This window comes from Kribbella sp. NPDC023972 (genome assembly GCF_040639075.1).
Taxonomy (GTDB): domain Bacteria; phylum Actinomycetota; class Actinomycetes; order Propionibacteriales; family Kribbellaceae; genus Kribbella.
This window is the reverse complement of the sequence record NZ_JBEZZH010000003.1, coordinates 109,160-165,027: the sequence shown is the minus strand read 5'-3', so window position 1 is coordinate 165,027 and position 55,868 is coordinate 109,160. Positions and strand designations below refer to the sequence as shown.

The 55,868-nt window shown below is 67.6% G+C and carries 58 protein-coding genes and 2 tRNA genes (2 of these 60 running past the window's edge); 28 read left to right on the top strand and 32 right to left on the bottom strand.

Going from position 1 to position 55,868, the window contains the following annotated elements:
• On the bottom strand, positions 1-96 hold the start of the coding sequence (locus AB0F43_RS13835; protein WP_360475013.1) for a hypothetical protein. It extends 444 nt beyond the left edge of the window; 96 of the gene's 540 nt are visible here — the first part of the coding sequence; it begins with the start codon at positions 94-96; its stop codon lies off the left edge, out of view.
• A gap of 106 nt (positions 97-202) precedes the next feature.
• Here AB0F43_RS13835 and AB0F43_RS13830 point away from each other — a divergent pair, with 106 nt between their 5' ends.
• The 3 genes from AB0F43_RS13830 to AB0F43_RS13820 are packed head-to-tail and all read left to right on the top strand — an operon-like array spanning position 203 to position 4,019.
• The gene (locus tag AB0F43_RS13830) at positions 203-1,045 is read left to right on the top strand and encodes an ROK family protein (RefSeq protein WP_360475010.1); all 843 of its coding nucleotides are present in this window, start codon (positions 203-205) and stop codon (positions 1,043-1,045) included.
• Between the two features lie 31 nt (positions 1,046-1,076).
• Positions 1,077-1,751, top strand: coding sequence for a pentapeptide repeat-containing protein (locus AB0F43_RS13825; RefSeq protein ID WP_360475007.1), 675 nt, complete (start codon positions 1,077-1,079; stop codon positions 1,749-1,751).
• Between the two features lie 51 nt (positions 1,752-1,802).
• On the top strand, positions 1,803-4,019 hold the full coding sequence (locus tag AB0F43_RS13820) for an NADP-dependent isocitrate dehydrogenase (protein WP_360475004.1): 2,217 nt from the start codon (positions 1,803-1,805) through the stop codon (positions 4,017-4,019).
• 93 nt (positions 4,020-4,112) lie between these two features.
• Here the strand turns inward: AB0F43_RS13820 and AB0F43_RS13815 are convergent, their stop codons facing one another.
• The 5 genes from AB0F43_RS13815 to AB0F43_RS13795 all read right to left on the bottom strand — a co-directional run bounded on the left by AB0F43_RS13815 (position 4,113) and on the right by AB0F43_RS13795 (position 10,661).
• Positions 4,113-5,096 (bottom strand): LuxR C-terminal-related transcriptional regulator, encoded by a 984-nt coding sequence (locus tag AB0F43_RS13815; RefSeq protein ID WP_360475001.1) that lies wholly within the window; start codon positions 5,094-5,096, stop codon positions 4,113-4,115.
• A gap of 70 nt (positions 5,097-5,166) precedes the next feature.
• Positions 5,167-5,976 (bottom strand): hypothetical protein, encoded by an 810-nt coding sequence (locus AB0F43_RS13810; protein ID WP_360474998.1) that lies wholly within the window; start codon positions 5,974-5,976, stop codon positions 5,167-5,169.
• A 377-nt stretch (positions 5,977-6,353) separates the two neighbouring features.
• A complete protein-coding gene (locus tag AB0F43_RS13805; protein ID WP_360474995.1) occupies positions 6,354-7,790 on the bottom strand; it encodes a GuaB1 family IMP dehydrogenase-related protein in 1,437 nt (478 codons plus the stop codon).
• A gap of 186 nt (positions 7,791-7,976) precedes the next feature.
• On the bottom strand, positions 7,977-10,196 hold the full coding sequence (gene katG / locus AB0F43_RS13800) for a catalase/peroxidase HPI (RefSeq protein ID WP_360474992.1): 2,220 nt from the start codon (positions 10,194-10,196) through the stop codon (positions 7,977-7,979).
• A 33-nt stretch (positions 10,197-10,229) separates the two neighbouring features.
• Positions 10,230-10,661: a Fur family transcriptional regulator gene (locus AB0F43_RS13795; protein WP_360474989.1), complete on the bottom strand. Its 432-nt coding sequence runs from the start codon at positions 10,659-10,661 to the stop codon at positions 10,230-10,232.
• 210 nt (positions 10,662-10,871) lie between these two features.
• Here AB0F43_RS13795 and AB0F43_RS13790 point away from each other — a divergent pair, with 210 nt between their 5' ends.
• Complete coding sequence (locus AB0F43_RS13790; protein ID WP_360474986.1) at positions 10,872-11,030, top strand: hypothetical protein; 159 nt, start codon at positions 10,872-10,874, stop codon at positions 11,028-11,030.
• Positions 11,031-11,054: 24 nt separating this feature from the next.
• Here the strand turns inward: AB0F43_RS13790 and yjfF are convergent, their stop codons facing one another.
• The 4 genes from yjfF to AB0F43_RS13770 all read right to left on the bottom strand — a co-directional run bounded on the left by yjfF (position 11,055) and on the right by AB0F43_RS13770 (position 15,661).
• Entirely contained in the window at positions 11,055-12,053 is a 999-nt protein-coding gene (yjfF, locus tag AB0F43_RS13785) for a galactofuranose ABC transporter, permease protein YjfF (protein ID WP_360474983.1), read from the bottom strand.
• Positions 12,050-13,102 (bottom strand): ABC transporter permease, encoded by a 1,053-nt coding sequence (locus AB0F43_RS13780; RefSeq protein WP_360474980.1) that lies wholly within the window; start codon positions 13,100-13,102, stop codon positions 12,050-12,052. Before AB0F43_RS13780 ends, yjfF begins: the two co-directional genes overlap by 4 nt.
• Positions 13,099-14,610, bottom strand: a complete 1,512-nt coding sequence (locus tag AB0F43_RS13775) for a sugar ABC transporter ATP-binding protein (protein WP_360474977.1) — start codon at positions 14,608-14,610, stop codon at positions 13,099-13,101. The genes AB0F43_RS13780 and AB0F43_RS13775 overlap by 4 nt, the downstream gene beginning before the upstream one ends.
• A gap of 64 nt (positions 14,611-14,674) precedes the next feature.
• A complete protein-coding gene (locus AB0F43_RS13770) occupies positions 14,675-15,661 on the bottom strand; it encodes an ABC transporter substrate-binding protein (protein WP_360474974.1) in 987 nt (328 codons plus the stop codon).
• 411 nt (positions 15,662-16,072) lie between these two features.
• Here AB0F43_RS13770 and AB0F43_RS13765 point away from each other — a divergent pair, with 411 nt between their 5' ends.
• On the top strand, positions 16,073-16,327 hold the full coding sequence (locus AB0F43_RS13765; protein ID WP_360474971.1) for a transposase: 255 nt from the start codon (positions 16,073-16,075) through the stop codon (positions 16,325-16,327).
• 603 nt (positions 16,328-16,930) lie between these two features.
• On the opposite strand, the gene AB0F43_RS13760 is transcribed toward AB0F43_RS13765, so the two are convergent.
• Both AB0F43_RS13760 and AB0F43_RS13755 read right to left on the bottom strand, forming a co-directional pair.
• Entirely contained in the window at positions 16,931-17,791 is an 861-nt protein-coding gene (locus AB0F43_RS13760; protein ID WP_360474968.1) for an aminoglycoside phosphotransferase family protein, read from the bottom strand.
• Positions 17,792-17,811: 20 nt separating this feature from the next.
• Positions 17,812-19,131, bottom strand: a complete 1,320-nt coding sequence (locus AB0F43_RS13755) for an XRE family transcriptional regulator (protein ID WP_360474965.1) — start codon at positions 19,129-19,131, stop codon at positions 17,812-17,814.
• A 216-nt stretch (positions 19,132-19,347) separates the two neighbouring features.
• Between AB0F43_RS13755 and AB0F43_RS13750 the strand changes: the two genes are divergently transcribed.
• The 6 genes from AB0F43_RS13750 (at position 19,348) to AB0F43_RS13725 (ending at position 22,763) form a co-directional block, all read left to right on the top strand.
• Positions 19,348-19,548 (top strand): hypothetical protein, encoded by a 201-nt coding sequence (locus AB0F43_RS13750; protein ID WP_360474962.1) that lies wholly within the window; start codon positions 19,348-19,350, stop codon positions 19,546-19,548.
• Positions 19,549-19,937: 389 nt separating this feature from the next.
• Entirely contained in the window at positions 19,938-20,180 is a 243-nt protein-coding gene (locus AB0F43_RS13745; protein WP_360474959.1) for a hypothetical protein, read from the top strand.
• A gap of 18 nt (positions 20,181-20,198) precedes the next feature.
• Positions 20,199-21,050 (top strand): DddA-like double-stranded DNA deaminase toxin, encoded by an 852-nt coding sequence (locus AB0F43_RS13740; RefSeq protein ID WP_360474956.1) that lies wholly within the window; start codon positions 20,199-20,201, stop codon positions 21,048-21,050.
• Positions 21,051-21,061: 11 nt separating this feature from the next.
• On the top strand, positions 21,062-21,508 hold the full coding sequence (locus tag AB0F43_RS13735) for an Imm1 family immunity protein (RefSeq protein ID WP_360474953.1): 447 nt from the start codon (positions 21,062-21,064) through the stop codon (positions 21,506-21,508).
• A gap of 127 nt (positions 21,509-21,635) precedes the next feature.
• Positions 21,636-22,076: a recombinase family protein gene (locus tag AB0F43_RS13730; RefSeq protein ID WP_360476784.1), complete on the top strand. Its 441-nt coding sequence runs from the start codon at positions 21,636-21,638 to the stop codon at positions 22,074-22,076.
• A gap of 21 nt (positions 22,077-22,097) precedes the next feature.
• Positions 22,098-22,763, top strand: coding sequence for a hypothetical protein (locus AB0F43_RS13725; RefSeq protein ID WP_360474950.1), 666 nt, complete (start codon positions 22,098-22,100; stop codon positions 22,761-22,763).
• Here the strand turns inward: AB0F43_RS13725 and AB0F43_RS13720 are convergent.
• The 8 genes from AB0F43_RS13720 to AB0F43_RS13685 form a co-directional block, all read right to left on the bottom strand.
• Positions 22,755-22,827, bottom strand: a tRNA-Ala gene (locus AB0F43_RS13720). The two genes, AB0F43_RS13725 and AB0F43_RS13720, sit on opposite strands and share 9 nt — an antisense overlap.
• A 72-nt stretch (positions 22,828-22,899) precedes the next feature.
• The gene (locus tag AB0F43_RS13715; RefSeq protein ID WP_360474947.1) at positions 22,900-23,685 is read right to left on the bottom strand and encodes a hypothetical protein; all 786 of its coding nucleotides are present in this window, start codon (positions 23,683-23,685) and stop codon (positions 22,900-22,902) included.
• Between the two features lie 98 nt (positions 23,686-23,783).
• Positions 23,784-24,401 (bottom strand): GNAT family protein, encoded by a 618-nt coding sequence (locus tag AB0F43_RS13710; RefSeq protein ID WP_360474944.1) that lies wholly within the window; start codon positions 24,399-24,401, stop codon positions 23,784-23,786.
• The gene (locus AB0F43_RS13705) at positions 24,401-24,889 is read right to left on the bottom strand and encodes a MogA/MoaB family molybdenum cofactor biosynthesis protein (RefSeq protein ID WP_360474941.1); all 489 of its coding nucleotides are present in this window, start codon (positions 24,887-24,889) and stop codon (positions 24,401-24,403) included. Before AB0F43_RS13705 ends, AB0F43_RS13710 begins: the two co-directional genes overlap by 1 nt.
• Positions 24,886-25,407, bottom strand: coding sequence for a cyclic pyranopterin monophosphate synthase MoaC (gene moaC, locus AB0F43_RS13700; protein WP_360474938.1), 522 nt, complete (start codon positions 25,405-25,407; stop codon positions 24,886-24,888). The genes AB0F43_RS13705 and moaC overlap by 4 nt, the downstream gene beginning before the upstream one ends.
• Entirely contained in the window at positions 25,404-26,630 is a 1,227-nt protein-coding gene (gene glp, locus AB0F43_RS13695) for a gephyrin-like molybdotransferase Glp (protein WP_360474935.1), read from the bottom strand. Before glp ends, moaC begins: the two co-directional genes overlap by 4 nt.
• Before the next feature lie 33 nt (positions 26,631-26,663).
• Positions 26,664-27,134 (bottom strand): GNAT family N-acetyltransferase, encoded by a 471-nt coding sequence (locus tag AB0F43_RS13690; protein WP_360474932.1) that lies wholly within the window; start codon positions 27,132-27,134, stop codon positions 26,664-26,666.
• Between the two features lie 6 nt (positions 27,135-27,140).
• Complete coding sequence (locus tag AB0F43_RS13685) at positions 27,141-28,529, bottom strand: UTP--glucose-1-phosphate uridylyltransferase (RefSeq protein WP_360474929.1); 1,389 nt, start codon at positions 28,527-28,529, stop codon at positions 27,141-27,143.
• 146 nt (positions 28,530-28,675) lie between these two features.
• Between AB0F43_RS13685 and AB0F43_RS13680 the strand changes: the two genes are divergently transcribed.
• From AB0F43_RS13680 to AB0F43_RS13670, 3 genes are read left to right on the top strand one after another with little or no spacing between them, the layout of a single operon-like run.
• Positions 28,676-29,242, top strand: coding sequence for a 5-formyltetrahydrofolate cyclo-ligase (locus AB0F43_RS13680; protein WP_360474926.1), 567 nt, complete (start codon positions 28,676-28,678; stop codon positions 29,240-29,242).
• Positions 29,235-30,143, top strand: coding sequence for an aminoglycoside phosphotransferase family protein (locus AB0F43_RS13675; protein WP_360474924.1), 909 nt, complete (start codon positions 29,235-29,237; stop codon positions 30,141-30,143). The genes AB0F43_RS13680 and AB0F43_RS13675 overlap by 8 nt, the downstream gene beginning before the upstream one ends.
• The gene (locus AB0F43_RS13670) at positions 30,143-31,207 is read left to right on the top strand and encodes a serine hydrolase domain-containing protein (protein ID WP_360474921.1); all 1,065 of its coding nucleotides are present in this window, start codon (positions 30,143-30,145) and stop codon (positions 31,205-31,207) included. The genes AB0F43_RS13675 and AB0F43_RS13670 overlap by 1 nt, the downstream gene beginning before the upstream one ends.
• Before the next feature lie 17 nt (positions 31,208-31,224).
• Here the strand turns inward: AB0F43_RS13670 and AB0F43_RS13665 are convergent, their stop codons facing one another.
• Entirely contained in the window at positions 31,225-33,762 is a 2,538-nt protein-coding gene (locus AB0F43_RS13665) for a penicillin acylase family protein (protein ID WP_360474919.1), read from the bottom strand.
• Positions 33,763-33,949: 187 nt separating this feature from the next.
• On the opposite strand from AB0F43_RS13665, the gene AB0F43_RS13660 reads away from it, so the two are divergent.
• The 5 genes from AB0F43_RS13660 (at position 33,950) to AB0F43_RS13640 (ending at position 38,015) form a co-directional block, all read left to right on the top strand.
• The gene (locus AB0F43_RS13660) at positions 33,950-34,288 is read left to right on the top strand and encodes an FmdB family zinc ribbon protein (protein WP_360474916.1); all 339 of its coding nucleotides are present in this window, start codon (positions 33,950-33,952) and stop codon (positions 34,286-34,288) included.
• 76 nt (positions 34,289-34,364) lie between these two features.
• Positions 34,365-34,982 carry a hypothetical protein gene (locus AB0F43_RS13655; protein WP_360474913.1) on the top strand — a complete coding sequence of 206 codons (618 nt, stop codon included), beginning with the start codon at positions 34,365-34,367 and terminating at the stop codon, positions 34,980-34,982.
• Positions 34,983-35,104: 122 nt separating this feature from the next.
• The gene (gene mscL / locus AB0F43_RS13650) at positions 35,105-35,491 is read left to right on the top strand and encodes a large conductance mechanosensitive channel protein MscL (protein WP_360474910.1); all 387 of its coding nucleotides are present in this window, start codon (positions 35,105-35,107) and stop codon (positions 35,489-35,491) included.
• Between the two features lie 320 nt (positions 35,492-35,811).
• Positions 35,812-36,876: a LacI family DNA-binding transcriptional regulator gene (locus AB0F43_RS13645; RefSeq protein ID WP_360474907.1), complete on the top strand. Its 1,065-nt coding sequence runs from the start codon at positions 35,812-35,814 to the stop codon at positions 36,874-36,876.
• Positions 36,877-36,926: 50 nt separating this feature from the next.
• Positions 36,927-38,015 carry a LacI family DNA-binding transcriptional regulator gene (locus AB0F43_RS13640; RefSeq protein WP_360474904.1) on the top strand — a complete coding sequence of 363 codons (1,089 nt, stop codon included), beginning with the start codon at positions 36,927-36,929 and terminating at the stop codon, positions 38,013-38,015.
• Positions 38,016-38,124: 109 nt separating this feature from the next.
• Here the strand turns inward: AB0F43_RS13640 and AB0F43_RS13635 are convergent, their stop codons facing one another.
• The 8 genes from AB0F43_RS13635 to AB0F43_RS13600 form a co-directional block, all read right to left on the bottom strand.
• A complete protein-coding gene (locus tag AB0F43_RS13635; protein ID WP_360474901.1) occupies positions 38,125-38,670 on the bottom strand; it encodes a LacI family DNA-binding transcriptional regulator in 546 nt (181 codons plus the stop codon).
• Between the two features lie 10 nt (positions 38,671-38,680).
• Positions 38,681-40,234: a DUF3502 domain-containing protein gene (locus AB0F43_RS13630; protein WP_360474899.1), complete on the bottom strand. Its 1,554-nt coding sequence runs from the start codon at positions 40,232-40,234 to the stop codon at positions 38,681-38,683.
• A 33-nt stretch (positions 40,235-40,267) separates the two neighbouring features.
• The gene (locus tag AB0F43_RS13625) at positions 40,268-41,179 is read right to left on the bottom strand and encodes a carbohydrate ABC transporter permease (RefSeq protein ID WP_360476781.1); all 912 of its coding nucleotides are present in this window, start codon (positions 41,177-41,179) and stop codon (positions 40,268-40,270) included.
• Positions 41,180-41,184: 5 nt separating this feature from the next.
• Complete coding sequence (locus tag AB0F43_RS13620; protein WP_360474896.1) at positions 41,185-42,126, bottom strand: ABC transporter permease subunit; 942 nt, start codon at positions 42,124-42,126, stop codon at positions 41,185-41,187.
• Positions 42,127-42,241: 115 nt separating this feature from the next.
• A complete protein-coding gene (locus AB0F43_RS13615) occupies positions 42,242-43,234 on the bottom strand; it encodes a hydroxyacid dehydrogenase (protein WP_360474893.1) in 993 nt (330 codons plus the stop codon).
• A 228-nt stretch (positions 43,235-43,462) separates the two neighbouring features.
• On the bottom strand, positions 43,463-43,945 hold the full coding sequence (locus tag AB0F43_RS13610) for a GNAT family N-acetyltransferase (RefSeq protein ID WP_360474890.1): 483 nt from the start codon (positions 43,943-43,945) through the stop codon (positions 43,463-43,465).
• Entirely contained in the window at positions 43,942-44,076 is a 135-nt protein-coding gene (locus tag AB0F43_RS13605) for a hypothetical protein (RefSeq protein WP_360474887.1), read from the bottom strand. The genes AB0F43_RS13610 and AB0F43_RS13605 overlap by 4 nt, the downstream gene beginning before the upstream one ends.
• Positions 44,073-44,753, bottom strand: coding sequence for a hypothetical protein (locus tag AB0F43_RS13600; protein ID WP_360474884.1), 681 nt, complete (start codon positions 44,751-44,753; stop codon positions 44,073-44,075). The genes AB0F43_RS13605 and AB0F43_RS13600 overlap by 4 nt, the downstream gene beginning before the upstream one ends.
• Positions 44,754-44,926: 173 nt before the next feature.
• On the opposite strand from AB0F43_RS13600, the gene AB0F43_RS13595 reads away from it, so the two are divergent.
• The 6 genes from AB0F43_RS13595 to AB0F43_RS13570 all read left to right on the top strand — a co-directional run bounded on the left by AB0F43_RS13595 (position 44,927) and on the right by AB0F43_RS13570 (position 49,819).
• Positions 44,927-45,520 (top strand): hypothetical protein, encoded by a 594-nt coding sequence (locus tag AB0F43_RS13595; protein WP_360474881.1) that lies wholly within the window; start codon positions 44,927-44,929, stop codon positions 45,518-45,520.
• 126 nt (positions 45,521-45,646) lie between these two features.
• Positions 45,647-46,921, top strand: coding sequence for an alpha/beta hydrolase (locus tag AB0F43_RS13590; protein WP_360474878.1), 1,275 nt, complete (start codon positions 45,647-45,649; stop codon positions 46,919-46,921).
• A gap of 91 nt (positions 46,922-47,012) precedes the next feature.
• The gene (locus tag AB0F43_RS13585; protein ID WP_360474875.1) at positions 47,013-47,492 is read left to right on the top strand and encodes a SigE family RNA polymerase sigma factor; all 480 of its coding nucleotides are present in this window, start codon (positions 47,013-47,015) and stop codon (positions 47,490-47,492) included.
• A gap of 12 nt (positions 47,493-47,504) precedes the next feature.
• Positions 47,505-48,107: an META domain-containing protein gene (locus AB0F43_RS13580; protein WP_360474872.1), complete on the top strand. Its 603-nt coding sequence runs from the start codon at positions 47,505-47,507 to the stop codon at positions 48,105-48,107.
• 92 nt (positions 48,108-48,199) lie between these two features.
• A complete protein-coding gene (locus AB0F43_RS13575) occupies positions 48,200-49,486 on the top strand; it encodes a hypothetical protein (RefSeq protein ID WP_360474869.1) in 1,287 nt (428 codons plus the stop codon).
• A 260-nt stretch (positions 49,487-49,746) separates the two neighbouring features.
• Positions 49,747-49,819, top strand: a tRNA-Arg gene (locus AB0F43_RS13570).
• A gap of 72 nt (positions 49,820-49,891) precedes the next feature.
• Here AB0F43_RS13570 and AB0F43_RS13565 read toward each other — a convergent pair.
• Together AB0F43_RS13565 and iolE are read right to left on the bottom strand one after the other, a co-directional pair.
• Positions 49,892-50,641, bottom strand: coding sequence for a hypothetical protein (locus AB0F43_RS13565; protein ID WP_360474866.1), 750 nt, complete (start codon positions 50,639-50,641; stop codon positions 49,892-49,894).
• Between the two features lie 11 nt (positions 50,642-50,652).
• Positions 50,653-51,561: a myo-inosose-2 dehydratase gene (gene iolE, locus AB0F43_RS13560; protein ID WP_360474863.1), complete on the bottom strand. Its 909-nt coding sequence runs from the start codon at positions 51,559-51,561 to the stop codon at positions 50,653-50,655.
• A gap of 240 nt (positions 51,562-51,801) precedes the next feature.
• On the opposite strand from iolE, the gene AB0F43_RS13555 reads away from it, so the two are divergent.
• Genes AB0F43_RS13555 through AB0F43_RS13545 form a run of 3 tightly spaced genes read left to right on the top strand, consistent with a single transcriptional unit; the run spans position 51,802 to position 55,240 of the window.
• A complete protein-coding gene (locus tag AB0F43_RS13555) occupies positions 51,802-53,694 on the top strand; it encodes a GMC family oxidoreductase (protein ID WP_360474860.1) in 1,893 nt (630 codons plus the stop codon).
• Entirely contained in the window at positions 53,691-54,764 is a 1,074-nt protein-coding gene (locus AB0F43_RS13550; protein ID WP_360474857.1) for a ferritin-like protein, read from the top strand. The genes AB0F43_RS13555 and AB0F43_RS13550 overlap by 4 nt, the downstream gene beginning before the upstream one ends.
• Positions 54,761-55,240 (top strand): hypothetical protein, encoded by a 480-nt coding sequence (locus tag AB0F43_RS13545; RefSeq protein WP_360474854.1) that lies wholly within the window; start codon positions 54,761-54,763, stop codon positions 55,238-55,240. Before AB0F43_RS13550 ends, AB0F43_RS13545 begins: the two co-directional genes overlap by 4 nt.
• A 21-nt stretch (positions 55,241-55,261) precedes the next feature.
• Here AB0F43_RS13545 and AB0F43_RS13540 read toward each other — a convergent pair whose 3' ends face one another.
• On the bottom strand, positions 55,262-55,868 hold the 3' portion of the coding sequence (locus AB0F43_RS13540; RefSeq protein WP_360474852.1) for a sugar phosphate isomerase/epimerase. Its footprint extends 239 nt past the window's final position; the window shows 607 of its 846 coding nt (coding positions 240-846); the start codon falls outside the window, past its right edge — the gene reads right to left on this strand; the stop codon is at positions 55,262-55,264.

The following is a 55,868-nucleotide window of genomic DNA, read 5'->3' as shown; positions in this document are numbered from 1 at the left end:
CGGGCCGCCGCCCGCGAGAACATGGCCGACCACCGCGACCACGACGCTCAGCGCCGCGACCACAGACGTCGTACTGCTCTCCGCAGGCAACCTCATCCCCCTGAGTACCGGTCATTCCCAGACACTCTACGGACAGCCACCCCCACTGGTTCCCGCCCGGTGGACCGGACGTCGTAGCACTGACGCCTGCCATGATGACCGGATGGAAGTACCGGTGCTGGAAGTCGGAGGCAGCCATGTGACGGCCGCGGTGGTGTCGCCGGACACCTGGGCCGTCGACGTGGTGGAGCGGGCCGACCTGGAGTCGCAACTGGCGGCCGAGGTGGTCATGGAGCAGTTGGCGGCCGCGGCCCGGAAGTTGCCGCTGGCAAGCGGTCTGGCGGTGGCGCTGCCGGGACCGTTCGACTTCGAGACCGGGGTCGCCTGGTACCGCGGCCAGGGCAAGTTCGACAACCTGTACGGCTACCGGGTCGGCGACAGCCTGCGCGACCTGCTGGATCTCGACCAGATCCTGTTCATGAACGACGCCGAGGCGTTCGCGGTCGGCGAGTGGACGGCCGGCGAGGTCCGCGGACTCGACCGCTGCGCCGGCGTCACCATCGGCACCGGCATCGGTACGGCGTTCCTCGCCGAGGGCCGGGTGGTCCGCGAGGGCGAGACGGTGCCGCCAGGTGGCGAGCTCTACAAGACGTCGTACGACGGCCGCCCGCTGGAGGACTGGATCTCCGCGCGGGCGATCCTGCGCGCGTACTTCGCCCGGACCGGCCAGGACGAGCCGGAGATCGGCGTGAAGGAGATCGCCGACCGGGCCCGGGACGGTGCCGCCGACGCGCGCGGGGTCCTGCTGGCGGCTTTCGGCGTACTCGCGTCTGCGCTGACACCGTGGCTGGAGCGGTTCGGGGTGACGAAGGTGGTGCTGGGTGGCTCGATCTCCGGCGCCTTCGACATCGTCCGCGAGGTCTTCGACTTCGAGGTCGCGGCGACCGAGGACACCGAGCAGTCGGCCTTGATCGGAGCGGCCGCGCACTACCTCCGGTCGCGCTGAACTGTCCGCAGCGCTGGTTACGGTCGGCCTCATGAAGATCGCTGCACCGCGGTTGCGCGGCCACCTCGACCCCGCGTCCCCGACACCGGACGACATCGACGACGAGACCCGGCTGCTCGATCTCGCGCTGGAGGACGTCGATCTGAGCGATGTGGTCGCCGAGCACGTCGAGGTCAGCGGTTGCCGGCTGACCCGCTGCAAGCTGGCCGGTTCGGACCTGGACAAGCTGATCCTGGTAGACACCGAGCTGACCCAGTGCGACGTGGCCAACGCCCGGTGGTCGGACGCCGCGGTGACCAGACTGGCGATCACCTCGTCCCGGCTGACCGGGTTCGCCGGGCCGGGGATGAGCATCCAGCACGCCACGATCCGTGACAGCGTGCTGGACTTCGGCTCGTTCCGGTTCGCGAAGTTCGTGAAGGTCGAGTTCGCCGACTGCCGGCTGCAGAACGCGGACTTCGTCGCCGCCGACCTGACCGGCACGGTCTTCCGCGGCTGCGACTTCACCGGGGCGGAGTTCTCCCAGGTCAAGGCGACCGGCGCGGTCTTCGTCGACTGCACCTGGGACACCGCCCGCGGCCTCACCTCCCTGGCCGGTGCCACCGTGGCCGCCTCCTCCCCGATCGACACCCTCACCTTCACCAGCGCCGTCACCACCGCGACCGGGATCACCCTGACGCACCCGGATGCACTCGACGAAGCGTGAGCCTGACCACGTGGCGGGAGAGGCGGGCGTGGTGCCCATTAGGGTGGGGCTGTGACTGACTCGACGATCATCTACACCCACACCGACGAGGCTCCCGCGCTGGCGACGTACTCGTTCCTCCCCGTGATCCAGGCGTACGCCGGTCAGGCCGGTGTCCGGGTGGAGACCCGGGACATCTCACTGGCCGGGCGCATCCTCGCCGTCTTCGGAGAGTACCTCCAGGAGGACCAGCGGGTCCCGGACGCGCTGGCCGAGCTCGGCCAGCTGGCCACGACGCCGGCCGCGAACATCATCAAGCTGCCGAACATCTCGGCCTCGATCCCGCAACTGAAGGCCGCCGTCGCCGAGCTGCGCGAGCAGGGCTACGCGCTGCCGGACTACCCGGACGAGCCGGCGACCGACGAGGAGCGCGACATCCGCGCCCGGTACGACAAGGTCAAGGGTTCCGCGGTGAACCCGGTGCTGCGCGAGGGCAACTCCGACCGGCGCGCACCCGCCTCGGTGAAGAACTACGCGAAGGCGCACCCGCACCGGATGGGCGCCTGGACCGCGGACTCGAAGACCAACGTCGCGACGATGGGCCAGGACGACTTCCGCTCCACCGAGAAGTCGACCGTGATCGAGGCCGACGGCTCGCTGCGGATCGAGCTGATCGGCGACGACGGCACCACCACCGTGCTGCGCGAGTCGGTCCCGGTGCTGGCCGGTGAGGTCGTCGACGCGTCCGTGATGCATGTCGCGGCACTGCGCGAGTTCCTGACCGCCCAGGTCGCCCGGGCGAAGGCCGAGGACGTGCTGTTCTCGGTGCACCTGAAGGCCACCATGATGAAGGTCTCCGACCCGATCGTCTTCGGCCACGTCGTCCGCGCGTTCTTCCCGAAGACGTTCGCGCAGTACGGCGACGTCCTGGCGAAGGCCGGCCTGTCCCCCAACGACGGGCTCGGCGGCATCCTCAACGGCATCGCCGCGCTGCCGGAGGGCGCCGAGATCAAGGCCGCGTTCGACGCCGAACTGGCCGAGGGCCCGGCGCTGGCGATGGTCGACTCGGACAAGGGCATCACCAACCTGCACGTCCCCTCCGACGTGATCGTGGACGCCTCGATGCCGGCCATGATCCGCACGTCCGGGCACATGTGGGGCCCGGACGGCCAGGAGCACGACACGCTCGCGGTGCTGCCGGATAGCAGCTACGCCGGCATCTACCAGGTCGTCCTGGACGACTGCCGCGCGAACGGCGCGTTCGACCCGGCCACCATGGGCTCGGTGCCGAACGTCGGCCTGATGGCGCAGAAGGCCGAGGAGTACGGCTCGCACGACAAGACCTTCGAGATCCAGACCACCGGCACCGTCCGGCTCGTCGACGAGGCCGGGAACGCCGTACTGGAGCAGACCGTGTCGGCCGGCGACATCTTCCGCGCCTGCCAGACCAAGGACGCCCCGATCCGCGACTGGGTCAAGCTGGCCGTCACCCGGGCCCGGGCCACCGGCGACCCGGCGGTGTTCTGGCTGGACGAGACCCGCGCCCACGACGCGAACCTGATCACCAAGGTCCAGCAGTACCTGTTCGACCATGACACCGACGGCCTGGACCTGCGCATCCTGGCGCCGGTGGACGCGATCAAGTTGTCGCTGGAGCGGATCCGCCGCGGTGAGAACACCATCTCGGTGACCGGCAACGTGCTGCGTGACTACCTGACCGACCTGTTCCCGATCCTCGAGCTGGGCACCAGCGCGAAGATGCTCTCGGTCGTCCCGCTGATGGCCGGCGGCGGGCTGTTCGAGACCGGGGCCGGCGGGTCGGCGCCGAAGCACGTACAGCAACTGGTCAAGGAGAACTACCTGCGCTGGGACAGCCTGGGTGAGTTCTTCGCGCTGGCCGCGAGCTTCGAGCACCTGGCCCAGGCGACCGGCAACGCCCGCGCCCAGATCCTCGCCGACACCCTGGACCGGGCCACCGCGACGTTCCTCGAGGAGGACAAGTCGCCGACCCGTCGCGTCGGCGGGATCGACAACCGCGGCAGCCACTTCTACCTGTCGCTGTACTGGGCGCAGGAACTGGCCAAGCAGACCGACGACGCCGAGCTGGCCAAGGCGTTCGCCCCGCTCGCCGAGGCTCTCGCGACGAACGAGCAGACCATCGTGGACGAGCTGCTCGCCGTCCAGGGCAACACGGTCGCCCTCGGCGGCTACTACCAGCCCGACCCGACCAAGGCCGCCGCGGTCATGCGCCCCTCCAAGACCTGGAACGACGCCCTCGCCGCGATCTGACCCCGCACGACTGAGCGCCCGGTGACCACCACGGTCACCGGGCGCACTCATGCTTACGGCCAGGACCGTCGGCTCGCTGCGGTGAGGCCGGGGTCAGCGGGCCAGGTACTTGCGGACGTCGTCGGCGACCTGGGAGCGGTTGGCCATGCCGTACTTGCGCAGGATGGCGCTGAGGTGGGTCTTGACCGTGTTCAGGCTGATGCCGAGCTCGGCCGCGAGCTGGTCGTTGTCGAGGCCGTCGACGAGCAGGACGGCGACGCTCTGCTGCGCCTTGGTCAGGCTCGCGTACCGTCGCTCCGGACCCTCGTCGGTGTCCATCAGCATCTCGATCAGCTCGGACTGGATGTGCTCGGTGAGGTCGATGATCCGGGTCAGATGGCTCCGTACCGCCGCGCTGACCTCCGGTTCGTCCATTCCCTCGGTGGCGATCTCGCGGATCGACCCGACCCGATGGGCCAGGTACTCCATCACGTGGTCGGAGGTCAGCAGATTCGGCCCGACATCGCCGGCCGGCAACCGGCGCAGCGCCTCCCGGTCCTCGCCTTCGCGGGTCAGCACCCGCTCGACCAGGCCGCCGAGCCACTCGAACGCCCGGACGGCGTTGTCGTCGAAGCTGTTCGGTGCGTAGCTCTGCATCGACAGCATGCCGAACAGCTGGTCCGGACCGTCCTTGACCGGACGGAAGATCGGCACCGTCACCGCGTCCTCCGACCGCCGCCCGACATCACCGATCGGTACGCCGGCGTGCAGAGCGGCCCCGTTGTCGTAGGCGAACCGGTACGTCTGCCGGCGTCTGACCAGCCAGGCCGTCTGACCGTTCGGACCGAAGATGTGCGTGTCCGGGTCGACGTACCGGCCGTCGTCGTACCCGTAGGGATAGCGGACCCGGCTGGTGCCCTGCAGGAAGCCGACGTAGAACGTGTCGACCCGCGCGATCTTCCCGGCCACCACCCGGGCGTAGTCGTACAGGCCGTAGTGGTCGGCGCGGAACAACGCCTCGATCTTGTGGTACGCCTCGCGCAGGATGATCGCGGTCTCGGCGTCAACCCGCAGCGGAGCGGACGCCTTCTCCTCCACGAGCCTCTGCTCCCGACGCTGATGTGTCGATCACTTGACTATGCCGCCGTACGCCGACTGTTGCCAAGAGCTAGCGTGTCAGCCGATCCCAGCTGGGCTGGTCGATCCAGATCGACCCGGGGTCCAGATAGGGCCGGAGCAAGGCGCTCACCTCGGCGTCGTCGGACCCCTTCAGCTGGTCGGACGCGATCTTGCGCGCCACGCCGGCGAGGAAGTCGGCCACCTGAACCCGCTGGTCCGTAAAGGAGTCGACCTGTTCGAGGCCGGCGAAGCCCGGAGCGGACCGACGCAGCGTGAAGACACGCTCCGGGGACAGCGTGGTCTGCCGGTCGTGCGCGATCGCCACCGGCTGCCCACTCGCACCCCAGTGCTCGACGGCTCGCACGATCGCCGGGAGCAGCGCATCGAGCGGTGACACGACCGGCTGCTCGTCGCGGAACCTGGTCCGCAGGAAGTCGTTGGCCGCGACCAGGAACGCCTCGGCTTCCTCGGTACGCCGGGCGGCGTCGTACAGGAACCGTGTCATCGACGGCCGGGCACCCAGGAAGGTGACGAGCCCGGAGGCCAGGAAGTACGTCTTGTCGACCAGGAACACCCTCGCGTTGCCGAGCAACGGGCCGTCGGGGCCCAGCAGCCACAGCAACACCGAGCGGTGCTTCGACCTGAGCAGATGATTGGCCTTGTACATCGTCGCGGGTGACCGGATCCGCAGCCGCAACTCCGCGATGCAGTCGGCCGCGGTCCCGGAGTCGATGCGCACACTCGCGTGCGCGAACACGTCGGTCACTCCGCCGGCCAGCTTCTCGCCTTCGTACCCGGACTCGTCGCACACGATCTCGACAGCCGCCGTCGCGGGTTCTGTCCTCGCTGCGTCCGTCACGCCTCGACTCTCTCACCCGGCACCAGCGCGACGCACACGATTACTGCCCGCACACGGCAGTCGCGGGTGGTGGTTCCGAGTTCCCGAGTCGCCCTCCCAAGCCTCGGTAGAACTCCACACCACCACCCGCGCCCGCGGTTGTGGGACGCCTGGCTGTGAGCCCCCGTGTCGCTTGATCCCACGCCCCCTGCGAGATCGCGACCCCCCGACGGTTCCCGGCGTCCTCCCCTCCACCCCGTTGACTACACAGTGCCACTGCCGTCACGCCGTGCCTATCGCCCGGGGCATGAGATCGTTGTGCCCTCAACCTCACCCCAGGAATGAGACTCTCTGTAGTCTTTACGCAACCGTCGCCGCGCGGAAATCGCCGTACGTGGTCACCAACTGGTGTCGAGCGGCTTGCCTTCGGTGTAGCCGGCCGCGGTCTGGATGCCGACCACGGCCCGCTCGTGGAACTCCTGCAGGTTGGCGGCGCCGACGTACGTGCAGGAACTGCGGATGCCGGACACGATCGCGTCGAGCAGGTCCTCGACACTCGGGCGCTCCGGGTCGAGGTACATCCGGGCGGTCGAGATCCCCTCGCCGAAGAAGCTCTTGCGGGCCCGTTGGAACGGCGTGTCGTCCGCCGTCCGGGACCGGACCGCGCGCGCCGACGCCATCCCGAAGCTCTCCTTGTAGATCCGGCCGTCGTTGTCGCGATGGGGATCGCCGGGCGACTCGTAGGTGCCGGCGAACCAGGACCCGATCATCACACTGGACGCCCCGGCCGCCAGCGCCAGCGCGACGTCCCGCGGATGCCGTACGCCGCCGTCCGCCCAGACGTGCTTGCCGAGCTGACGGGCCCGCTCGGCACATTCCAGTACGGCGGAGAACTGCGGCCGGCCCACCGCCGTCTGCATCCGTGTCGTACACATGGCGCCCGGCCCGACCCCGACCTTGACGATGTCCGCCCCGGCCGCGACCAGGTCGCTGACCCCCTCGGCGGTGACCACGTTCCCGGCCACGATCGGGACGGCCGGCTCGAGCCGGCGGACGAGCTCGAGCACCTCGATCATCCGCTCCTGATGGCCGTGCGCGGTATCGATCACGAGTACGTCGACGCCGACATCGAGCAGCGCCTTCGCCTTCTGCTCGGCGTCGCGGTTGATTCCGATCGCGGCGGCGATCCGGAGCTTCCCGTTCGCGTCGACGGCCGGTTCGTACAGCGTTGCCCGCAGCGCTCGCTGTCGGGTGAGGATGCCCACGATGGCGCTGTCGGCATCGACCACGGGTGCGAGCCGGTGGCGACCGTCGTGCAACAGGTCGAAGGCCCGCTCGGCGTCCATCCCGGCCGGCAACGTCAGCAGCTCGCGGGACATGATCGTGTCCAGCTGGGTGAAGCGGTCCACGCCGGCGCAGTCGGCCTCGGTCACCACGCCCACCGGGCGCCCGTCGTCGACCACGATCACCGCGTTGTGGCCGCGTTTCGGCAGCAGGTTCAGCGCTTCGCCCACGGTCCCGGTCGGCGGCAGCACCAGGGCGGTGTCGTGCACGGTGTGCCGTTGCTTGATCCAGGCAACCACCTCGGCGACCACGTCGACCGGGATGTCCTGCGGGATCACCGCCAGTCCGCCACACCGGGCGATCGTCTCGGCCATCCGCCGCCCGGACACCGCGGTCATGTTCGCCGCGACGATCGGGATCGACGTACCGCTCCCGTCACTGGTGGACAGGTCCACATCCAGCCGCGACACGACCCCGGACCGGTTCGGAACCAGGAAGACGTCACTGAAGGTCAGATCCCCAGCAGGCTCCCGATCATGGTGAAAGCGCATGGCATGGCCCCTTCCGGTGTCCGGATTCACCATGGTGCCACGCAGTACCGCAGAACCCGCGAGAGGCGGCCGATGAGCGCGAGCGCCCGCCGCGGTCATCCGGCGAACTCGTCCGGCGGCTGTGACAACAGCAGACCGGCTCCCTCGGGGTGAGGGAGCCGGTCTGCTTGGTTGCTGGTACGGCGATCAGCGCAGGTCGAAGCGGTCGAGCTCCATGACCTTGGTCCAGGCGGCGGCGAAGTCCTTGACGAACTTCTCCTTGGCGTCGTCGCTGGCGTAGACCTCGGCGACGGCCCGCAGTTCGGAGTTCGAGCCGAAGACCAGGTCGGCCCGGGTGCCGGTCCACTTGACCTCGCCCGAGGCGTCACGGGCCTCGAAGAGCTCCTGGCTGTCGTCGACCGCGGTCCACTCCGTGCCCAGGTCGAGCAGGTTCGCGAAGAAGTCGTTGGTCAGCGAGCCCGGGGTGTCGGTGAAGACCCCGTGCTGGGAGCCGTCGTAGTTCGCGCCCAGGACCCGCAGGCCGCCGACGAGGACGGTCATCTCGGGCGCGCTCAGGGTCAGCAGGTTCGCCTTGTCGAGCAGCAGGTACTCGGCCGGGAGCCGGTTGCCCTTGCCGTAGTAGTTGCGGAAGCCGTCCGCGATCGGCTCGAGCGCGGCGAAGGAGTCGACATCGGTCTGCTCCAGGGTGGCGTCCACCCGGCCCGGGGTGAAGCCGACCTCGACGTCGTACCCGGCGTTCTTGGCCGCCGCCTCGACACCCGCCGTACCCGCGAGCACGATCAGGTCGGCCAGCGAGACCTGCTTGCCACCGGCCGCGTTGAACGACTTCTGGATCCCCTCGAGCGTGTTCAGCACCGTGGCCAGCTGGTCGGGGTTGTTGACTTCCCAGCCGTTCTGCGGCTCGAAGCGGATCCGGGCACCGTTCGCACCGCCGCGCTTGTCGCTGCCACGGAACGACGACGCCGCCGCCCACGCAGTGGAGACCAGCTGCGAGACGGACAGCCCCGACGCGGTGACCTGAGCCTTCAGTGCGTTGATGTCGTCGGCGTCGATGAGCTCACCCTCGACCGCCGGCAGCGGGTCCTGCCAGATCAGCGTCTCGCTCGGGACCTCCGGGCCGAGGTAGCGCACGACCGGGCCCATGTCGCGGTGGGTCAGCTTGAACCAGGCGCGGGCGAACGCGTCCGCGAACTGGTCCGGGTTCTCCAGGAAGCGCCGCGAGATCTGCTCGTAGATCGGGTCGAAGCGCAGCGACAGGTCGGTCGTCAGCATCGTCGGCTTCTGCTTCTTCGCCGCGTCGTACGCGTCCGGGATGATCTCCTCGGCGTCCTTGGCCACCCATTGGTGCGCGCCGGCTGGACTCGTGGTCAGCTCCCACTCGTAACCGAAGAGGATCTCGAAGAAGTCGTTGCTCCACTGGGTCGGTGTCGTGGTCCAGGTGACCTCGAGACCGCTGGTGATCGCGTCCTTGCCCTTACCGGTGCCGTAGGTGCTCTTCCAGCCCAGGCCCTGCGCCTCGATCGGCGCGCCCTCGGGCTCCACGCCGACGTGGTCGGCCGGGCCGGCGCCGTGCGTCTTGCCGAACGTGTGGCCACCCGCGATCAGCGCGACGGTCTCCTCGTCGTTCATCGCCATCCGGCCGAACGTCTCCCGGATGTCGCGGGCCGCGGCGACCGGGTCCGGGTTGCCGTTCGGGCCTTCCGGGTTCACGTAGATGAGACCCATCTGGACGGCACCGAGCGGGCTCTCCAGGTCGCGGTCACCGGTGTAGCGCTCGTCGCCCAGCCAGGTGGTCTCCGGACCCCAGTAGACGTCCTCGTCCGGCTCCCACACGTCCGCGCGACCGCCGGCGAAACCGAACGTCTTGAAGCCCATCGACTCCAGCGCCACGTTGCCGGTCAGGATCATCAGGTCGGCCCAGGAGATCTTCTGGCCGTACTTCTTCTTGATCGGCCACAGCAGCCGGCGGGCCTTGTCCAGGTTCCCGTTGTCCGGCCAGCTGTTCAGCGGCGCGAACCGCTGCTGACCGGCGCCGGCGCCGCCACGGCCGTCGCTGATCCGGTACGTGCCCGCGCTATGCCAGGCCATCCGGATCATGAACGGGCCGTAGTGACCGAAGTCGGCCGGCCACCAGTCCTGCGAGGCGGTCAGCAGCTCGGCGATATCCCGCTTCACCGCGGCCAGGTCGAGGGTGCTGAACTCGGCCGCGTAGTCGAACTCCTCGCCGAGCGGGTTCGCCACGGCCGGGTTCTTCGCCAGGATCTTCAGGTTGAGCCGCTCCGGCCACCAGCCCCGGTTGCCACCACCCTGGGTGGGATGCGGCGCACGGGCGGTGTGCGCGACCGGGCACTTGCCCTGGCTCTCCGTGGTCGCTTCCGCCGGCAGCGGCGGGTGGTTCTCAGACATTAGGTTCCTTCCAGACTGGACGTTTCAAGGAAGTCATGAACTGCGTGCGGTGGAGCAGTCGGAGCACAGGCCCCAGTAGATGACCTCGGCCTCGTCGATGACGAAACCGTGGTCGTCGGACGCGGTCAGGCACGGCGCATGACCGACAGCACAGTCGACATCGGCGATGACGCCACACGACCGGCAGACGACGTGATGATGGTTGTCCCCGACCCGCGACTCGTACCGAGCGACCAGTCCGTGCGGCTGGATCCGACGGACCAGCCCTTTGTCGGTGAGCACCCGCAGCACGTCATACACGGCCTGATGCGACACTTCGGGAATTTCGTTGCGCACGGCACCAATAATCATGTCCGTGTCCGCATGCGCGTGCGTGTGCACGGCGCCGAGCACCGCCAGCCGCGGCCGGGTCACCCGCAACGAAGCCCCCCGCAACAACCCCTGGAGCTCCTCAACCGTCGGCACGCGAGCAGTCTACCGCCTTTTCTGGAATGAGTCAAGATTAGCTTCCGGTGCACCTAGCCTCATCGATCGCAGGCACGAGGTCGCACGCCTGTTCGCGAGCCGGTCTTACGTAAGCGCTCGCGGGAATCAAGATCCCGTCCGGACCGCCATCGGAGAAGGGCGTCGACGTACTGTGTGCACTCGCGCTGGTACGGCAACTACCACCAGCAGATGACGGCAGAACAGACGATCGCGGCCGGGGCCGCGATCGTCTTCATGGTCGTGCCGACCGTCCGCCCGCCACCGCCGGACACACAAGCACCACCACCGTCTCAAACTGCCCCGGTAGGCCAGACCCTGGTGCAGAACAGGCTCAAGCTTCCTGTGTGAGAGGCCATTTGCACTGGGCACCGGTCATGTGCGGACCGCGAAATCGAAGCGGCTTGTCACCCGCTGGAGGAGGATGAACGCGAGCAGCAGTAGACCGATGAAGATCTTGGTCCACCACGAGCTGAGCGTCCCCTGGAAACTGATGATCGTCTGGATGAGCCCGAGAACGAGCACCCCGAGAACGCTACCGACCAGGTAACCGGAACCACCGGTGAGCAGCGTGCCCCCGATGACCACCGCGGCGATCGCGTCCAACTCCATTCCCACCGCGTGCAAGCCGTACCCCGACAGCATGTAGAAGGACAGCAGTACGCCACCCAGCGCCGAGCAGAAGCCACTGATCGTGTAGACCGCGATCTTCGTCCTGGCCGCGGGCAGGCCCATTAGCAGTGCCGACTGTTCACTGCCGCCCACTGCGTAGACGTTCCTGCCCAGGCGGGTGTAGTGCAGCACGTAGGCCGCCACCAGCACTGCCGCGATGGCGATGACCACACTGGGCGAGATCCACAGCTCACCGAACAGGCTCACCTTCGTCTGCGCGAGGGAGGTGAAGACCGGGTCGGTGATGGGGATCGAGTCCGTGCTGATGGTGTAGCACAGGCCTCGCGCAAGGAACATGCCGGCGAGCGTGACGATGAAGGGCTGGATCTCGAAGTAGTGGATGATCGCGCCCATCACCAGCCCCAGCACCGACCCGATGACGAGTACGAGCGCGATCGCCACCAACGGCGGCCAGCCGTGATTGGTGACCAGGCTCGCCGAGACCATCGTGGACAGCGCGACGACCGCGCCCACCGAGAGGTCGATGCCACCGGTGAGGATCACGAAGGTCAGTCCGACGGCGACGACGAGCAGGAAGGCGTTGTCGACAAAGATGTTGAGGACGACCTGGCCCGAGGCGAAGCCGTCATACCGGATGCCGCCGACGACGAACACGGCGACGAACAGGGCTGCGGTCACGATGGTGGGGAGGTACTTCTGCGGAACCGGCATCCGGCTGGTTGCCGAGGTGGTCATCGTCATGCCGGAACCTTCGCCTTCTCCTCGACCGCCTGACCTGGTGCGCCCGCTTGCTTGCGTTGGCGCCGATGAAAGGCCTTCGCGCGGAAGGCCGGGGACTGCAGGAGGCAGACAATCGTCACCACGAGCGCCTTGAACAGCAAGGTCGTCTCCGGAGGCACACCGATCGAGTAGATCGTGGTGGCCAGCGTCTGGATGATGAGAGCGCCCAGCACGGTGCCGCCGAGGGAGAACCTGCCCCCAACCAGGGACGTGCCGCCGATGACGACCGCCAGGATCGCGTCGAGCTCGATCCACAGACCGGCGTTGTTGCCGTCGGCGCTGGAGACGTTGGAGCTGATCATCAGCCCCGCGATGCCGGCGCACAGGCCGCAGAACGCGTACGCCAGGATGATCAGGCCACGAGATCGGACACCCGCCAGACGGCTGGCCTCGGCGTTGCCGCCGATCGACTCGATCAGCAGACCGAGCGCCAGCCGACGGGTGAGGAAAGCGGTCAGCCCGAGTACGGCGACCACCAGGAAGATGCCGAACGGCAGCGTGAGCCAGTACCCCCCGCCGATCAGCTCGTACGGGCTGCTGTTGACGTTGATGACCTGCCCCCCGGTGATCAACTGCGCGACGCCGCGGCCGGCGACCATCAGGATCAAGGTGGCGATGATCGGCTGGATGCCGATCCCGGCGACGAGCAGACCGTTCCAGGCGCCGAGTGCCAGGGAGAGCAGCAGCGCGACCCCCACAGCCGACAGCACGCCCCCGACGGAGTTGGCGTTCTCCAAGCCGCTGATCTGCAGGCAGGCGAGTGCGCCCGAGATCGCCACCACCGAACCGACCGACAGGTCGATGCCGCTGGTGGCGATGACCAGGGTCATGCCGAGCGCGACCAGGATCAGCGGCGCACCGAACCGGACGATGTCGATCAGGCTGCCGTAGAGGTGGCCGCCCTTCATCTCGATGGTGAGGAAACTGTCGGTGAAGAGCAGGTTGAGTAGCAGCAGGGCGGCCAGGATGACCGCCGGCCAGAACTGCCGGTGCTTCAGTACTGTGCTCATGATCCGCTCCCGCTGGCGATCGTCTCCATCAGTACGTCGGAGGTGAGGTGCTCGTCGTTGGCCAGCTCGGCGATCAGTCGGCGGTCCCGCAGAACCCCGATCTTGTGGCTCAACCGCAGAACCTCCTCCAGCTCCGCTGAGATGAACAGCACGGACATACCGTCGTCGGACAGCTCGGTGACCAGGCGCTGGATCTCCGCCTTGGCGCCGACGTCGATACCGCGGGTGGGTTCGTCCAAGATGAGAAGGCGCGGCTCGAGAATCAGCCAGCGAGCGAGTAACACCTTCTGCTGGTTGCCGCCGCTGAGGTTCTTGATCAGGTGCTCCGGGTTCGCCGGGCGGATGTTCAACGCGGTGATGTACTTGTCGACGAGCTGATCCTGCTTGCGGCGGGGAATCGGCCGGCGCCAGCCGCGTCGCGCCTGCAGGGCGAGCGTGAGGTTCTCCCGGACGGTGAGGTCGGGGATCAGGCCCTCGGTGCGTCGATTCTCCGAGCAGAAGGCGATTCCGTGGCGCGTGGCGGCGCGCGGCGTGCGGATCCCGACCGGCTCACCACTGATCCGTACCGAACCGCTGCTCGCGTGGTCGGCACCGAACAGCAGTCTTGCGATCTCGGTGCGTCCCGAGCCGAGCAGGCCGGCGAGGCCGACGACCTCCCCCTCACGGATGGTGAGGTCGAACGGTTCGATGGCGCCCGACCTGCCGAGGCCCTCGACCTGGACGAGCGGTTCGGAGACGCGCGCGAGGGGCTTCTCCGAGAGCTGCTCCAGCTCGGCCAGCTCACGCCCGATCATCTTGCCGACCAGGTCGACCTGAGGCAGGTCGCGGGTCAGGTACTCACCGATCAACCGGCCGTTGCGCAGGATCGTCAGCCGATCGGAGATCTCGTACACCTGGTCGAGGAAATGGGTGACGAACAGGATCGCCATACCTGAGTCCTTGAGCTGGCGGATCACCTTGAACAGCAGGGCGACTTCGCCCGCGTCCAGGCTGGAGGTCGGTTCGTCCAGGATCAGGACCTTGGCCTCGACGTCCACCGCACGGGCGATCGCCACCATCTGCTGGATCGCTGGCGAGTACCTCGACAGAGGCGCTGAGACGTCGAGGTCGAGATCGAGCCGGGCCAGCAGCTCGGCGGCTCGAGCTCGCAGCTCGCGCCACCGGATCCGGCCGAGCCGCCGGGGCTCGCGACCGATGAAGATGTTCTCCGCGACCGAGAGGTTCGTGACCAGGTTGACCTCCTGGTACACGGTGCTGACGCCGGCCTGCTGCGCGGCCGACGGACTGGCGAAGGCCACCTTCCGTCCGTCGAGCTCGATGACGCCGGAATCGATGGTGTAGACGCCGGTGAGCACCTTGATCAGGGTCGACTTGCCCGCTCCGTTCTCACCCATCAGGGCGTGGACCTCACCCGGGAACAGCCGGAAGTCCACCTCGTCCAGCGCCTTGACGCCGGGAAACTCTTTGCCGATCCCCTTCATCCGCAGGACCGGGCCGGGTACCACCATGCGGCGACCTTCCTCTTCTCTCCGCGGTGGGGGCCGGCTCCGAGGAGCCGGCCCCGAGTGCGAATCAGTACTGGCGGCTGGACAGGACCTTCTTGGCCTGTTCCTGCGTGAAAGTGGTCTCCTCGGTCACCACGCGGGCCGGTACCTCTTCGCCGTTGACGACCTTCTTGGCCAGATCCACCAGTTGGGGGCCGAGCAGCGGGCTGCACTCGACGATGTAGTTGATCTTGCCGTCGGCCAACGCCTGGACGCCGTCCTTGACCGCGTCGACCGTGATGATCTTGATGTCCTTGCCCGGGACCTTGCCGGCGCCCTCGATCGCCTCGATGGCGCCCAGTCCCATGTCGTCGTTGTGGGCGTACAGCACGTCGATGTCCGGGTTGGACTTCAAGAAGGCCTCCATCACCTCTTTGCCCTTGGCGCGGGTGAAGTCACCGGTCTGCGAGGCGATCACCTTGAACTTCGGGTCGGCCTTGATGACCTCGGCGAAGCCCGCCTTGCGATCGTTGGCCGGCGCGGAGCCGGTCGTCCCCTGCAGCTCGACGATGTTGACCGGGTCCTTGGAATCCTTGTACTCCTCGACGAGCCACGTGCCGGCCTTCTTGCCCTCCTCGACGAAATCGGAGCCGAGGAACGTCTTGTAGAGGCTCGTGTCCTGGGAGTCGACGGCCCGGTCGGTGAGGATCACCGGGATCTTGGCGGCCTGCGCCTCCTTGAGCACGGTGTCCCAGCCCGACTCGACGACCGGGGAGAAGGCGATGACATCCACCTTCTGCTGGATGTAGGAGCGGATCGCCTTGATCTGGTTCTCCTGCTTCTGCTGAGCGTCGGAGAACTTCAGCTCGAAGCCCGCGCTCTTCGCCGAGTCCTGGACGGACTTGGTGTTGGCGGTGCGCCAGGCGCTCTCCGCCCCGACCTGGGAGAACCCCATGGTGATCTTGTCGTCACCGCCGCCACCGCTACCGCTGTCGGCGCCTGCGGCGTTGCCGCAGGCGACCATCACCGACGCGGTGGCTCCGGCCAGGAACAGCGCGGAGATCTTCTTCAGCATGGTGCGTCCCTTCTAGTGTTAGCGCTAACATTTTCGCCATTTTCGCCCGAGGAGCACCGCTCCCGGATTGCTGCCTGTTTCAGTGGGTCGGGGCGGTGCGGGCGATGAGCCGGGGCGCGACCACCACTGGTTCCCGCATGACCGCGCCGATCACCTCGATCGCCGCCGGAGCACCTCGCCCGCGCTCAAACGACCATCCGAACCTTCGGATGGGAGACCCGCCCCCGTACTCTCGAGGCCGTCGGCCACCGTCTGACGGGAGACGTCCGCCATCGCCGGCGGGTGGCGCTCGTTGCTCGACTCCACTGCATCCCTCCTGGTCTGGGGATGACTGTGAACGCTAACAACCGTGTCCGTCAAGCATCTGTCGGGTTACGGTCCGGTCACACCGGCACCAGGGATTACGTTGTCATGACATCCGCGGGCCGGATGGTTGTTGAGACTTCTCGTCCGATCGCTCAGGTGGCCAAGGAGCTCGGTATCAGCTCGGGAACTCATGGCAATTGGGTCAATACCTATCGCCGGGAGCATGGCGGTGAAGAGCCGACGCTCGGCATTTCGGAACGAGCGGAGCCAGCAGAGTCGCGACGTCGTACTCGCGAGCTTGAGCAGGAGAATCTGTTCCAGAGAAAAGTCACGGCGTACTTCGCCAAGGATCATCGGTGAGCGACAAGTCCGAGTTCATTCGATGCAGAGCACGCAGCCACCACCGCGAACACCGAAACCGCGCTGTCCATCGTCGAAATGTGTGCACTCCTGAAAATGTCCCGCTCCGGATTCTACGAATGGACCGGCCGGCGTCAGCCACCGCGGAAGACGCGAACAACTGAAGCTGTTCGTTGTCAGTCGTTCGAGGATTCCGATGGTACCTACGGGTGCCGCCAGGTCCACGCCGACCTGGTCGACTGGGGCATACGCTGCGGGCCCGAGGTTGTCCGTTGTCTCATACCTAACTGGGCCTGGAGCCTTGCCAGCCCAAGCCCTGCCGGTTCTCGCTGACCGACAACGACGGCCAGACCCACCACTTCCCCGACCTCGTCCAGCGCGACTTCAGGCCGACGCACGGGCTCGGATCGTGTTGCAGTGCGCTGAAGAAGGCAGCACGATCGGTGGCGTCGACACCGTCGCTCGGGGTGTCTCGAGCGACGGTGTCGAACGACGCCGACCTCCTTCGCCTGGCCCATTCCACTCGGTGAGTGGTTCGGAATTGGCGGAGGTCCTGCCACCGGTCTCCAGGCATCCGAACATCCCGGGTGCCGACGTCGTGTCTCAGCTCAGCGGCTTCCAGTCCGGCCATGGTCTTGGCCCACGCATGCCACGAAGGCAGGCGACCCGCAGAGCGGCTTCGCCCCGGAGCGATGGCTGTTCGCTCGCCCGCTGTGCCGCGTAGCAAGTCACGCGCAGCTCGCGGATGTCACGCAGCACCTCGAATCCGTTCCACTCGAGCACGTCATGACCGTACGCCGTCGTGAAGGCTTCGTACTCCTTGGCAGTTATGGTGCCGAACGTGCTCAATCGAACCGCAGTACTGACCAGGTCCCATTCTGGTGGTCCGAGCGCGAAGCGCTCAAGATCAAGGAGGACCGGCCCATCAGCGGTGAGTACAACGTTGCCTGCCCACGCATCACCATGTATCGCGCTCCGCGGCAGGCCGGCTGGTAGATCAACGAACGCCTTCGTGAGTTTCGCTAATTGCCGCCGCAACCAGGCGCGATCGCCCTCGTTCAGGGTCGTCGCGCCGTCGATGCGCTCGCTCAAGCGCACGAACGGGGCAAGCGGTGGAAGATCGAAGTCGGTCGGCAGTGAGCTGGCATGCAGCCGTTTGAGCACCGCGGCGACTTCAGGCGGAGTGCCATGCCGGTGCTCGGGGAGTTCGCGCCAGAAGGTTACTGGCGAGCCGTCGATCACGATCGGCTGATCTACATCGGCGAGCGCTTCCACCGCCCGCACTCCCACAGACGCGAGCCAGCGCGAGACGGCAACCTCCTTCTCAGCCGCCGTGACCTGACCGCTCCGCCCAATACGCACTACCACCTGGTGGGGTAGCCGGTAGATCGCGTTCTCACCAAGTCGGATCGGCTCGGCGCCAGATGAAGGCAGACCAACCTGCGCACAGGCCTGCTTGAGCACAACCTCTGACGGTGGCAGGCTCACGAGGCAGCCAGCACGTTGCGAATGTCGTGACGGAGCTCGGCAACCTCGTCGACGCGCTCGAACACCGTGGCCCGGTGGGCCAGATCGCGGAGATCGTCGGCAGCGCGACGCGAGCGTAGGGACCGCGCGTCTTTGAGTGCCTGCACACCAATCACAGCCGCTTCCTGAGGATCAGCGACCGTCATGGTCAGCGACGCCAGCTTGATGCTGCTCATGGCCCGCGACCGCACGTAGGTCTCGGTATGGCCGGCGACGGCGCTCGCCAACCTAGAGGCTGCTTCTTGCTCCGCTTCGCCCTGGCGAACGGCCAGATCCCACAAGGCATGACCGGTGTCGCCGAGATGCTGGGCCTGGTCGTAGTAGCGCATCCAGTCGGGATCGTTCGCCGGATCCGCTTGGGCAAACTGCTCATCCGCCAGGCCAACTGTCCGCAACGTCTCCTGCACGTGGCCGAGCTTGGCCAGTGCCCGAGCGCGGGCTGCCAGGAGCATCGCTCGCTCGGTGGCGGTCAGGCGGTCGGCTCGTACCAGTGCCATCTCGGTCAGCGTCAAGCCTTGGTCCGGATCGCCGCACCAGATCGCTTGGCGTGCCATCGAGGAGAGTGTCTTGGCACGCAGATTCCAGTCGCCAGCTTCGTCGGCGCAGGTCTGCGTGAAGCGGAACATTCGCCGAGCGTCGTCGTGAGCGTAGGCGTCGAAGGCCATCATGGCGCAGACGTGGCCGAGGAAGCCGACCGACGAAAACAGCTCAGGCCGCAGGCTCTCCGGGCAACGAGAGTCCAACATCTCGGCGGAGTGACGCAGCTGGGCTATGACCGCCTCGCGTGCGAGTCCGCCCCCGTAGTGGTTGTCCCACGAGCCGAATACTTGGGCAGCCGTGCGGACCCCATCGATGTCGGCTTGGGTGACGATATTCGGCACGGGCGTGGCTTGATCAGGCGACAACAGCTCCAGCAGCGGCGCCGACGAGACGGCCGCGGCACCTACGCCGATAACCGCTCGGATGAACTCTTTTCGATCCACGTTCTCCACCGATGGGGACGAGTGACGGCGCACCCGAAATCCCAGCTCAGGGTCGGTGCGCACGCCAGTGATTGCTCTCAGAGCCGCTCGATAGTCGGCCTGAGGGCTTCGAATCAGTCCCCGTTCCAACTTGCCGATGTAGTTGGCGTCGATGTCGGTCCGGCGGCCACGCTGCTGCCAGATCCACTCGTTGACCATTTCGGCGAGATCCTGGCGGGACGCCGGCTGGCCCGGAGCGTGAGGCGACTCCACGCGCTCGCGCGCGTGGCGAAGCTGCTCATTCGCCTCCGTCACTCATCGATGGTGCCACAGGCTGTCACCACTGGGCATCTAACGGCGACGATTCCTCCCCAAATCCTCCCTCTGGCATCCCTCCCAACCTCCCTTCCTGGGATACCTCCCGGACGGGATGGTTATCGCCATGACAGCGAGTACATGGGTCCTCACGCTCATCGCAATGGTGCTGTACGGCTTCATGATCCGCGACATCATCGAGGAGGTGCGCGGCGAATGACGACGCTTGCTGCTGTCCCGCACCCCACCGATCGCCGCGTCCGCATGTGGTTCGGTGAGCACGTCATCGCGGACTACACCGCTGAGCCGCCGGACGCCCTCCGGTATCAAGCGGGCATGACGCGGCGCTTCGCCAGCCTTCGCATCACCATCGAGCCGGCCGCTCCTCTGGGAAGCCCCGATGCCGAAGACCGATGACGAACTCCCGTCTTCGCCGTTGGTGGACGCGCGTCTGGCAACGGCTCAACGACACCTCTCGCCGCTGGCGGGACGAGGGCTGAACGGCTTCTCGGAGGACTTCACCCGCCCGCTAGTGCTCGGCTACCTACGCCGGGACCTGCTGGTCGTCGAGGGCCAGGTCGAGGAGCTCAAGCGGGAGATGGCCGCATACGCCGAGGCGGAAAACTTCACGATGGGCCACATCTACGTCGAGAGGCCTGACAGTTGGCTCGTCGCATTCGAAGCACTGGCCCAGTCGATCAACCGCTACGACGTGACTGCCGTGGTGCTACCGAGCCTGCTGCACTTCGTAGGAATCGGCATGCCGACCGATCGACGCGGATTGTTCGAGGAAACCACTCGAACAGATGAAGATGCAGCTGCACGGCCTGGCCGATCAGTCGCGGCAAGGTGCGGCCAGCCTGGCTGGCTTCAAGCAGCGCTTCGAGCAGTCCAGCCAGCAAGTGCAGGCCCTGATCCGCGGCACCGCAACGCGGGCCGACCAGGACATCGCGACCATGTTGGACGCCGCCGCGAAATCGGTTGACCAAGCCGTCCAGTCGTTGCAGATCGCCGAGGCTGGCTGCCGCAGCTACGCCGACCAGATTTAGCCGGCCGAGGCAGCCCACATGCCTTCCGAGCTGCAGCGGGTCGCTGAACAGCTGCTCGCCTGCCTGAACGAGGCCCCGCGGGCGGTCGGCTACCTGCATGACGGAGCCAGGAAGTGCCGCGAGGCGGCAGCATGGATCGGCAGCGCGAGCAACAACCCAAACGCCCGCACGGCCGCAACGCAGCTCGACGACGCCGCACGACGCTGCGAAGAGGCCGCCCATTACTTGTCTCAGGCTGAGGCCCGAGCGAAGCAGTGGGTCGAGCAGATGGTGAGCGGCATCCGAGCGGTCGAGCCATGCGGCGGCTCGACCGGTGAACGGCCGATCGGTCCAGGTGCCAACACACGGCCCGCGGAACACCAGCAAGACGACGACCAGGAGAAGCCGGAAGCGGACAAGCCGGGGAAGGCCGCAGGTGCCGGCGATGAGGCGAGCCCGGAGGAGGAACCGCCTCCCCGTCTCACTCATAAAGACGCCTGGCGACTGTTCCAAAAGCTGCCAGACCGAACGAAGTCCGGCATCTCGCGACCGAAGACCCGAGGCAAGTGGATCGATGGCGACGGCGCGGAGCAAGATCTCGTCAGTGGTGAAGACGATGAAAGCGCCAGAATTCGGGAGTTTTTGCGAGAACGGAATATCGGCCCAGAAACGGGAGAGATTATGTCGCCGTCGCACGTCGAAACCAAGTTCGGTATGTTTATGCGGCGAAAAGGTCTTAAACACGAATCCATCGTTATTAACAACATTCCCTGTGAGGGTGAGTGGAGCTGCGGAGAGCTGTTGAGAGATATTCTTCCGCCCGGGGCAACCCTCACCGTCTTCGGACCAGCTGGCTTCAAGCGGACCTACCCCCTCCCACCGAGTGAGTGAACGGAGCAGTCATGAGTGTCAGGATCAAGGCCTATTACAAGCACGGCCACGGAGACGACCCGGTGATCTTGGAGACGCCGCAGGACGCCGACGCCCTGGTTGATGCACTGACGAGCGAGGACTTCGACAACTCGGTCGCCGCGCTCTACGCCGGCACGAGAGCCCGGGTCAACCCGGACTACCCCGATCACGAGCTCCGCATCGCCTGGTTTGCCGAGGGCAAAGTCGGAGGCATCCGGTACGCCGGCGGCGACAGCAAGGACGTCACCTATGTACAGGGCAAGACGAGCGAACGCGAAGAAGTCTTCTACAACTACATGCATCATGACGAAGGCTGGCCACAGGACTCCGAGGTCGGTATCGAGCAGGTACGCCAGGCGGTACGGGAGTTCGTCGAGGGCAACGGCTCACGGCCGCAATCGTTCGAGTGGCGGAGGTGGCCACAGGGCGTGCGCTAGACAGATGGCCTTCATACCTGCTTCAGCTGGTGAACGAGCGCCCGCGCGCACCCAGGCGACGGGGCACCCGTCCCGCGCGAGGTCTCTGGGGGGATGAGGCGAACTCACGCAATGCGTCCGTGCACCTCTGATCCGACTCGCCTTTCAGCTGTACGCCGAGGGTGACTACACCCTCGCAGATCTGTCGGACGAGCTCTACGACCGAGGGCTACGAACGCGGCCGACCAGGAAGGCACCTAGCAAGCAGGTCTCGATCAACAAGCTCTCGAAGATGCTGCGCGACCGGTACTACCTCGGCTTCGTCATCTACAAGGGCGAATGGATCCCCGGTCGCCACGAAGCACTCATCGACGAGTCTCTGTTCGAGCAGGTCCAGGTCATCGCCAACTCCCGTACGATGGCGGGCGAACGCCGCCGGACTCGTCACCACCCACCTCAAGGGCTCGCTCTTCTGCGGTCCGTGTCGCCGTCGCGTGTCGAACAGCGTCTCGTCATCCAGCACACCAAGAACTCACGCGGCAGTCAGTACCAGTACTTCTTCTGCACCAACAAGCGCACCGGTGAGTGAGTCAGCAGGCACGTCAACATCGTGCACGTCGAGGATGCCGTCGAGCAGATCTACGGCGCGATCCGGTTCAGCTGGCAGTTCATCGAGCAGACCCGTGCCCATGTAGCCGCCGTTCTGTCCAACCACAACCGCGCCGCACGGCTCCTCAAGCAGCAACTGCGGTCCGAGCTGCAGACCCTCGACGTCCGCGAAAGCAACCTGCTCGATCTGACTGCCGATGGCACCCTGCCGCAGACCAAAATCAAAGCCAAGCTTCGCGAGATCGAACGACAGCGGAAGCATCTGACGGAACGCCTCGGCGAAGACGGCGAAAGCCTCACCGCCGAAGCACGCCTGATCGAGCTCAGCCTGACCCTGCTCGGGGACCCCCAGAGTCTCTACCGGCGCTGCAGCGACGACCAGAAGCGGCTACTCAACCAAGCCATCTTCCACCGGCTCTACCTCGACGTGGACGAGGTCACCGGGTACGAACTGCGCCAACCGTTCGCGGCCCTCCACGCCGTGCACACAGGCCGAACCACCCCCGAGGGCCCGGAGGCCATCCCGACCCCTGAAACCGCCCCAGACACCAAAATGGCCGCCCCCATCGCGGGAGCGGCCAATCTGTGCCAGACCATCATCTGCGGGTCCTACTGGCCGGTGACGATCTTGCCGGTTGTTCTCATAGGACCCGCCGGGTGGAGCTGAGGGGATTCGAACCCCTGGCCTCTTCGTTGCGAACGAAGCGCGCTACCAACTGCGCCACAGCCCCGAGCGGTTCGTCAGGTTTCCCTGGCGACCGCGAAACTCTAACACGGACAGGCTCTCTGTCTAAAACCGGATATCAGTCGCCGACGGCGCGCTTGATCTCGGGTTCCTCGGCGACGGCCGGGGGCGACTCCACGATCCGTGGGGTCTCGGCGGGGTCGGTGGTGCGGGCGGAGGAGAAGACCTCGTCGTCGGTGAGGGAGATGGTGCGGACGGTGCGGTCCGGGGCCTTCTCCTTCATGACGTACGTCGGCAGCGTGACCGGGACCGGGTCCCACAGGCCCTCTGAAGGCACTGGGGGCTTCGCAACCACCGGCTCCGCGGGGAGCTTGACCTCGATGGTCATCTCCTCGTCGGGAGACGGTGCGGGCTTGCCGGCCGGGCCGCGGTCGTGGTGGGCCTGGGCTCGGGCACGGCGCTGGGCGGCGACGCGGGCACGCTCGCGGGCCTGGCGCCGAAGCTGGACCCGGGTCAGTACGACGAACGCGACGATGAGCGAGCCCGGGATCGCCACTGTCCACCACAGCAGGATCTCGAGACCGGCCAGTGCGGTCATCGACAGCAGCGAGAGGGTCAGGATCGACAGGACCCGCCGGCGGCGCATGGCGGCCACCCGGCGGGCGCGATTCGGCACGTATCGCTTCGACTCAGGTGGTGGCGGCAGATCCTCTTCGACGACGCCGGCTCCGGCCGGGCGTACGACGTACCGCGGCCGCGACGGGTCGCGGGAGAGCACCCGCGCGTCGGCGGCCGACGACACCGGTTGGCGCCGGGCCTCGTCTCCCCGCTTCAGCAGCATCGGGACGAGGTAGGCGGCCCACGCGGCGACGATCGCCACATAGATCAGCCCTGTCGTCCCCATGCGACGACGCTAAGACCCAGCGAGGGCCAGATGAGGCAGGTCCGCCGGTGTGTCGCAAGAGAACTCGTGTGACTGATGTGAATAGCGACTCTGTGTGATCAGGACAGTCGCGCTACGAGACCAGGCCCGACCTCCTCGACGTTGAGCGCGAAGATCCGATGGTCGCGCCAGTCGCCGTCGATGTGCAGGAATCGCGGCCGCTCGCCCTCGTACCGGAAGCCGAGCTTCTCCACCACCCGCAGACTCGCCTTGTTCTCGGGGCGGATCGCCACTTCGATCCTGTGCAGGCCGAGGGTGAACCAGCAGTGGTCCGCGGCCAGCGCGACCGCGGTCGGCACGATGCCGCGGCCGGCGTACTGCTCGTCGACCCAGTAGCCGAGGTTGGCCCAGCGGGCCGAGCCGTAGGTGATCCCGGACACGGTCAGCTGCCCGACCAGCGGCCACTTGGCACGCGACCCGGTTCCGGCGGCACCGCCGTACGTGATGACGAACGGCAGCATCCGGCCGTACCGCGCCTGCCGGTTCCAGTCGCGGGCCATCGCGCGGAACGTCCGGGCACCGTCCTCCGCGCCGGGCGGCTGGGTGGCGTCCCACGGCCGCAACCAGCTGACGTTGCGCTGACGCGCGGCTGCCCACTCGGCACCGTCGCCGGCACGCAGCGGCCGAAGCGCGACCTGCCCATGCCGGAGCTCGACGGGCCAGTGGACGATCGCCATCAGCCGTTGTCCGTCCTGACGTGGTCACCGCCGCGGAGCTGTTCGACCGCGTGCCGCAGCAGCGGCTTCAGGACGGCCAGTCCGTCCTTCACGCCGCCGCGCGACCCGGGCAGGTTCACGATGATCGTCGTACCCGCGACTCCGGCCAGGCCGCGGGACAGAGCAGCCGTCGGTACGCCGTTCGCCACGCCGTAGGCCCGTATCGACTCGGCGATCCCGGGGATGACCTTGTCGATCACGTCCTCGGTCTCCTCAGGCGTCTCGTCGGTTGGTGAGATGCCCGTGCCCCCGGTCGTCACGATCACGTCGTACGACGCAGACACACCGGCCCGCAGCGCATCGCCGACAGGCTCGCCATCGGGCACGACCTGAGGACCGGACACCTCGAACCCCCACGACGACAGCTCTGAAGCGATCAGCGGGCCGGTCGTGTCGGTGTAGACGCCAGCGGCAGCCCGGTTGGAGACGCTGACGACCAGGGCTCTCACGGTCGCTCCCAGTGCCCGGTCTTGCCGCCTTCTTTCAGCTCGACCCGTACGTCGGACAGCACCGCGGCCGGGTCGATCGCCTTCACCATGTCGATCACGGCGAGCCCGGCGACCGCCACCGCGGTGAGGGCCTCCATTTCGACACCGGTCCGGTCGGTGGTCTTGACGGCAGCAGTGATCAGTACGGCGTCGTCCGCAACCTCGAGGTCCACCTTGGCCCCCGTGATCGCGATCGGATGGCAGAGCGGGATCAGGTCGGGAGTCTGCTTCGCACCCATGATTCCGGCGATCCGGGCGACACCGAGCGCGTCGCCCTTGGGTACGCCGTCACCGCGCAACGCCGCCACCACGTCGGCCGAGACGAAAACCTTGCCACTGGCAACAGCCCGCCGACTGCCGGCCGACTTGGCCGACACGTCGACCATCCGCGCCGCCCCGGTCTCGTCGACGTGGGTCAGCCCACCGGTCGCGGCCTGGGGATCGGCCGGCGTACCGGCAGCACCCGGATCCTGCGTCATCCCGTCTCCTCGTCCAGCAGCAAGAGGTCCACCTGGTCACCGGCCCGGACCGACGTGACGTCCTCCGGCACCACGATCAGCGCGTTCGACCGGCTCAGCCCGCCGAGCAGGTGTGAGCCGTGCCCGCCGACTGTACTGGCCATCCACCCTTCGTCGCCGGAGGATGCCGCCGCGCGGACGAACTGCCGCTTCCCGGCCGGCGAGCTGAAGCTGTCCAGCGACACTCCCTGCACCGGAGTACGGCGGTACGGCATCTGACCCATCAGCTTGCGCAGCGCCGGCCGGACGAACACCTCGAAGGACACGTACGCCGACACCGGGTTCCCGGGCAGCGTGAAGATCGGCACCTCGTCCTCACCGAGTACGCCGAAGCCCTGCGGCTTGCCCGGTTGCATCGCGACCTGCGGAAAGTCGACCGTACCGGTCTTCGACAGCTCCTCCTTGACCACGTCGTACGCACCCATGCTCACCCCGCCAGTGGTGATCATCAGGTCGGCCCGGACGAGCTGGTCGGACAGCGTGTCCATGATGCGCTTCGGGTCGTCGTCGACGATGCCGACGCGGAAGACGACTGCTCCGGCCTGACGTGCCGCGGCGGCCAGCGTGTAGCTGTTCGAGTCGTAGATCTGCCCCTCGTGCAGCTTGGATCCCGGCTCGCGCAGCTCGGCTCCGGTCGACACCACCACGACCCGGGGGCGCGGTCGCGCCTTCACCCGGGCCCGGCCGACCGCGGCCAGTACGGCGATCTGCCGCGGACCGAGCACGGTGTCACGGTCCAGGACCTTCTCCCCCGCCTGCACGTCCTCACCGGCACGCCGGACGGACGCTCCGCGCGCGGGCTGCCGAGCGATGCGCACATTCGCCGTACCGCCGTCGGTCCACTCGACCGGTGCGACGCTGTCCGCGCCGCGTGGCATCGGTGCGCCGGTCATGATGCGGACACAGGTCCCCGGCGTGACCACGATCGGCTCGACCCGGCCGGCCGCGATCTCACCGACCACCGGCAGGGTGATCGGGTTGTCCTGTGACGCCCCGGCCAGGTCCGCGGCCTGGACGGCGTACCCGTCCATCGCGGAGTTGTCGAACCCCGGCAGGCTCAGCCCCGAGACGATGTCCTCGCAGAGCACCAGCCCGACCGCCTCCATCAACGGCTGGTCGAACGCCGGCAGCGCCCGCACCCTGCCCAGCACCACTTCCAGATGCTCATCCACACTCCGTCTCACGCCCCGACCCTAATCCAAGGGCGCCGCCGGAGCTCAGCCGGTGGATTCGGGGTGGTTGCCCCAGGTCATCCGGATGTCGGGCGCCTTCTCCTCGTTCCCGGCTCCGGACGTACGGCGTACCTCGGCGAAGCCGTGGTGGGCGTAGAAGGACTGGGCCCGGGTGTTGGACTGGAAGGTCCACAGCGCCAGGCCGCCGGGCCGGAGGTCCTTGGCGAGGTCGACCAGGGTGGAGCCGATGCCGTGGCCGTGCGCGTCCGGGTCGACGTACAGCTGGTCGAGGTCGTCACCGTCCAGGGTGAGGACGGCGACGATCCGGCCGTCGTCGAGGGCCACCCAGGTCTGGGCGTCGGGCAGCAGGACATCGGCGAACCAGCTCACCACCTGGTCGAAGGTGTGGATCGCGGCCGGCAGCTGGGCCGGGTCGGCGTGTCGCGACCGCCACCACAGCCGGGCCGCCTCGTCGGTGTCGTACGGCTCCATCGGCCGGATCAGCAGGTCGTCCATGCCCCCTCAGCCTTCGAGTACGGCGCCGTCCTCGATCAGCCGGCGGTCCCCCTCGGCCGCCGCGATCTCGACGTCACCGACCACCGTCACACCCTTGCCGAAGGCAACATCACCGCGGACCTCGAGCCGGTCGGCGCGGACCAGCGACGGCGGTCCGGCCGGGAACCGCGCCTCGAAGTCGGCCAGGATCTTGAAGTACGCCGGATCGAGGTCGACGTACGGCTCGTCGCCCTCGTGGGTCGTGGTCAGGTCACCGGACTCGGTCAGCTCGTACACGTCGGACCGCAGCACCAGCAGGTCGTTCGTCGTCTTCACCGGCTTGAACCGGCTGCGGTCCACCAGCACCGCCTGCGAGCCCTCGAACGTCTCGATCGCCGTACCCATCCCGGTCTCCAGCTGGATCACCTTCGGCGACGACGGGTCGGCCGGGTCGACGGTCTTGCGGTTCACCATGATCGGCAGCCCGAGGATCCCGTCGTGTCCGGTCATCAGCTCGGCCAGCCGGTCCAGGTCGATCCACAGGTTGTTGGTGTTGAACGTCTTGTGCCGGGTGATGTCCTGGAAGTGCCGGCTGTCCTCGTCGGCCACCTGCGCGCTGTCCCGCAGGATCAGCCGGCCGTCGGACCTGCGCACCGCCACGTGCCCACCCTTGCGGTCGGACCGGGTCCGGCGGCAGACCTCCATCCCGAACGGCACGTCGTGCTCGGCCATCCAGGCCGCGATCCGGGCGTCCGGGGTGGCGCCCAGGTTGTCCGCATTGGAGATGAACGCGTGCCGGAAGCCGTGCTCGCGCAGCGCGTCGAGGGTGCCGGAGGCAACCAGCGCGGTGAACAGGTCGCCGTGCCCGGGCGGGCACCAGGCCAGCTCCGGGTCGGGCGGCCACTCGGCCGGGGTCAGGTCGTCGGCGAGCAGCTTGGGCTCCATGTTCTGCAGGAAGTCGAGCGGGATGCCGTCGACCGGCAGGCCGTCGTACTCGCTCAGGATCTGCAGCGACTCCTCCTTGGTCCGGAAGGAGTTCATCAGCACCAGCGGCAGCGGTACGTCGTACTCCGCGCGGGTGCTCAGGATCTGGCGGGCGATGATGTCGAGGAAGCTCAGCCCGTCCTTGACCGGCAGCGCCGACTTCGGTCCGGTCACGCCCATCGATGTGCCCAGGCCGCCGTTGAGCTTGATCACCACGGTCTCGGCCAGCGCGGCCCGCATCGCCGCCGGGTCGGCGTCGAGGTGGTCCAGCTGTGGCAGGTCGCCCACCGGCTCGATGTCGTCCTCGCGGATCTTGCCCTGCTGGCCCGACTCGAGCAGCCGGTAGTAGTGCGTGAAGACCCGGATCGCGACGTCGGCAGCGCCGGCCGCGCGCATCTTCTCCTGCGCCTGTCGAAGACCTGCCAGGCTCATCTGCGTCCTCGCTTCGCTCCGGGCGCAGCTGAGGCACGAGACACACTGCGTTTGATGATGAACTCGCTCCCCTCGTTCATGTCACAACCCTAGGGGACACCGGGTAATCACCGTGTTATCCGCGTCACGCCACCTACGATCAAGGTGTGTTCCCGTCCAAGGCCGCGGCGCGGCAGTACTTGCTCGGTGCCCGCAGGGCCCGGCCCCATTCGGGTGATCTGCTGGACTCAGCTCGCGCGCAGGCCGAGGTGCAGGCCGCGCGCCGGATCGCTCTGTATGTGTCGAGGGGTCCGGAGCCGCAGACTGGCGCCCTGATCGACTGGTTGCTGGCCACTGGCTGTGAGGTGCTACTGCCGATCCTGTATGCCGACAACGACCTCGGCTGGGGTATCGCGCCAGGTGCCGCCGACCTCGTGCCCGGCCGGCTGGGCCTGTTAGAGCCACCCGTCGACCTGGGCCCGGACGCCATCGCCACCGCCGATCTGGTCATCTGCCCAGCGGTAGCGGTCGCACGCGACGGCGTACGCCTGGGACGCGGTGGCGGGTCGTACGACCGAGCCCTCGCCCGCGTCAGGCCTGGTACCCCGATCTGGGCCGCGGTGTACGACGCGGAAGTCGTCGAGGCGCTGCCGGCCGACGAACACGACCAACCGGTGCATGCGGCGTTGACGCCAAATCAGTTGATCCTGCTGAGAAGATCGCAGGATGACTGAGAGCGCGGTACAAGCCGCCGCCACGGCCGCACAGGCGTTGGGCCTGACTGTCACCGACCCGACGATCCTGTACGACGCGTTCTCCGTGGTGGTGCACCTCAAGCCGGCTCCTGTAGTCGCGCGGGTCCCCATCACATTGCCGGCTCACCTGATGGACCCGGAGGTCGCCGTACGACGGCAGCAGCGCGAGCTGGACGTGGCCGCCTGGCTGGTAGCGCAGGGCAAGCCGGTAGCCGCGCCCAGCCCGCTCGTACCGCTGGAGCCGGTGCGGCAGGACGGGTTCTCCATGACGTTCTGGGAGTACGTCGAGCAGGACAAGTCCGCGGAGATCGACTACATCGCGGGGACTGCCCGGGCCACTGAGCTGCACGCCGTACTGGCGGAGTACCCGACGGAACTGCCGTGGATGACACCACTGCTAGCGGTGCCGTCGGTGCTGCCTGAGTTGGAGGCTGTGCCGGGGCTGCTCGAGCAGGAGGACGTCGACCGGGCACGGGCCGAGTGGGAGGTGCTAGGGCCACTTCTGAGCAGTCGGGACGAGTTCGAGCGGGTCTTCCCGTCGGCGACGATCCAGACGATCCATGGCGACGCTCCGTCGTACAACGTGATCCCCACGGCCGATGGTGTGCTGTGGTCCGACTTCGAGGACACGACGCTCGGTCCGATCGAGTGGGACATGACCGGCTTCGGTCCGGACCTCGGGAAGGTCTACAACGAGGCAGCGACGGCGCTGGGGCGTCCGGTGCTGGATCAGCGGGTGCAGCAGGTGATGGACGCCGCACGGGTGCTGCAGGTCATGGTGTGCGCCCCGCTCGTACCCCGGCTGCCTGCACTGGGCGACGGCATCCGCATGTTCGTCGGGCAGTGGCGGGACACCCCGTTCGCTGGTGGACTGTCCTGATGCTGAGCGAGTACGTCGACAACGGAGCCCTGCCCGGACTGGTCTCACTGGTGAGCCGCGCGGGCGAGACTCACGTCGAAGTACTGGGCAATGCCGCCTTCGATGGTCCGCCGATGCAGCGGGACAGCCTGTTCCGGGTCGCGTCGTTCACCAAGCCGATCGTCGCGGCCGCGGCGATGATCCTGGTCGACGAGCTCCGGCTCTCCATGGACACAGCGGTCGACGGTCTGCTGCCCGAACTGGCTGAGATGCGCGTACTGCGCCATCCGGACGGCCCACTCGAGGACACGGTCGCCGCGGACCGCCCGATCACACTGCGGGATCTGCTGACGTTCCGGCTGGGGCTGGGTGAGTCGGACAACCCGGCGATCCGGCAGCGGGAGGAGGAGCTGGAGCTGCGGACGTTCGGGCCGCCGCTGCCGCGGACTCCGCTCGAGCCGGACGAGTGGATGCGACGGTTCGGGACGCTGCCGCTGCAGTACCAGCCGGGTGAGCGGTGGATGTACTCGACCGGCTCGCATGTGCTCGGCGTACTGATCGCACGGGCCACAGGGCAGCCGCTGGGCCTCTTTCTGCAGGAGCGGCTGTTCGAGCCGCTCGGCATGCGTGACACCGGGTTCACCGCATCGGACCCTTCGCGGCTGACCACGGCGTACGTCGGTAACGATGTGCTCGAGCCGGCGGCGGAGAGCCAGTGGCTGGTGCCGCCGTCGTTCCCGGACGCGAGTGGTGGGTTGATCTCGACGGCGGACGACTTCCACGCGTTCGCCCGGATGCTGCTGGAGGGTGGGGAGGGCATCCTGTCGTCGGCCGCGGTGGCGGAGATGACGACCAACCACCTGACGACTGCACAGCGTACGGCGGCCGCAGACTTCCTCGGCCCGGTCACCGGCTGGGGCTACGGGCTGTCGGTCAGTGCTGATCGCTATGGCTGGGCCGGTGGGCTGGGCACGCTGTGGTCGACCACTCCGGCGGAGCAGACGATCTCGATCCTGCTGACGCAGCGAGCGCTGTGGACCTGGCCGGAAGAGCTGTTCGCTGAGGCCAGCTCCCCGGCCTGGTGACCAGACACGGCCTAGGCCTATGACTCCGGCTTTGTGAAGGTTGCGGTGTGCTCGCGGGCCGCCTCGACTGCGCCCTTGGTGTAGGCCCACTGCAGGGTTTCACCACGTACCCACAGCTCCGTCTGGTCGGTGTAGCTGGACGAGAACGCGTGCCCGGAAACACCGGTCAGGTTGATCCACCGGGACTTGTCGAAGTCGGACAGGTCGACGACCATCCGCATCGACGGGGTCGCGGTCACCGTGTAGCCCTTCGACGCGTCCCAGGCGGTGGCGTTGACGATGGACGAGCCGCCGCCGAGCTCGTACGGGCCCCGGTTGAACAGCCTGTCCACCACACCGATCCCGGACTTGCCGAGCGTCTGGTTGGTCAGCGTCAGCTTGTGCAACCGGCCCCACTCCCAGTTGGACGGGTCGCGAGCCATCTTCAGGGTGATCTCCTGGCGCGCGTCGACCAGCGCCTCCCGCAGGATGTCGTCGCGGCTCTCGTGCTGCGGCGTTTCGATGTTGTCCCACCAGCCACTGTTCGGCTGCTTGAGCAGGGTGTGGATCACCTCGACCCAGCGGGAACCACCGTCCGGCCAGGTGCCCTCCGGGAGCTGGTCGTGGAAGGTCAGCGCGAGCAGGTTGCGCCAGACGACGTTGAAGTACGCCGCCGCCGCGGAGTCGGCCGGCTGGGTGAAGTCCCAGTTCCGCAGCGTGTCCTGGCCCTGGCGCTCGAAGTCGTCGTCGATGCTGATCTGGAGCAGGTACGGCACCAGCATCTCGGCGGCCCGGTTCTTGGTGTCCAGCTGGATCGACGCCATCGCGTTCGCGTCCAGCTTCCCGGCCGACTTGATCCGGTCGAGAATCTGCTGGGACCGGTAGCCGTAGTCCCAGTCGTTGGTCAGGTAGTACGTGTACGTCCGCGGCACCACCGCCTGGTTCGCGGTCACGATGATCCCGTCCGCGGGATCGAACTCGGTGGGCAAGGCATCGAACGGGACGTACCCGGTCCAGTGGTACTTCGGGTCCCACCCCGGCACCGGCCAGTCACCCCGGCCGGTCTTGCGGATCGGGATCAGGCCGGGTGCCTGGTAGCCGATGTGCCCCTCGGTGTCGGCGTACACGAGATTCTGCGAGGGGACCTGGAACAGCTGCGCGGCGGCCCGGAACTGGGTCCAGTTCTGGGCCCGGTTGATCGCGAACAGGGCGTCGGCGGTGCGGCCCGGGTTCAGCGCGGTCCACTGGATGGCGACGCCGTACGGCTTGGAGTGCTTGCCCTGCTTGGCGGCGAGCTCACCGGTCTCGCGCTGGTCCTCGCCGACGTCGGAGATGAGCGGGCCGTGCCGGGTCTCGCGGACGGCGATCTTCACCGGTTCGTCCTGGCCGGCGACCTTGAACGTCTCCTCGCGGGTCGCCATCGCCCGCCACTTGTTGTTGTAGAGGACGTTGTTGCCGTCGACGCGCTCGAGGTACAGGTCGGTGACATCGGGGTCGAGGTTGGTGAAGCCCCAGGAGATCGCGTTGTTGTGGCCGATCACCACCCCGGGCAACCCGGAGAAGCTGAAGCCTGAGACGTCGTACGGACACGCCTTGGTGACGGTGTTGCAGTGCAGGCCGACCTGGGTCCAGACCCCCGGCATGGTCGCGCCGAGGTGCGGGTCGTTGGCCAGCAGCGGCTTGCCGGTGGTGGTGTGGTCGCCGGAGACGACCCACGAGTTCGAGCCGATGCCGTCGCCGCGGCCGAGCAGCTGGGGCAGTCCCTTGGCCACCTTGTCGACGGTGTCGAGCGACTTCAGCAGGTCCTTGGTGAGCATCCCACGCCGGGCCTCGGAGGCGATCGGCGCCGCGGTGAACTTGCCGCCGCGGATCGAGCCGGTGGCCATGATCGGCTCGTTCCGGTCGTACGGGTACGGCGGGTAGAGGCTCTCGATGTTGCGCGCCGGGAACGCCGCGAGCATCTTGGTCCGGGCGATCTCCTCTTCCATGTTGCCTTGGAGGTCCCAGGCCATCGCCTTCAGCCAGGCCAGGGAGTCGGCCGCGGTCCACGCCTCCGGGACGTAGTTCCGCAGGCCGCCCGGCTGCAGCGACAGCACGGCGTACTCCAGGCTGAGGCCGGAGCCGCTGTGGGTGTCCAGGTACGCGTTCACGCCGCGGGCGTAGTCGTCCAGGTACTGCCGGGTGGACGGGGTGAGCAGGCCGAGCTCCTTCTCCGCCACCTTGCGCCAGCCGAGGGTGCGGACGAACTTGTCGGTCTCGAGCGCGTCCGGGCCGAACAGTTCGGCCAGCCGGCCGGCGGTGACGTGCCGGCGGAAGTCCATCTCGAAGAAGCGGTCCTGCGCGTGCACATAACCCTGCGCGGCGAACAGGTCACTCGGGGTGTCGGCATAGATCTGCGGGATGCCGTTCGCGTCCCGGACCACCTCGACGTCGCCGTCGAGACCGGTCAGCTCGATGGTTCCGTCGTACGTCGGGAAGGAATGGCGGACGACGAAGACGACGGTACCCGCGATCACCAGGAGGACCGTGGCGAGGGCGATTCCGCTGATGATGACGACTCGAAGCAGGCGACGCACGGACCAACCGTAGAGAATCCCGCCGCCCGCCCCAAATGGGGTACCGCACAACTTTGCGTGGCTCTGCGTCCGGTGGACAGCGACGCGGAGTTGGGGTATCCCACGCCCGAGTTGGAATAGTTCGGGTGACTGGAGCATTATTAGCAGTCGAGTAGTAGGAGTGCCAACGGCCTGAAGGGAACGAACCGTGCCGACGTACCAGTACCAGTGCACCGACTGCGGCGAGGCGCTCGAGGTGCGGCAGAGCTTCACGGACGACGCGCTGACCGTCTGCCCGGCCTGCCAGGGCACCCTGCGCAAGGTCTTCAACGCCGTCGGCGTCGTCTTCAAGGGCTCTGGCTTCTACCGCACCGACAGCCGCAACTCCGGCAAGAGCACGGTCTCGGCGAAGTCCGACTCCAAGTCCGACGCCAAGTCCGACTCGTCGACCAGCTCCTCCTCGTCCTCCGACTCCAGCTCCTCGAGCTCGACGAAGGCCACGCCCTCGAGCAGCACGTCCTCGAGCACCAGCACCAGCGCCGCCTGATCCCGGCCCGCCCCTCGAGGGCGGGGCTGTGGACAACCAGCGGGTGGGGCATGGAGAAACTCGTACTTTCTCTGGCATGAGAATCCCTTCCCCACTTCGTGAACTGTTCCGTGCTGCCCGGTGGCACCGACGGCTGCTGGCCGGCGTGGCCGCCGCGGCAGCTGTGTACTTCGGCCTCGTGGCCCTCTCCCCTCCACCACCTCCGACCACCGCCGTTCTGGCCGCCGCGCGCGACCTGGCCGGCGGAGCCGTGCCCGCCGACTCCGACCTCCGCACCCTCGACCTCCCGGTCAACGCCGTGCCCGACGGCGTCCTCAGGCCAGGCACAGATCTGAGGGCACGCGTGCTGAGTGGTCCGGTCAGATCCGGCGAACCACTCACCGACGCCCGCTTCCTGGCGCCGGTCTCAGTCGCCGCGGGCTCACTGGCCTATCCGTTCCGTATCGACGACGCCGACATCAGCGCCCTGCTGCGCGTCGGCGACCGCGTCAACCTGTACGCCGCCACGAGTTCCCCAGCCGAGTCCGCGAACCTCCTCGCCCGAGCCGTCCGCGTGGTCGCCCTGCCGACTCCGCGTACGACGACCTCCGGCGCACTGGTCGTTGTCGCCACCAGCCCCGAGGTCGCCACCCGCCTGGCCCAGGCCACCACCAACTCCAGAATCACCGTGGCGCTGACCCCGGACACCAGCTGATAATCACTTTCCGGACACGAGTAGGCAGGATGCGTGTCGACCCGGCGAGCTCTCTCGCATGGACCGAGTCGTCGCCCTACCTTGTCGGGGAACATCATCCGCTGTCGTGGAGGCAAACCCATATGCTCAAGGGCTTCAAGGACTTCATCATGCGCGGCAACGTCATCGACCTCGCGGTCGCCGTCGTGATCGGCGCCGCGTTCGGTCAGGTCGTGACCGCGACCGTGAACAACCTGATCAACCCGCTGGTCGCCGCCATCTTCGGCGAGCCGAACATCAGCCATGTGCTCACCTTCACCATCAACAAGGCCCAGTTCTCGATCGGCGCGATCCTGCAGGCGGGGCTCAACTTCCTGTTCGTCGCCGCCGCCGTGTACTTCGTCATCGTGCTGCCGCTGAACAAGCTCGCCGAACGCCGCGCCCGCGGTCAGGAGCCCGAGCCCGACCCCCTCACCACCGAGCAGCAGCTCCTCACCGAAATCCGCGACGCCCTCCGCACCCGCACCTGACCCCCGGAGCGGGCAAGGTGCACCCCTCAGCCTCTGAGCTCGCCACCACCCGCCCGCTCCCTCTTTCGATTCCGCATCACCTCAGTCCACTGCTGCGGACTCGACCGCTACGCCGCTCGAGCGCGATGTAGCGATCGGTTCGGGCAACGTTTTCTACCTAATGAGGCCGTTTGGCTCCGGATCCTCAGTCTCGGATACCCACCAACCAGGCCTGAAGATTTCGGTCGATCATCCAGGTCAGTACATGCTGGTTCCTGGCTTCAGCCGTGTCACAATTCCAGCGAGCGCTTTCTATATGAATTCACCGGAGAGGTGGTGGGGTGGTGGCCAGGCTGTCGTCAGGGGATCGGCCGACGGTGAAGGACGTCGCCGCGATCGCCGGCGTCTCGGCCACGACTGTCTCCCGGGTGCTCGCGGGCAACTACCCGGTGGCGGCGACCACGCGGGGCCGGGTGATGCGCGCCGTACAGCAGCTCGACTACGTCGCGAACGCGCAGGCGCGCGCCCTGGTCGGCGGTGGTCCGCGGACCGTCGCGTTCATCATCCGCGACCTGGTCGGCCCGTTGTTCGCCTACATCGGCCAGGGCGTCGAGCAGCAGACGACAGCGGAAGGGCGGCTCTGCCTGGTCTGCACCCACAACGGTGACCCGGACCGTGAGCTGGAGCTGATCGAGCTGATGCGCGAGCAGCAGGCCGAGGCCGTCGTACTCGTCGGCGGTGGGGTCCGGACGGCGGCCCACCTCGAGCGGATGACGCAGCTCGCCCACGCCTTGGACCGGACCGGTTCCCGACTGGTGCTGTGCGGCCGGCCGCCGATCGGCGCGGACGTACCGGCGACGGTGGTCGAGTACGACAACGAGGGCGGCGCGTTCGCGGCAACCAGCTACCTGATCTCACTCGGCCATCGCGACATCGCCATCGTCGGCAGAGGCGAGCCCGCGCATACCACCACCAAGGCACGGTTCGACGGCTACGCCCGCGCACACAAGGCCCACGGCCTCGAGGTCGCGGAGCAGCGCGTCCTGCCGGGGACCTACGATCGCGAGTCCGGATACCAGCAGACAAAGGCCTTGCTGGACAGTGGCGTCCCGTTCACGGCTGTCTTCGCGATCACCGACGTGGTCGCCAGCGGCGTACTGTTCGCGTTGCGCGAGGCCGGCCTGCGAGTCCCCGAGGACGTCTCCGTGATCGGGTACGACGACATCCCGCTGGCAGCCGACCTGGTGCCAGGGCTGAGCACGGTGCACCTCCCCCACGAGGAGCTCGGCCGGACCGCGATCCGGCTCGCGCTGCACCGTGACCAGCATGCTCTCGACCAACATGTTGTCCTCGGCACCCATCTCGTCATCCGCGAGTCGACCGGCCCCGCACCACACAAGCAGTAACCCAGGCCCGGAAAGTAGACTCGGCCTGCCGAACAGGAGGGGACAGTTCGATGGCACGCACTCCGCGGACAGCCGACGACGGCGCGGTGTCCCGCCGGAAGTCCGCAGCGACCCTCGGTGATGTCGCGGCGCACGCCGGGGTCTCCCCCGCGACCGTCTCCCGGGTGCTGGCCGGCAACTACCCGGTTTCCCGTTCGGCCCGGCAGCGAGTCCTGCGCTCGATCCGCGAGCTGAACTACGTCGCCAACACGCACGCCCGTGCCCTGGCCGGCGTCCAGACGAAAACGATCGCCTTCGTGCTGGCCGACGTACGCGGCCCGTCGTTCGCCGAGGCGGCGCATGGTGTCGAGCAGGAAGCCGCCCGCCTCGGCTGGCTCTGCCTGATCGGAACCACCCAGGGCGACCCCGACCGCGAGCTGGCGATAGTCCGCCTGATGCGTGAGCAACGCGCGGGCGCGGTCGTCCTCATCGGCGGTGTCGCCGACGCCGACGACTACGACGAGCAGATGACCGAGCTCGCGCACTCCTTGCGCGCCGCGGGTTCGCTGCTGGTCCTCTGCGGCCGCCCACCCCTCGCGAAGGGCGTTCCCGCCGCAGTCATCGGATACGAGAACGAGGAAGGTGCCTACGCGATCACCAGCCACGTGCTGGCGCAGGGTCATCGCCGCATCCTGTTCCTCGCCGGAGAGGAGCGGCACACGACGAGCATGGGACGGCTCGCGGGATACCGTCGCGCCCTTGCCACGTTCGGCGTCGAGTTCGATCCCGAGCTGGTCGAGCATGGTGTCTTCACTCGCGCAGCCGGCTACCAGCTCACCAAGAAGCGCCTCGCCGGGCCGCGCGACTTCACCGCGGTGTTCGCCGCGACCGACGTGATGGCCGCGGGCGTGTACGTCGCGGTCACCGAGGCCGGCCTGCGCGTGCCACAAGACATCTCGATCGTCGGGTACGACGACATCGAACTGGCCCAGGACCTACGGCCGAGGATGACCTCGGTCCACGTTCCCTATGAGGAACTCGGCCGCCTGGCCGCCAAGGTCGCCGCCGACGAGGACCACCAGCGCGACGACTGGCCCGGCCTGCAGGTCACGCTGCCGACCCATGTGGTGGTCCGCGACTCCGTCGCCCGCCTCGGCTGACGGCGTACGACGGCCGGCGTCCCGGCTCTGGAGTTCGGCGTCGCCGTGGGCGTTCGGCGTTGGCGTTCGGCGTTGGCGTTCGGCGTTGGCGTTGGCGTTCGGCGTACCCTCACTGGCCGGTGAGGGTCGCCAGGACGCGGCGCGCGGTCTCGCGAAGGTCGTTGCCAAGAGCAAGAGTTGTCGCGCAGCGTGGTGCCCGGCCGCTGGGTGGAGAGATCACCACACACGGCACGTCGTGCGCAGCGAGATAGCCGAGCTGCGCCGACGTGAAGTCCACCCGCAGCCCGACGACACCGCGGGTCCCACGCGCCGACACCTGGTCCAGCCAGTGCCGCGGTACCGGCTGATCCGGCACCACCGTGGTGACGACGATCGACAACCCCGTCCGCCGCGCCTCCTCGTCGAAGGTGCTCAGCACCGCCCCGGCCCGAGCTGTCGCCTGGCTGGCCAGGACGACGTCGACGAGAGCGGCCGGCAGCTGTCCGCTCCCGGCCGCGCTCACTTCACCGGAGTACCCCCGTTGCCGCAGTACGTCCCGGACGCGAGCCCGGGTGGCCGGCGCGACGTCCGGGTAGGCGCGCAGCACCTTCGACACCGTGGACACCGAGACGCCGGCCTCCCGAGCGACGACCGCCAGTTTCGATCGCGCGGCCATCGATCCGGCCCTACTGACCCTTGAGATACGCGTCGGCCTGCTTGGCCATCTCGGCCTGCAGCTTGCTCAGCCCGGCTTTGTCCACCGCCTTCTTCAGCTGGTCCAGGCCCTTGTCGACGTCGACTGCGCCGATCCACAGCGGGTTGCCGTACTGCGTCATCGCGGCGGTGATCTGGCTGTCCTCCCGCTTCACCGGCGTGACGTCCGGGACGAACGACGCGTACGGGTCGACGGTGAAGTTGCCGTAGTCCTGGGCCCAGTCGAACCACTCGTTCTCGGTCGGGGTGATGTCCTTGATCTTCTTCTCCAGCTTCTGCCGCCAGCACAGCGCGTACCCCGGGAAGCTGTACCCCGACAGTTGCTCGAACCGGTCGGTGCCGACGGGCTTCCAGTCCTTGCCCTCGACGCCGTAGCTGAGCAGGTCGTGGTTCTCCTTGATCGACACCCAGTCCTCGAGTTGCATGGCCCGCTCGTTGCTGCGGCCCTTCGCGTTCAGGACGACGAAGTTGTCGGCCTGGAAGGTCTGGTTCGGCTTGGCGTTCTTGCCGCCGCGCAGTGGTACGACGTTCGCCAGCTGGGCGGTCGGGACGGCCTTGCGCAGCGGCGCCAGCGACTGCGACGACAGTCCGTCCGTCATCGCCCACCGGGTCGCGATGCGGCCGGACTCGAACTGGGTCTTGATCGAGTTCGAGTCGACGTTCAGTGCGTCCTTGTTGATGATGCCGTCCTGGTAGTACTTGCGGACGGTCCGGAGCGCGTCGATCACCCCGGGCGCCTCCCAGAACGGGATCGGGTTGGACGACCCGGTGGTCTTGCCGTCCTGGGACAGGTAGAACGGGAACGAACCACCGCTGAAGAACTGCACGCTGACGTGCGGGTTCTCCCAGTCGTGCCGGTTCAGCCAGCCGACCGGGGCGAACGCCACCAGCAGGTCTGGCATGTTGGAGTTGATGCCGATCGGTGTCAGCTTCTCCTTCTGCTTCACGTCGTACCAGTACTTCTCCAGCTGGTCGAACGTGGTGATGTCACCGAGGCCGAGCTTCTCGGCCAGGTCCTGCCGGATGGTGAAGTGGTGCAGCCGGGCCGCCGAGTTCACCTGCGGGATGCCGTAGAGCTTGCCCGACCACTTGTTCTGCTCGATCAGCTGGGAATCGAGGTTCTGGCTCAGGTTGGGGTACTTGGTGATCAGCTCGTCGACCGCGACCACCGACTTGCTGCCGACCAGCTGGACCATGTTCAGCCAGCGGGCCTGCAACGCGGTGTCGAAGTTCTCGCCGGCGGTGAACTTGAGCAGCGACTGCTGCTGGTAGTTCGACCAGGCGATGAACTGCGGCGCGATGGTGAAGCCGAGATCGGTCTTGAGCTTCTTGTTGACCTCGGCCAGAATCGTTTCCCAGCCCTTCGGCACGTCGCCGGGCAGCAGCAGCGACAGGGTGTCGCCGCCGGAGGACGAGGAGCTGGACTGCGATGAGTCGCCGCAGCCGCTGAGGCCGAGCAGGGCCCCGATGGAGAGGCCGCCGGACGCGGCCAGAAAACCGCGCCGGGAGAGTTGAGTGGCGGGCACAATGCCTCCTGAAAAGGATGGGGTGGCTGGGGCTCAGCCCTTGGTGGCGCCCAAGGTGATGCCCTTGACGAAGTAGCGCTGCGCGAACGGGTAGGCGAGCAGGATCGGGCCGATGGTGACGACCGTGAGAGCGAGCCGGAGCTGGTAGACCGGCGTGGACTGCCCGGAGGAGGTGGGCAGCATCTGCGAGAACGACACGTTCGAGACGAGGTTCTGCAGCAGGAGCGGAAGGGGGTATTTGTCCGTCTCGGAGATGAACAGCAGGGCCGTGAACCATTCGTTCCAGTAGTGCACGGCGTAGAAGAGGCCGACGACCGCGAGGATCGGCTTGGACAGCGGCAGCCCGATCCGGAAGAAGATCTGCATCTCCCCGGCCCCGTCGATCCGGGCGGATTCCATGATCTCCTCGGGCAGCTGACGGAACGCACTGACCTGGATGAACACCAGGAAAGGTGCTATCAGCAACGGCAGGATCACCGCGAAGTAGGTGTTCTGCAGCTTCAGGTACTGCGTGACGAGCAGGTAGAGCGGGACCAGGCCACCGGTGAACAACATCGGGATGAAGGCGAAGACCGCCAGCGGCCGGCTCACGTAGGGCAGCCGGCGGGCGATCACCCAGCTGAGTCCGGACGTGAAGGCGAGTGCGAGCGCCGTACCGACGACGGTGATGAAGACACTCGCCGTGTAGGCGCTGAGCACGGTCGGCCCAGTGAAGATCATCTCGTACGACGCGAGCGAGAACGGCTTCGGCAGCAGGCTGTAGCCGGTGGTGGCGAGCTTCTGCTCGTCGGTGAACGAACCGGACACGATCATCCAGAACGGCACCACACACAGCACCATGAACAGGCCGACACCGATCATGCTGACGATGGTGAAGGGCTCGGGGCGGGTACGGCGTTTGCGCGCGGTCGCCCGGCTGGTCACCTTGGCGACACTCGAGGTCATCGTGGTCACAGCAGGCTCGTCTCCTTCGAGTACCGGCGCTGGACCAGCACCGCGGTCGTCACCAGAACGAAGCCGACCACCGACTGGAACAGCCCGACCGCGGCCGTCGTACCGAAGTCGCCGATCTGGCGCAGCGAGCGGAACACGTAGGTGTCGATCACATCGGTGGTCGGGAAGAGCGTGCCGTTGTCGCCGATGATCGCGTAGATGGTGCCGAAGTCGCCGTAGAAGATCCGGCCGACGCCAAGCACCAGCAGCACCGCGGCGGTCGGCTTCAGCAACGGCAGGGTGATCCGGAACGCCATCTGGGCACGGCTGGCGCCGTCGATCTGGCCGGCCTCGTAGACCTCCTCGGGGATCGAGGTGATCGCGGCCAGGAAGATGATGCTCATGTACCCGCCCAGCTGCCAGACCTTCACCACGGTGAGGATCCACGGCCACGGACCGGGCTCGCTGTACCAGTCCAGTGTCGGCAGGCCGAAGCCGGTGAACGCGTCGTTGACCAGGCCGCCCGAACCCTGCGGGCCGGACAGCAGCACCTGCAGCATGATCGCGATGACGACCGGCGAGACGAAGTACGGGAAGAAGATCGTCGACTGCGCGGCCCGCTTGAAGAACCGGCCGCGGATCTCGTTCAGCATGATCGCGAGCGTGACGCCGGCGGCCAGCGTGGCGGCCAGGAACAGCGTGTTCAGCACCAGGGTGTTGACCAGGATCCGCTTCGCGTCACCGGAGCTGAAGAAGTAGCGGAAGTTGTCCAGGCCGTTCCACGGGCTGCCGAAGATGCCGCGGCTGATGTCGAACTCCTTGAAGGCCACCACCAGGCCCGCCATCGGCGCGTAGCTGAAGACCAGGAAGAACGCCACCGCCGGCAGCGCCAGGACACTCAGCCACAGGCTGCCCCGCAGCGCCGCCCACTGCCGGCTGCCACTGGATCGGGTACTCATCGCGAGATCCCCTCGGTTCGATAGAAAGCGCTTTCCAGTCCGGGAAACATAGCTCCGCCCGTTAGGGCTGTCAAGAACGAAGGGGCGTGATGGCAAACGTTGTCTATGCGCATGGTCACGCCACCCGATCCAGGTCCGCGAGCGCGACCTCGTGCAGCAGCGGCCGGCCGGTCACCAGCCGCTCCAACTCGTTCACGGCGGACGTTCCCAGCCGCGCCAGCTCATTGCCGTGCGACCCGGCGATGTGCGGCGTGACGAACACGTTGGGCAGGTCGAACAGCTCCGAGCCGGCCTGCAGCGGTTCGGGATCGGTGACATCGAGTACGGCGGAGATCCGCCCGCTGCGCAGTTCGCCGATCAGCGCCTCGGTATCGACCAGTTCACCGCGAGCCGTGTTGATCAGTACGGCGCCGTCCGGCAGCAACGCGAGACCGGCCCGGTCGATCATCTTGTGCGTCTCCGCGGTCGACGGCGCGTGGACGCTGACGATGTCGCTGGTCGCGAGCAACTCCGGCAGGCTCACCCGCGGTACGCCGAGGTCCTCGGCGTACGGGTCGTAGACACTGATCTCGAAGTCGAACGGCCGGAGCAGTTCGATCACCTGCCGGCCGATCCGCGAGGCGCCGATGATGCCGACCCGGCGGCCGTAGTTCCCGACGTCGGGATGGATGTAGGCGAGAGTGAACGATCGCCCGCTGCGGTAGTGCTCGCGGAGCGCGAAGACCCCCTTGCCGGCCAGCAGGATCGTGCCGAGCGCGTACTCCGCGACCGGGATCGCGTTCGCGGCTGCGGCTGAGGAGACCAGGATGCCGCGCTCCCAGACACCCGCGGAGACGTGCGCCTTCACACTGCCGGCGGCATGCAGCACGGCGCGCAGCTTCGGCGCCCGGGCCAGGAACTCCTCGTTCAGCGGCGGGCAGCCCCAGCCGGTGATGAGCACCTCGAGATCGTCGAGCCGGCCCGCCACCCGCGGGTCGTCGAAGCTGTCGACGACCAGGTCGGTGTCGATGTCGGCGAGCTCACCGAGGCGCTGCCGGAGCGGCGGCGGGAACAGCATCGGCCAGTGCTCCGCGGCGAGGGCGAACAACGCCACCGGGCGATCGGTCACGGGCGGTACTCCGATCAGGATCAGGGATAGAAAGCGCTATCTACGCTAGGTCGCGTTGTGCGCACACGTCAACAGCGAGAATTGGAGGAATGGATCGCCACCAGATAGGCGATCCAGCGTCAGGCCGGTGCAGCCGGAGGCTTGTCAGACCCTTTGAGTCGACCTATGGTGTGGCGAACGTTTTCTATAGATCCCCAACGACGGCCCCGGCTGGTTATCCATGGGGGCTCAGCCGACGGGGTATCGCATCCAGCGGTACGCCAGCGGCTGGCCGGCGTTCCACTCGTCCATCTCTTGCTGGGAGACATCCACGAAGCCCACGGCGAGATAGGTCCGGATCGCGACCGCATTGTCCGGCCGCACCCGCAGGAAGATGTCCGGGTGACCGGCCGCGAGCGCCGGTGTCAGCAGCGCGCGGACGAGCTCGGCTCCGATCCCCTGTCCGCGCAGGGCCGGATCGATAATGATCCGGGCCAGCTCGACCTCGTCCTCGTCGGCGTCGAGCCACACCTCGCCGTACCCGATCGCCCGGTCGCCGTTGAAGAACAGGTACGACTGGATGTCGGGGTCGATCTTGCGCCAGCTGCCGAGCAGCTCAGCGGGAAACGGGTACTCCTCCCGGCCGCACAGCAGCGCGACCTCGTCCGCCGTCCGGGCCCAGCCGGCGACCTGACCGTCGTACCCGTCGGAGAATCGCCGCAGCTGTCTCATTCGTGGTGCGGCGGGACCTCGCGCAGGATGCGCTCGTCGTCGTCGGACTCGTCCTCGCCCCAGTGCCGCGGGTCGTCGTCGCGGGTCTGCTCCGGCAGCAGCGGCTCGTCGTCCTCGTACGGGCTCGTCATGGCCCCAGACTACCGAGTCGCCGCGGCTCCCAGGTATCCAGTTCGCCGTGAACGACGCCCGGCGGCAGCTGCGGGCCGGTTGCCGCCTGGAGCAGTGGCGCGATGCCCGGTTCGCCTTGCCAGCGGTCGTTTCCGAGCACACACCACGCGGTCAGCACCGACAGGGTCGGAGTCGCCAGACCGGCCAGCCGCAACGGTTCCGCGTTCTGGAAACCGAAGGTGATCATCCAGTTCACCGGATCGGGATAGAACTCCTGCACCGCGCTGTAGTAGAAGCTCAGCCAGCCACGCTGCGGCAGCATGCACAGGATCCGGTGGTTCGTCGCCACGGTCGGGACTTCCTGCAGATCGCGCCACATCAGCTGCATGTCCCGTTTGGCCGCCGCCTTCCGGCTCGCGTTGACCGCCGCGTTCGCCGCCATCATCCCGAGCACGACACCCGGCTTGCCGAGGAACAGCCCGCTGCTGTGGGTGTAGCGACCACTGCCGCCGTACAGGCGGGCGTAGTGCGCCGGGGTGTTGACGTAGGCGACCTCACCCGGGTCGAGGACGAGGCCGTACATGCTGAGCGGCTGCGGGGTATTGCCGGCCATCAACCAGCGCGCCCAGTCGATGCCGAGCTGCCACTCCTCCCGCTCCCGCCGCGCCGTCGCCTCGTCGTTCTTCTTCCGGCCCACGGCAAGCCATCGTAATCGGGGCAGAACAGGCCGCGCGTGTTACAGGTGTGGCTCGGTTGACGCACGATCCGGAGGCGTGACCGGAACGACGCGCCGCCGTGACCTTCTGGCAGGCGGGACGAGACTCCGGTCGACCATGATGGGTGACCTTGCCAACCCGGAAGGACCGAGTCGTGAGTGCATTACGGACACGGGGCCTGATCGGTGCGACGCTTGTCGTGGCTGTCCTCGGACTTACCGCCGCCTGCGGTAACGAGAGCGCCACGTCCCCGCCCGCCGCCCAGCCCACGGAGACCCCGACGACCCCTTCGTCGCCCACCCCCAGCGGCACCCCGAGCATGGACTGCCCCGACACCATCGCGGCAGTGCGTGCGGCCGCCGACAAAGTCGTCTGGGGCAAAGGCGCGGCCAAGTCGCTGTTCAATCCGGTCAGCGTGACGGTCTGCCAATACGACGCCAAGGCGTCCGGCCAGGACTATTCGACCGTCCACACGAAACGCAGCGCCAATCAGGCCACCGAGCTGTTCGCCCTGGTGAATGCACCGAAGCCGGTGGCCAAGAAGCCGGCCTACTGCACCCAGGAGCTAGGCCCCACCTACGTACTGCGGTTCACCGACAACGACCGTGGCGTCCTGTCCTACGCAGCAGAGACCTTCGGCTGCCGACGCCTGGTGGCGACCTCGCTGGAGGGGCAAGGCAAGCCCGGTGAACTGCCGGCACCCCGCCAGGTCTCACCCGAGCTGATCAAGTCGCTCGGCCTGCGCTGACCCTGCGCCGGACGCGCCCCCCGAAGCCGTCCGGACCGGGGTCGACCCGCGCCTGCCTTGCGGATCCCCCCTGGGTAGACCCGCAAGGCAGGTGGCGGCTCCTAGCCATCTGTTGCAAGCTGCATCATGCGACTGATCCGACTGCTGAGCGCACTGCTGGTCGTGTGCACGGCCTGCTCCTCGCCTGCGCCCAGCGCGCCGTGTATCAGTGGCTTCACGTGTACGACGTTGCGCGTGCCGCTGGGCGCGGACGATCAGACGTTGGAGCTGGCGGTGGCCGCGGCGGACAACGTGGACGCACCACGCGGCGTGCTGCTGATGCTCACCGGTGGTCCGGGCCAACCTGGTGTCTCACTGCTGCCGCGTGTCCGCAACAACCTTCACCCTGACGTATTACGCGAGTACAGGCTGGTCATGTTCGACCAGCGTGGCACTGGCTCGTCAGGCATCAATTGCCCTTCACTGCAAGCAGCTGTGGGCGGTTCGGACTTTCTGACCGCACCTCCCGGAACTGTCGAGGACTGTGCCCAGCGGATCGGCGCCGGCCTCGGGCACTACGGCACACCGGACACAGTCGAAGACATCGAGCGGCTACGCCAGCACCTCGGCGTCGACCGGCTCACGCTGAACGGTACGTCGTACGGAAGCTTCACTGCGGCGCAGTACGGGCTGAAGTATCCGGACCGGGTTGCGTCGCTGGTGCTCGACTCAGTGGTGCCGCACAAGGGCTTCGACCCGTTCGGCGTCGACCTGATGGCTGCGACCGGCGGCGTACTCAAGGCAGCGTGTCGACAGGACCCCGCGTGTACGACGGACCCCGTCGCCGACCTGGCGTGGCTCGTACAGCACGGCCCGGTCGATGGACCGAGCCTGCTGGAGAGCCTCTCGATCTCCAGCCTCAACTCGGTCAACCCTTCACTGAAAGGGATCCCGGCGATCCTCCACTCCGCCCGCACCGGCGACGATGCCGCCTTGAAGGACTTCGTCCAGACGGTGAGCAGCAGGAACATCGGGTACGACGAACTGTCGGCCGGACTGCACCTCGCCACACTCTGCTCGGACCTCCGCATCCGTAAGAGCACGCTCGAGGCGGGGCTACGGAAACTGGACGCGGCGAAGTTGTATCCGTACGACCTGGAGACGGCACGCAACCAGCTGATCGTCGACGGGTGCTCGCGGTGGCCGGCTGCCCGGATGTCGACGTACCCGGCTGCTGACGAACTGCTGCCGCGGACGCTCGTCCTGCACGGCAGTAACGACCTGTTCTGTCCGGTGGAGTGGGCGCGGTGGGAGCAGGCGCATGCACGGTCGGCCCGGCTGGTCGTCGTACCCGGGAGCGGGCACGGTGTGCAGCGGGATCCGCGCGGGCGGGCGGAGGCCCGGGCGTTTTTGCTGGGCTGAGATTCGACTGTGCGCGAATGGTTGCAGCACTTTAGCGGCTCGATGCGTCTAATAGGTGTGAGGTGTTGTACGCGCAGCCAGGGAGTGGCGAGTGGAATTCGAGGAGTACGTGTCCGCGCGCGGACAGGAACTGGTGCGGCTCGGTTTCACCGTCTCCGGCGACTACCAGCGAGCGGAGGACCTGGCCCAGATCGCGTTGATGCAGGCGTTCCGGTCGTGGCGGAAGGTGCGGAAGGCGGACGATCCGCACCACTACGTCCGCCGGATCCTGATCAACGCGTACCTGTCGATGACGCGGCGGCGATCGTTCACCGAGTCACCGGCGGCCGAGATCGACCCGGAGCACACGGCGCCCGACCCCGCTACCGAGGTCGCGAACTCCGACGCTCTGTGGCGTGCGCTCGCTGAGCTGTCGGCCAGGGAGAGGGTCGTACTGGTTCTGCGCTACTACCAGGACCTGGATGACCGCACGATCGCCGACGTACTGGGCATCAAACCGTCCTCCGTGCGGGCGACCGCCAGCAGGGCGCTCGCAAACCTTCGGAAGACAAGGCAGTCCCACCATGTGTGATGAGAGGTTGTCGTGAGCAACACCGATCTCGAGGATGAACTGCGCGGAACCTTCGACCGGGCCGCGGCCTCGGTGCCGCCGGCGACCGGCCTGACCGAGCGGGCGACGACGGGCGCGCGCCAGGCTCAGCGCCGTACCTGGATCATCTCCGGCGCCGCTGCCGCCGCGGTCGCCGCTGTCGCCGTCGTCGGCTTCAGCCTCGGCGGCGGGAGCGCACCCGTGCAGCTACCGATCGCCGGCCGTGAGACGCCGGCCGCGACGCCGTCGGTCCAGGCTCCACCCTCGGCCGAGAGCGTGGCCGGGACGTGGCGGCCGGTCCAGATGGCCGGTCTCAGGTCGCTGCAGGCGGACCGCCCCCAGGACCCGGTGCTCGAGTTCCGCGCGGACGGGACGTGGACCGGTTCGGACGGCTGCAACGGACTGCAGGGCACGTACACGATCGGTCAGCGCGGCGAGTTCACCGCCACGGCCGGCCCGCAGCGGCTGATCGGCTGCGACAACGTGCCGCACACCGCCGTACTGCAGGCAGCCAAGCGGATCACCCTCGACGCGGACACGCTCGAGTTCTTCGGCGCCGACGGGCGAGAACTTGCGAGTTACGCTCGCACACGGTAGCCGAGATTGCTCGCTGTATGTGATCGACCCTTGACTGAGCGGAGTCCCTGACCGGACGATGGGTGCGGCCGTCAACCAATCCAGGGAGCCACGTGCGACTCTCAGTTACCGTCCCGCTGCTCACTCTCGGCTCAGTGTCACTGTTCGCGGTCGGCCTCACTGCCTCCGTGGCTGCCCCGTCCGCTGAGTCGGTGTGCTCACACGGCCAGCCAAGCGTGAGCTCGGTCAACTCCCAGCGGCTCGCGCAACCGACGTCCGCCTCGGACCCGCGGCCGCTCGGCGAGGCCCTCGGTGAAGGCATCAGCGTCGCCATCCGGTCCCTGGAACCGCTGGACGCCACCGGACGGCCGAAGTCGGGACTGCCGTACGGGTTGAGCCAGGGCGTGATCGGCGTCGTCGGTTCCGCCTCGACCGGGTACAAGGTCGTGGTCGACAGTTCGATGCTGGACACCCGGCGGTACGAGGCCGCGATGGCGCGCAACGTCCCCGCGGCCGGCAAGCAGATGGTCGGGGTCGAGCGCAGCTGCCGCTCGGCTGGCGAGATCGCCGACGCCTGGAACTCGGTCGGCGCCCGTTCATGGTCGAGCGATGCCACGCGTACGACGTTCGCCGCCGACCTCGACCCGGTCAGCGAGGACATCGTCGTCGAGTACGACAAGGCGACGACCACGGCCGCTTCACTGGCGGGCTTGCGCGGACTGGCCGGCGTACGACTCGTCGAGAGCTCACTCGCGCGGACATCCCGCCTCAACGACACCCCGAAAGGCGGGCACTGGGGTGGCGCCCGGATCACGTCGGCCGTGAAGAACTGCACCGCCGGCTTCTCCGTCGTACGGCGATCCAACGGCCAGCGCGGCTCCGTGACCGCAGGACACTGTGGCGGCGTCGGCACGCTGTGGAAGTCGGGCAGCCACTACTACGGCACCACCACGGTCCGGACCGACTACCCGGACTACGACCAGGCACTGCTCACCGGCAGCACGTACGGCACCAAGATCTGGACCGACGGCCCCGGCGACTCGGCCAACACCCGCACCGTGAAGGGCGGCGCCGACCCAGGCGTCGGCACGGTCGTCTGCCAGTCCGGCAGCTTCAGTACGTCGCTGTGCGGCATCACCGTCCGCTCCACCTCAGCGAAGTACTGCGACACCGACGGCTGCACGACGTACGTCATCCGCGCCACCCGCGGCGGCCAGGTCGCGATCATCGGCGGCGACTCCGGCGGCCCGGTCTACACCCGGCCCGGCTCCACCACAGCCACGATCCGCGGCACCACGTTCGCAGGCTCGGGCTGCGCCTCCTCCCGCTGCACCACGCTCTACGCCGAACGCTACGCGTCAATCGCCGGCCACCTGGGCGTCACCGCCCTCACGGGCTAGGTCCACTGCTTGCCAAAGGCAACCGGAGCGAACCACAGCCCGCCGATCTTGAAGTACACCACCGCACTCACGACCACGGCCAACCAGTTCAAGTCCCCAAGGCACACCGAACCCCATGACCCCTCCCCCACAAACTCCCCTCGCCCCGAGGGCGTGCGCCCACCTCGCCCACCTGTCCACACCCGTCGCCCGATCGTGATCACCCCCGCTCACGATGATGAGTCCCACCCCCACGTCCGCTAGGCTGTCCCCGTCTATCCGCCCCCGTAGCTCAGGGGATAGAGCGTCGGTTTCCTAAACCGTGCGTCGCAGGTTCGAATCCTGCCGGGGGCACCTGTTCGGCCGATGCCGATGTGGTCTCGCCATGCGCGTCATGTCGGCCTTCTCGGGAACTGGTGGACAGGCTCACGCGCTGCCCAGGAAGACGTACCTGGCGATGAACACCCCGACGTAGATGCCCGCCCCGACCACGAAGAAGCCGTATCGCGTTCGCTGGTGATCCAGGACAGCACCGGTGAACGCGAGCAGCATGATGAAGCCCGCCACGTAGGCGGTCAGCAGATCCACGAACAGCGCGCTGAGGTCGAGGCCGAGCAGGTCGACCGCGACGCCGATGAGCGGACCGGTCGCGATGACCCACCGCCCGTAGCGTTGGTACACCAGTGGATGGTGCTCGGAGACCTCGTAACTCTTGAAGGCGACCGCGAGCGCACCCACCGACAACGAGACGAAGTAGAGCCACAGGTCGGCTTCCACCAACTCGGGGATGGCCAGCATGAACAGGAACCCGTAACCCCACAGCATCGCCGCGCGCATCCACAGCAGTAGCAGCTCCTCCCCCTCCTCCCGGTGTAGGCGTGGCACGACGTGCGCCGCGTGCTCTACGCCGTAGATCCCGGCGAAGCTGGCCAGCACGAGCACGTAGGCCCGACCGCCGATAAGCTCTTGGAGCGCGTCCAGCTCGGGCATGAGGACGAGGAACACGTACGCCGAGGCCATGCCTGCGAAGAGTGAGTCCGCGGCACGCTCTGACCTCACCAGGCGCACCCGCAGCGTGCGGGTGAAGATGAACAGCAACCCCAGGCAAACGGCGCCGAGCAGTTCGAGCTCGGGCCGTTCGATGCGATCCAGGCCGGTGGCCGCGAGCAGCGTCATGTAGAGCAGGGCTAGAAGCCCACGACCTCCCTCAGGTAGGCGCGTGCTTTGAGCGCGTACTCCAGCGGGTTCGCCTTCCGCGCGTCCTGCTCCGCCTCCACGGAGAACCAGCCCTCGTACCCCGCGTCGGCCAGCGTCTGCAGGATCGGCGGGAAGTCGATGCACCCGTCACCCGGCACGGTGAACACCCCGGCCATCATCCCGTCGTAGAAGCTCCAGCGCTTCGCGACCGCTTCCTCCATGATCGCCGGCCGGATGTCCTTGAGGTGCACGTGCCGGATCCGGTCGGCGTGCGCGCGTGCCAGCTCCAGCGGGTCGTCACCGCCCCAGAGCAGGTGCCCCGTGTCCAGCAGCAGGTGGACCAAGTCCGGGTCTGTGTCCGCCATGAGCCGGTCGACTTCGGCGCGGGTCTGGACACCGGTGCCCATGTGGTGGTGGTAGCACAGGTCGAGGCCGGCTTCCTTGGTGAGCTTGCCCACCTCGTGCAGCCCGTCCACGAGCCGTGTCCACTGCTCGTCGTCGAACACGGGCTTGTTCGGCAGCACCGCGACGTTCGCGAGTTGGTGCACGGAGTTGCCGAGCTCGGCCACCACGATGCGCTCCCCGCCCATCTCGGTGATGAACGCGATCTGCTTGCGGAACGCCTCGATGGTGAGGTCGGCCATGTCGTTCGCGGTGAAGTAGAGGCTCACCCACGGCTCGGAGACCTGCAGCCCCCGCATCCCGAGCTCCTTCTTCAGCGTCGGGAGGTCTGTCGGGTACTTGTGGCCGACACTGCACCCCTCGAAGCCCGCCAGGGCGATCTCGCTGACGCACTGCTCGAAGGGGATGTCGTCTCCGACCCAGGGGAAATCGTCGTTGGTCCAGCAGGTCGGCATGATCGCGAAGCGGATCTTGTCGCGGTCGAACATGGCCATCATGGGGCCCCTCGTCGGAAGTGACCGCTGTGGATGTTGGCGCAGGCCTGAGCGCGGGGAAGGCGGTCCGTTCTCCTCCGTGAAGGGTGAAGATCTGTAACACCCTGCTTACGCAAGGTAGCACTTCGTGGGCTCAAGGTACGTACGTTGACGCTTAGTATCCCGTCGCATACCGTGTGCCATCAGAGCACTCTGGCTTCCCCCTGCGTCAGAGGACCGTGCACGCGATCCTGAGGACGCCTCATGACGGACCTGACCAGCGCTGTTCATCACGTCACCCCCGAGGCCGCGTCCGCGGCGCACTACGACGTCGTGGTCGTCGGTTCCGGGGTCAGCGGCTCCATCCTGGCCAAGGAGATCAGCGCGTCCGGATACCGGGTGCTGGTCATGGAGGCAGGCCTCGGCGACGACGTCACGGTTCGCGACTACGAGGAGAACCTGGACCGGTTCTACTTGGCCACCGCCAAGGACGACAACTCGCCGTACCGCCAGAGCGGCAACGCCCGCATGCCGCGGAGCTTCGAGACCGAGAAGATTCGCCCCGGTACACCCAGCACCGCCGGGCACCTGGTCCAGAACGGCCCGTTCGAGACCGACGGCACCTACGCGCGGGTCCTGGGCGGCACGACCCGCCACTGGGAGGGCAAGACCTTCCGCATGCTTCCCGACGACTTCCGGCTACGCACCCGGTTCGGCCGGGGCCGCGACTGGCCGATCTCCCACGAGAGCCTCCAGCCGTACTACGAGAAGGCCGAGCGGGAGCTGGGTGTGGCGGGAGAGGTCGAGGACCAGACGTACTGTGGCCTGACCTTCGCACCCGGGTACGTCTACCCGATGCACCGGATGCCACCGTCGTACCTCGACCAGATGATCGCCAAGGACCTGGACGGGACCGAGGTGACGGTCGACGGCGAGACGTTCAGCCTCACCGTGCGCAGTACGCCGCAGGCGCGCAACGGCATCCCGAACCCGGCGTACGACAACGGGAAGGGCTACACGCCGGCCGGCGCGGCGAGCCTGCATCAGGCCGAGCAGGGCGAGCGCTGTCAGGGCAACGCCAACTGTGTCCCGATCTGCCCGGTCCAGGCGAAGTACGACGCACGCCGAACCTTGTTCGAAGCGCTGGGAACGGGCCGAGTCGACCTTCTTCCGCAGACGGTCGCCTCGAAGGTGCACGTGGACCCGGAGACCGGCAGGGTCACGGAGATCGAGTACAAGAGCTATCGCGACGCCGACTCCGGCGCGCACACGACCGGCTCGGTGCGCGGCACGGTCTTCGTGCTCGCGGCGAACGCGATCGAGAACGCCCGGCTCATGCTGGCCTCGAGCCTGCCCAGCTCCAGCGGCCTGATGGGGCGGAACCTGATGGACCACGCGTACCTGCTGACGTGGGCGCTGATGCCCGAGGTGATGGGCGTCCATCGCGGACCGCTGGCCACCTCCGGGATCGAGGAGTTCCGGACCGGCTCCTTCCGGCACCGGCAAGCCGCCGTCCACGCCGGCATCCACAACGAGGGGTGGGGCTGGGCCACCGGCTCGCCGTACACGACCGTCAACACGCTCGTGGACGAGCGGAACAAGTTCGGCGGCGACCTGCGCCGCGCCCTGCTCGATCAGGTGTCTCGTCAGCTGCTGCTGGCGTTCATGATCGAGGTGCTGCCGGAGGAGAGCAACCGAGTGAGCGTGGACCCGAAGTACGTCGACCAGCTCGGCAACCTGCGGCCGATCGTCTCGCTGAGCATCCCCGACTACACCCTCGAGACCGCCGCGTTCGCCCGGCGGCTGTCCCGGCGGATCTACCAGCGGCTGGGTGCCGAGGACCACACCGTCTATGACCCGGCCGCGCCCGGCTCCGTCACCTACGAGGGCGAGACCTTCGTCATCAAGGGCGGGAACCACTGGGCCGGCACTCATCTGATGGGCACGAGCTCCCGGGACTCCGTCGTCGATGGCAAGCAGCGCTCCTGGGACCACGAGAATCTCTATCTCGCGGGCGGAGGCAGCATGCCGAGCATTGGCGCCGCCAACACCACGTTGACCTTGTCCGCGCTCTGCTTCGTGACCTCGGAGACCATCGTGCAGGACCTGCGCCGCGCCAACGCACCCATCGAGCTGCAGACGGCAGGCGTCGCATGAACAACCACCACGTCCCCGATGTGGGCGCGCTGCGCCGCAACCTCGGCGCGGCGCTGCAGCTCGAGCACGCCACCATCCCGCCGTACCTCGTCGCCCTGTACTCGATCCAGCCGGGCACGAACTCCGAGGCGTACCACGTCCTGCGCGCCGTGGTCGTCGAGGAGATGCTGCACCTGACGCTGGCGGCCAACCTTCTGAACGCGGTCGGCGGGGACCCCGACCTCACCCACGACGGTTTCGTGCCGACGTACCCGGCCTGCCTGCCGGACGGCGAGACGGACTTCGAGGTCAGTCTGCAGGCGTTCTCCAAGGAGGCCGTCGAAACGTTCCTGAAGATCGAGCGTCCCGCCCTCTCCGGGGGTGAGGAGGTCCGGACCGTCCACCGTCGCAAGACCAGGCGCTCGCTGCGCGCGGCCCGGGTCCACGACGACTCCGAGGAACACTTCTACTCCATCGGCGAGTTCTACCAGGCCATCGAGCACGCGCTGGTCGAGCTCCACGCGGAGCACGGTGACGCCCTCTTCAACGGTGACCCGGCGCGGCAGATCACGGCGGAGTACTACTACTCAGGCGGTGGATCGATCGTTCCCGTCACCGACCTGGATTCGGCGCTCGCGGCGATCCGGCTGATCACCGAGCAGGGCGAGGGCGTCGGCGGCGCGATCTTCGACTACGAGGACGAGATCGCGCACTTCTACCGCTTCGAGCAGCTGATGCTCGGCCGCTACTACCGTCCCGGGGACGCGCCCGGAAGCCCGAGCGGACTGCCGCTGGAGGTGGACTGGGACGCCGTCCTCCCGATCAAGACGAACGCCCGGCTGGCCCACTACCCGGCAGGGTCCGAGCTGTACGCCGGAGCCGTGGCGTTCAACAGGTACTACGCGGACTTCCTGGCGCTCCTGACCCGGGCATTCCAGGGTGAGCCGAAACTGTTGGTCGAGGCAGTCGGAGAGATGTTCCGCATCAAGGACCTGGCGTACCAGCTCATGCGCCAGCCGATCGACGGGATCGCAGGCCCCAATGCCGCTCCCACCTTCGAGCTCTCGTCTACCGGACAGGACGGATCATGAGCGCTGACCAGGGACGGCTCGCGGACTTCCTCGCGTTCTCCTCGACAGTGACCGGCTTCGGGGCGTACCACCTCCGCGGGACCGGACAGCTGGAGCTGTATCTGGCCACCGTCGACGAGATCGTCGGCGAGGACATCGTGGGCCAGCTCCTGGACACCTTCAGCGGCGTACGGCGCGACGCGGGCGAGGACGAGGTCGCCGTGCAGGCAGGGCTGCGGACGCAGATTCTCAGCGACGAGAAGCTCGGCCCCGTGGCGCGTGCCCTCATCAAGCTCTGGTACGTCGGCACCTGGTACGAGCTGCCGGTCGAGTGGCGGCAGCGCTACGGGGAGGACGAGTCGGACCGGACGTTCGTGCCCTCGGCCGGCTCCTACACCGAAGGCCTGCTGTGGCCCACGATCGGCGCCAACCCACCCGGCGCCAAGGCCCTCGGATACGGATCGTGGGCCATGCCACCGTTGGTCGACACCAGGTAGTCCGCCGGCAGCTCCGTGCCGCTAGTCGGCATCGAACTGCCGGCGCATGAACGTGATCGCACTTCTCGCGAAGCCGTCCTTCGAGTCGAACGTGTCGCGCCACACGTGCGCGGCCGAGGACAGCCCGGGGACATCGGCTGCGAAGGCCTCCGCCGACACCCAGCCGTCGTACTCGACGGCCTTGAGTGCCGCCACGGTGGTCGCCCAGTCGACCTGCCCCCTGCCGAGCGACCCACGGTTGTTCTCACTGAACTGGACGTGGTGGATGTGCTCGGCGTGGTCGCGGATGGCCGCGCCCACGTCGTTCTCCTCGGCATGGGCATGGTGGGTGTCGTAAAGGATCCCGAACGCCGGGTGATCCACCCGCCGGGCCAGGTCGGCGGCCGCGGCCATGGTGTTGACGAGGTAGCTCTCGTGCCGGTTGAGGAACTCAGCGGCGAGCCGTACGCCGGCCGGCTCAGCGAGCTCCGCGGCCTTGCGGAGCACCTCTGCAGAGCGCTCCAGCTCGGCCTCGGTGGGACCGGCGCCGGTGAAGTGGGCGTACGCGCACTGGTACGGGCCTGACATGACCTCACTGCCGAGCAGGGCGCTGGTCTCGATCCCGAAGGTGAGCTCGTCGAGCGCGGCC

Excerpts from the sequence above, each read along its gene's own strand:
- AB0F43_RS13830 (WP_360475010.1), top strand. The coding sequence starts at position 203 with ATGGAAGTACCGGTGCTGGAAGTCGGAGGCAGCCATGTGACGGCCGCG.
- AB0F43_RS13825 (WP_360475007.1), top strand. The coding sequence starts at position 1,077 with ATGAAGATCGCTGCACCGCGGTTGCGCGGCCACCTCGACCCCGCGTCC.
- AB0F43_RS13805 (WP_360474995.1), bottom strand. The coding sequence starts at position 7,790 with ATGCGCTTTCACCATGATCGGGAGCCTGCTGGGGATCTGACCTTCAGT.
- katG (WP_360474992.1), bottom strand. The coding sequence starts at position 10,196 with ATGTCTGAGAACCACCCGCCGCTGCCGGCGGAAGCGACCACGGAGAGC.
- AB0F43_RS13790 (WP_360474986.1), top strand. The coding sequence starts at position 10,872 with ATGACGGCAGAACAGACGATCGCGGCCGGGGCCGCGATCGTCTTCATG.
- yjfF (WP_360474983.1), bottom strand. The coding sequence starts at position 12,053 with ATGACGATGACCACCTCGGCAACCAGCCGGATGCCGGTTCCGCAGAAG.
- AB0F43_RS13780 (WP_360474980.1), bottom strand. The coding sequence starts at position 13,102 with ATGAGCACAGTACTGAAGCACCGGCAGTTCTGGCCGGCGGTCATCCTG.
- AB0F43_RS13775 (WP_360474977.1), bottom strand. The coding sequence starts at position 14,610 with ATGGTGGTACCCGGCCCGGTCCTGCGGATGAAGGGGATCGGCAAAGAG.
- AB0F43_RS13770 (WP_360474974.1), bottom strand. The coding sequence starts at position 15,661 with ATGCTGAAGAAGATCTCCGCGCTGTTCCTGGCCGGAGCCACCGCGTCG.
- AB0F43_RS13765 (WP_360474971.1), top strand. The coding sequence starts at position 16,073 with ATGACATCCGCGGGCCGGATGGTTGTTGAGACTTCTCGTCCGATCGCT.
- AB0F43_RS13750 (WP_360474962.1), top strand. The coding sequence starts at position 19,348 with ATGACGACGCTTGCTGCTGTCCCGCACCCCACCGATCGCCGCGTCCGC.
- AB0F43_RS13745 (WP_360474959.1), top strand. The coding sequence starts at position 19,938 with ATGAAGATGCAGCTGCACGGCCTGGCCGATCAGTCGCGGCAAGGTGCG.
- AB0F43_RS13740 (WP_360474956.1), top strand. The coding sequence starts at position 20,199 with ATGCCTTCCGAGCTGCAGCGGGTCGCTGAACAGCTGCTCGCCTGCCTG.
- AB0F43_RS13735 (WP_360474953.1), top strand. The coding sequence starts at position 21,062 with ATGAGTGTCAGGATCAAGGCCTATTACAAGCACGGCCACGGAGACGAC.
- AB0F43_RS13715 (WP_360474947.1), bottom strand. The coding sequence starts at position 23,685 with ATGGGGACGACAGGGCTGATCTATGTGGCGATCGTCGCCGCGTGGGCC.
- AB0F43_RS13710 (WP_360474944.1), bottom strand. The coding sequence starts at position 24,401 with ATGGCGATCGTCCACTGGCCCGTCGAGCTCCGGCATGGGCAGGTCGCG.
- moaC (WP_360474938.1), bottom strand. The coding sequence starts at position 25,407 with ATGACGCAGGATCCGGGTGCTGCCGGTACGCCGGCCGATCCCCAGGCC.
- AB0F43_RS13690 (WP_360474932.1), bottom strand. The coding sequence starts at position 27,134 with ATGGACGACCTGCTGATCCGGCCGATGGAGCCGTACGACACCGACGAG.
- AB0F43_RS13685 (WP_360474929.1), bottom strand. The coding sequence starts at position 28,529 with ATGAGCCTGGCAGGTCTTCGACAGGCGCAGGAGAAGATGCGCGCGGCC.
- AB0F43_RS13675 (WP_360474924.1), top strand. The coding sequence starts at position 29,235 with ATGACTGAGAGCGCGGTACAAGCCGCCGCCACGGCCGCACAGGCGTTG.
- AB0F43_RS13670 (WP_360474921.1), top strand. The coding sequence starts at position 30,143 with ATGCTGAGCGAGTACGTCGACAACGGAGCCCTGCCCGGACTGGTCTCA.
- AB0F43_RS13655 (WP_360474913.1), top strand. The coding sequence starts at position 34,365 with ATGAGAATCCCTTCCCCACTTCGTGAACTGTTCCGTGCTGCCCGGTGG.
- mscL (WP_360474910.1), top strand. The coding sequence starts at position 35,105 with ATGCTCAAGGGCTTCAAGGACTTCATCATGCGCGGCAACGTCATCGAC.
- AB0F43_RS13640 (WP_360474904.1), top strand. The coding sequence starts at position 36,927 with ATGGCACGCACTCCGCGGACAGCCGACGACGGCGCGGTGTCCCGCCGG.
- AB0F43_RS13635 (WP_360474901.1), bottom strand. The coding sequence starts at position 38,670 with ATGGCCGCGCGATCGAAACTGGCGGTCGTCGCTCGGGAGGCCGGCGTC.
- AB0F43_RS13625 (WP_360476781.1), bottom strand. The coding sequence starts at position 41,179 with ATGACCTCGAGTGTCGCCAAGGTGACCAGCCGGGCGACCGCGCGCAAA.
- AB0F43_RS13620 (WP_360474896.1), bottom strand. The coding sequence starts at position 42,126 with ATGAGTACCCGATCCAGTGGCAGCCGGCAGTGGGCGGCGCTGCGGGGC.
- AB0F43_RS13610 (WP_360474890.1), bottom strand. The coding sequence starts at position 43,945 with ATGAGACAGCTGCGGCGATTCTCCGACGGGTACGACGGTCAGGTCGCC.
- AB0F43_RS13605 (WP_360474887.1), bottom strand. The coding sequence starts at position 44,076 with ATGACGAGCCCGTACGAGGACGACGAGCCGCTGCTGCCGGAGCAGACC.
- AB0F43_RS13590 (WP_360474878.1), top strand. The coding sequence starts at position 45,647 with ATGCGACTGATCCGACTGCTGAGCGCACTGCTGGTCGTGTGCACGGCC.
- AB0F43_RS13565 (WP_360474866.1), bottom strand. The coding sequence starts at position 50,641 with ATGACGCTGCTCGCGGCCACCGGCCTGGATCGCATCGAACGGCCCGAG.
- iolE (WP_360474863.1), bottom strand. The coding sequence starts at position 51,561 with ATGATGGCCATGTTCGACCGCGACAAGATCCGCTTCGCGATCATGCCG.
- AB0F43_RS13555 (WP_360474860.1), top strand. The coding sequence starts at position 51,802 with ATGACGGACCTGACCAGCGCTGTTCATCACGTCACCCCCGAGGCCGCG.
- AB0F43_RS13550 (WP_360474857.1), top strand. The coding sequence starts at position 53,691 with ATGAACAACCACCACGTCCCCGATGTGGGCGCGCTGCGCCGCAACCTC.
- AB0F43_RS13545 (WP_360474854.1), top strand. The coding sequence starts at position 54,761 with ATGAGCGCTGACCAGGGACGGCTCGCGGACTTCCTCGCGTTCTCCTCG.